35 protein-coding genes (2 of these 35 running past the window's edge) are annotated in these 57671 nt (G+C 73.3%); 27 read left to right on the forward strand and 8 right to left on the reverse strand.

Annotated features, from left to right (window positions below; all coding sequences use genetic code 11):
- Together E6R60_RS09835 and E6R60_RS09840 are read right to left on the reverse strand one after the other, a co-directional pair.
- Window positions 1-679, reverse strand: partial view of a lactonase family protein gene (locus tag E6R60_RS09835; protein ID WP_136326089.1) — the 5' portion only. Its footprint begins 392 nt before the window's first position; the window shows 679 of its 1071 coding nt (coding positions 1-679); it begins with the start codon at window positions 677-679; its stop codon lies off the left edge, out of view.
- 105 nt (window positions 680-784) lie between these two features.
- Window positions 785-2290, reverse strand: coding sequence for an FUSC family protein (locus tag E6R60_RS09840; RefSeq protein WP_136326090.1), 1506 nt, complete (start codon window positions 2288-2290; stop codon window positions 785-787).
- 242 nt (window positions 2291-2532) lie between these two features.
- Between E6R60_RS09840 and E6R60_RS09845 the strand changes: the two genes are divergently transcribed.
- Both E6R60_RS09845 and E6R60_RS09850 read left to right on the forward strand, forming a co-directional pair.
- Window positions 2533-3021 carry an Lrp/AsnC family transcriptional regulator gene (locus E6R60_RS09845; RefSeq protein ID WP_136326091.1) on the forward strand — a complete coding sequence of 163 codons (489 nt, stop codon included), beginning with the start codon at window positions 2533-2535 and terminating at the stop codon, window positions 3019-3021.
- 219 nt (window positions 3022-3240) lie between these two features.
- Window positions 3241-4425, forward strand: coding sequence for a serine/threonine-protein kinase (locus tag E6R60_RS09850; protein WP_136326092.1), 1185 nt, complete (start codon window positions 3241-3243; stop codon window positions 4423-4425).
- A gap of 72 nt (window positions 4426-4497) precedes the next feature.
- Here the strand turns inward: E6R60_RS09850 and E6R60_RS09855 are convergent, their stop codons facing one another.
- The gene (locus E6R60_RS09855) at window positions 4498-5490 is read right to left on the reverse strand and encodes an aldo/keto reductase (RefSeq protein WP_136326093.1); all 993 of its coding nucleotides are present in this window, start codon (window positions 5488-5490) and stop codon (window positions 4498-4500) included.
- Between the two features lie 487 nt (window positions 5491-5977).
- Between E6R60_RS09855 and E6R60_RS09860 the strand changes: the two genes are divergently transcribed.
- Window positions 5978-9457 carry a M28 family peptidase gene (locus tag E6R60_RS09860; protein WP_136326385.1) on the forward strand — a complete coding sequence of 1160 codons (3480 nt, stop codon included), beginning with the start codon at window positions 5978-5980 and terminating at the stop codon, window positions 9455-9457.
- A 57-nt stretch (window positions 9458-9514) separates the two neighbouring features.
- Here E6R60_RS09860 and E6R60_RS09865 read toward each other — a convergent pair whose 3' ends face one another.
- Together E6R60_RS09865 and E6R60_RS09870 are read right to left on the reverse strand one after the other, a co-directional pair.
- Window positions 9515-10945, reverse strand: coding sequence for a helix-turn-helix transcriptional regulator (locus E6R60_RS09865; protein WP_136326094.1), 1431 nt, complete (start codon window positions 10943-10945; stop codon window positions 9515-9517).
- A 328-nt stretch (window positions 10946-11273) separates the two neighbouring features.
- Window positions 11274-13862 (reverse strand): SpoIIE family protein phosphatase/ATP-binding protein, encoded by a 2589-nt coding sequence (locus tag E6R60_RS09870; protein WP_206309382.1) that lies wholly within the window; start codon window positions 13860-13862, stop codon window positions 11274-11276.
- Window positions 13863-14474: 612 nt separating this feature from the next.
- Here E6R60_RS09870 and E6R60_RS09875 point away from each other — a divergent pair.
- Complete coding sequence (locus E6R60_RS09875) at window positions 14475-15797, forward strand: geranylgeranyl reductase family protein (RefSeq protein WP_136326095.1); 1323 nt, start codon at window positions 14475-14477, stop codon at window positions 15795-15797.
- Window positions 15798-15824: 27 nt separating this feature from the next.
- Here E6R60_RS09875 and E6R60_RS09880 read toward each other — a convergent pair whose 3' ends face one another.
- Window positions 15825-16067, reverse strand: a complete 243-nt coding sequence (locus E6R60_RS09880) for a DUF6059 family protein (protein WP_136326096.1) — start codon at window positions 16065-16067, stop codon at window positions 15825-15827.
- A gap of 171 nt (window positions 16068-16238) precedes the next feature.
- Between E6R60_RS09880 and E6R60_RS09885 the strand changes: the two genes are divergently transcribed.
- Genes E6R60_RS09885 through E6R60_RS09900 form a run of 4 tightly spaced genes read left to right on the forward strand, consistent with a single transcriptional unit; the run spans window position 16239 to window position 19372 of the window.
- Complete coding sequence (locus tag E6R60_RS09885; RefSeq protein ID WP_136326097.1) at window positions 16239-17012, forward strand: AfsR/SARP family transcriptional regulator; 774 nt, start codon at window positions 16239-16241, stop codon at window positions 17010-17012.
- A gap of 2 nt (window positions 17013-17014) precedes the next feature.
- Complete coding sequence (locus E6R60_RS09890; protein WP_136326098.1) at window positions 17015-17782, forward strand: alpha/beta fold hydrolase; 768 nt, start codon at window positions 17015-17017, stop codon at window positions 17780-17782.
- 7 nt (window positions 17783-17789) lie between these two features.
- Window positions 17790-18665, forward strand: coding sequence for a metallophosphoesterase (locus tag E6R60_RS09895; RefSeq protein WP_136326099.1), 876 nt, complete (start codon window positions 17790-17792; stop codon window positions 18663-18665).
- A complete protein-coding gene (locus E6R60_RS09900; protein WP_136326100.1) occupies window positions 18662-19372 on the forward strand; it encodes a 4'-phosphopantetheinyl transferase superfamily protein in 711 nt (236 codons plus the stop codon). Before E6R60_RS09895 ends, E6R60_RS09900 begins: the two co-directional genes overlap by 4 nt.
- Here E6R60_RS09900 and E6R60_RS37790 read toward each other — a convergent pair.
- The gene (locus E6R60_RS37790; RefSeq protein ID WP_136326101.1) at window positions 19309-22047 is read right to left on the reverse strand and encodes a LuxR family transcriptional regulator; all 2739 of its coding nucleotides are present in this window, start codon (window positions 22045-22047) and stop codon (window positions 19309-19311) included. The genes E6R60_RS09900 and E6R60_RS37790 overlap by 64 nt on opposite strands.
- Before the next feature lie 247 nt (window positions 22048-22294).
- On the opposite strand from E6R60_RS37790, the gene E6R60_RS09910 reads away from it, so the two are divergent.
- From E6R60_RS09910 to E6R60_RS09945, 8 genes are read left to right on the forward strand one after another with little or no spacing between them, the layout of a single operon-like run.
- Window positions 22295-24943: a DUF6531 domain-containing protein gene (locus E6R60_RS09910; protein WP_240802485.1), complete on the forward strand. Its 2649-nt coding sequence runs from the start codon at window positions 22295-22297 to the stop codon at window positions 24941-24943.
- Entirely contained in the window at window positions 24936-25340 is a 405-nt protein-coding gene (locus tag E6R60_RS09915; RefSeq protein ID WP_136326103.1) for a hypothetical protein, read from the forward strand. Before E6R60_RS09910 ends, E6R60_RS09915 begins: the two co-directional genes overlap by 8 nt.
- Before the next feature lie 31 nt (window positions 25341-25371).
- The gene (locus E6R60_RS09920; protein WP_136326104.1) at window positions 25372-26403 is read left to right on the forward strand and encodes a 3-oxoacyl-ACP synthase III family protein; all 1032 of its coding nucleotides are present in this window, start codon (window positions 25372-25374) and stop codon (window positions 26401-26403) included.
- A gap of 4 nt (window positions 26404-26407) precedes the next feature.
- Window positions 26408-28282, forward strand: a complete 1875-nt coding sequence (locus E6R60_RS09925; RefSeq protein WP_136326105.1) for an HAD-IIIC family phosphatase — start codon at window positions 26408-26410, stop codon at window positions 28280-28282.
- Window positions 28266-28493 (forward strand): acyl carrier protein, encoded by a 228-nt coding sequence (locus tag E6R60_RS09930; RefSeq protein ID WP_136326106.1) that lies wholly within the window; start codon window positions 28266-28268, stop codon window positions 28491-28493. Before E6R60_RS09925 ends, E6R60_RS09930 begins: the two co-directional genes overlap by 17 nt.
- Window positions 28490-29257, forward strand: a complete 768-nt coding sequence (locus E6R60_RS09935) for a 2-oxo acid dehydrogenase subunit E2 (protein ID WP_136326107.1) — start codon at window positions 28490-28492, stop codon at window positions 29255-29257. Before E6R60_RS09930 ends, E6R60_RS09935 begins: the two co-directional genes overlap by 4 nt.
- A complete protein-coding gene (locus E6R60_RS09940) occupies window positions 29254-30339 on the forward strand; it encodes an alpha/beta hydrolase (RefSeq protein WP_136326108.1) in 1086 nt (361 codons plus the stop codon). The genes E6R60_RS09935 and E6R60_RS09940 overlap by 4 nt, the downstream gene beginning before the upstream one ends.
- On the forward strand, window positions 30336-30836 hold the full coding sequence (locus tag E6R60_RS09945; RefSeq protein ID WP_136326109.1) for a flavin reductase family protein: 501 nt from the start codon (window positions 30336-30338) through the stop codon (window positions 30834-30836). The genes E6R60_RS09940 and E6R60_RS09945 overlap by 4 nt, the downstream gene beginning before the upstream one ends.
- Here E6R60_RS09945 and E6R60_RS09950 read toward each other — a convergent pair.
- Complete coding sequence (locus E6R60_RS09950; RefSeq protein WP_136326110.1) at window positions 30826-31509, reverse strand: TetR/AcrR family transcriptional regulator; 684 nt, start codon at window positions 31507-31509, stop codon at window positions 30826-30828. The two genes, E6R60_RS09945 and E6R60_RS09950, sit on opposite strands and share 11 nt — an antisense overlap.
- Window positions 31510-31588: 79 nt before the next feature.
- Between E6R60_RS09950 and E6R60_RS09955 the strand changes: the two genes are divergently transcribed.
- The 11 genes from E6R60_RS09955 to E6R60_RS10005 all read left to right on the forward strand — a co-directional run.
- Complete coding sequence (locus E6R60_RS09955; RefSeq protein WP_136326111.1) at window positions 31589-33049, forward strand: DHA2 family efflux MFS transporter permease subunit; 1461 nt, start codon at window positions 31589-31591, stop codon at window positions 33047-33049.
- A gap of 116 nt (window positions 33050-33165) precedes the next feature.
- Window positions 33166-34209: an LLM class flavin-dependent oxidoreductase gene (locus tag E6R60_RS09960; RefSeq protein WP_136326112.1), complete on the forward strand. Its 1044-nt coding sequence runs from the start codon at window positions 33166-33168 to the stop codon at window positions 34207-34209.
- Window positions 34210-34271: 62 nt separating this feature from the next.
- On the forward strand, window positions 34272-35909 hold the full coding sequence (locus E6R60_RS09965; protein WP_136326113.1) for an ABC transporter substrate-binding protein: 1638 nt from the start codon (window positions 34272-34274) through the stop codon (window positions 35907-35909).
- On the forward strand, window positions 35909-36874 hold the full coding sequence (locus E6R60_RS09970) for an ABC transporter permease (protein ID WP_136326114.1): 966 nt from the start codon (window positions 35909-35911) through the stop codon (window positions 36872-36874). The genes E6R60_RS09965 and E6R60_RS09970 overlap by 1 nt, the downstream gene beginning before the upstream one ends.
- On the forward strand, window positions 36871-37743 hold the full coding sequence (locus E6R60_RS09975) for an ABC transporter permease (RefSeq protein WP_136326115.1): 873 nt from the start codon (window positions 36871-36873) through the stop codon (window positions 37741-37743). The genes E6R60_RS09970 and E6R60_RS09975 overlap by 4 nt, the downstream gene beginning before the upstream one ends.
- A complete protein-coding gene (locus tag E6R60_RS09980) occupies window positions 37740-39419 on the forward strand; it encodes an ABC transporter ATP-binding protein (RefSeq protein ID WP_136326116.1) in 1680 nt (559 codons plus the stop codon). Before E6R60_RS09975 ends, E6R60_RS09980 begins: the two co-directional genes overlap by 4 nt.
- 65 nt (window positions 39420-39484) lie before the next feature.
- Window positions 39485-40711, forward strand: a complete 1227-nt coding sequence (locus E6R60_RS09985) for an acyltransferase (protein WP_136326117.1) — start codon at window positions 39485-39487, stop codon at window positions 40709-40711.
- Window positions 40708-41931, forward strand: coding sequence for a cytochrome P450 (locus E6R60_RS09990; RefSeq protein ID WP_136326118.1), 1224 nt, complete (start codon window positions 40708-40710; stop codon window positions 41929-41931). Before E6R60_RS09985 ends, E6R60_RS09990 begins: the two co-directional genes overlap by 4 nt.
- A gap of 20 nt (window positions 41932-41951) precedes the next feature.
- Window positions 41952-42146 carry a ferredoxin gene (locus tag E6R60_RS09995; protein ID WP_136326119.1) on the forward strand — a complete coding sequence of 65 codons (195 nt, stop codon included), beginning with the start codon at window positions 41952-41954 and terminating at the stop codon, window positions 42144-42146.
- A 2-nt stretch (window positions 42147-42148) separates the two neighbouring features.
- Window positions 42149-43087, forward strand: a complete 939-nt coding sequence (locus tag E6R60_RS10000) for an alpha/beta hydrolase (protein ID WP_136326120.1) — start codon at window positions 42149-42151, stop codon at window positions 43085-43087.
- A gap of 82 nt (window positions 43088-43169) precedes the next feature.
- Window positions 43170-57671 carry the 5' portion of a type I polyketide synthase gene (locus E6R60_RS10005; protein ID WP_136326121.1) on the forward strand. The gene runs 4293 nt beyond the window's last position, so the window shows 14502 of its 18795 coding nt (coding positions 1-14502); the start codon lies at window positions 43170-43172; its stop codon lies off the right edge, out of view.

Genomic DNA, 57671 nt, shown 5'->3' on the forward strand with positions numbered 1-57671 from the left:
GGCACACCGTGACCGTGGGCTCCAGCTCGTTCACCACATAGGCGTGGCCGCCCCCGGGGTGGAACGCGAGATGGCGCGGGCCGGCCCCGGGCCGCAGCGCCGTCTCACCGTGCGGGCGAAGCTGCCCGGTGTCCGGGTCGAGCGCGTAGATCCATACGGAATCGGTGCCGAGGTCGACGCTGAGCACCCAGTTCCCCGTCGGATCGGGAAGGACCTGGTGGGCGTGCGGCCCCTCCTGGCGCTCGGTGACCGGGCCGCTGCCCTCGTGGGCGCGTACGCAGCCGGCCTCACCGAGCGAACCGTCCGCGAGCACGGGCAGGACGGTGACGCTGCCGGAGCCGTAGTTGGCGGTGACCACATGGCCCGCCGCGACCGCGAGGTGCGTGGGGCCGTTGGCGTCGACCGGCCGCGTCTCCCCCAGGAGCCGCGGCACGCCGTGGCTGACGTCGAGGGCCGCGGCCGCGCCCTTCTCGCTCTCGCTGACCGCGTAGAGGACCGTGCCCCCGGGGCCGGCGCCCCGCCCCAGTGCGAGGTACGAGGGGTCGGGTACGACGTCCGTCGCGCCGAGGACGGTGAGCGCCCCGGTCTCCCGGTCCACGGCGGCGACGGTGATGCCGTGTCCGCCCGCCGAGGTGAACGATCCGATGAATGCCCGTCCGGCACCGTTGCTGCTGTCCACCGCACTGCCTTTCTCCGCCGACTGATCGCGACGGCGGCGGCCGCCGTGATCTTCCGCGGCGACCGTAGCAGTGCCCCCGTATGGTCCGGACCAGGGGCGCGCGGATCAGGCCGGGACGAGCGGCGCGCGGGGCGGGGTGTGCAGGGGCGTGGCCAGTTCGGCGAGTGCGCGCTCCAGGCTGTGCAGGTGCGCGAGGGCGGGCTCCGTCGCCGCCGGGTGCGCAGCGGGGCCGCTCGTCGCGGCGCGGGCCGGCCGCCCGGGGGCGGTGAGCGCCTCCACGGCGCTTTCGACGCGCCAGCAGGCGGCGGCGAGCCGGGCGTCGTGGGAGGCTTCCGGGTCCGCCGCCACGGAGGCCAGTCCGCGCACCTCCCGCGCGCACGCGTCGAGCAGGGCGAGGACGTGCCCGGCCCGGGCCCTGCGGGCACGCAGCGGGCTCAGCGGATGGACCAGCGGGGCCAGCGAGAGCCGGACGCGGCCGAGGAGCGCCTCGAGCTCGGCGATGCGGGGCGCCGGGTCGGCGGCGGCCGAGCCCGAGAGCCGGGCGGCGGCCTCCTCGGTACAGGCGTGCACGCAGCGCAGGGCCCGCTGGATCCACGCGTCGGTCGTGGCGTGGGTGGTGACGGGCAGCACGCACAGCACCGCGAGCATCGCGCCCAGCGCACCGACGGCCGTCTCACCGAGCCGCAGGGCGAGCAGGGCCGGATCGAGCACGCCGAGGGCCCCGTAGAGCGCCCCGGCCATCACGGTCACGGAGAACATCATCCAGGTGTAGGAGACCGCGGCGGTGTAGAAGATCCCGAACACTCCGGCGGCGACCAGGAACGCGGTGGGAACGGGCGCCCCGTGCAGCGGGACGACGACGGCGAGGCCGACGGGGATGCCGATCAGTGTGCCCATCACCCGGCGGAAGCCGCGCACCAGCGTCTCGCCGCGGGACGCCGTGTTGACGAAGACCCACCAGGTGGCGCCCACGGCCCAGTACCAGCGCTGGTCGGACAGAACCTGGCCCGCCAGCAGCGCCACGGCTCCCCCGGCGACCGCCTGGACCGCCTGCCGGGTGGTGACCCTGCCCAGGCCCCGTCCGCTGACCGGGGCGGGGACGACGGGCGGGGTCAGCCGGCGTTCGTAGCACCACAGGCCGAAGCGGACGGCCGACGAGGAGAGCAGGGAGAGGGCGACCGCGGAGTACAGCTCGGGCAGCTGGCCGGGCAGCGTGTGGAGGAACTGCGTGGTGAAGAAGGCCATGAAGGCGAAGACGCCGAGGGAGTGGCCGCGCGGGCCCCAGCGGCGCGCGTACACGCCGACGCCCATGACCGCCAGGAAGGCGGCGTCGCGCGCGACCGGATGGTCGTGGAGGACGGCGGCGAGCGCGAGGACCGGGAATCCGACGGCGGGCAGCAGCGCCGTGGTGACCGCCTGACCGCGGACGGTGGGGTCGGTCACCGTGAACAGGGCGAGCAGCGCGGCCAGCCCTCCGGTGATGGCCGCGACGAGCGAATGCCCGGCCAGTCCGCACACCGTCACGGCGAGGCCGATGCCGAGGACGGCCCGGGCGGCGAAGCGCAGCCGCAGCCGTCCCGGGTCCCGGGCCACGAACGCTCTCTTCAGCACTGCTGCTCCCCGCCTCCGCTCACCGGATTCGCTTACCGGCATGAAAAAGGCGCCGCGGGATCCGCAGCGCCATCGACAGGTACATGAGAGCACCCAAGGGCCTGGTGGCTCAACCTGGCTCTCGAACACTGAGCCAATGGCACAGTCGATTACGCATGCGGGGTACCGGCGGTCGGCCAACGGACCAGCTCCGTTGGTACAGTCGCCACCCCGACCGACGTACCAGGGAAAGGCCGGCGGACATGGCGGTGGACGCGCTCGACACCCGGATCCTGCGGCTGCTCATCGAGCAGCCGCAGACGAGCGTGCGTGAGTACGCGCGGATCCTGTCCATCGCCCGGGGCACGCTCCAGGCCCGGATCGACCGCCTCGAACGGGACGGCGTGATCACCGGCAGCGGACCGTTCCTCTCCCCCGCCGCCCTCGGCCACCCGGTGCTCGCCTTCGTGCACCTGGAGGTGACGCAGGGGCATCTCGACGACGTCGGCGAGGCGCTCGCCTCGGTGCCGGAGATCGTCGAGGCGTTCTCCACCACGGGCGGCGGAGATCTGCTGACCCGGGTGGTGGCGCGGGACAACGGGCATCTGGAGGACGTGATCCAGCAGCTGATCCAGCTCCCGGGCGTCGTCAGGACCCGGACCGAGGTGGCGTTGCGCGAACGGGTGCCGCACCGGCTTCTTCCGCTCGTGGAATCGCTGGGCCGGGCGGCGTCCGCGCCCGGGCGGGGATGACCGTCCCCGGGGTGCCGCGGACCTGTCTGTCCGTCACCGGCCGGGCGGCCGGGGCGGGGTGACGGCCGGTCGTTCCGGGTCCGCGCGCCGGATATCCTGATCATGCCGCGCGCCCCGCCCCGCCCTCCGGTCCGGACGAGGTCGCCGCCGCGGCGGCCGGAGCGGTAACCGGCCCGGGCTGTCCGGGATTCGCGAGCGATTCGAGATAGGTGTGCACAGGTGCTGGTTGCTGGTCGGTACCGATTGATATCCGCCATCGGCCGAGGCGGGATGGGCGAGGTCTGGCGCGCCACGGACGAGGTCCTCGGCAGGTCCGTCGCGGTGAAGCTGCTGCTGGGCGAACACGCCGACGAGTCGGCCACGGCGCGGTTCCGGCTGGAGGCCCAGACCGCCGCCCGGCTGAGCCACCCGCATCTGGTGGCCGTGTTCGACTTCGGGTCCTGGGAGGACCGGCTCTACCTGGTGATGGAACTCGTCGAGGGCAGGAGCCTGTCCGACCTGCTCCTGTCCCAGGAGCGGCTGGGTCCCGAACAGGTCGCCCGGATCGCCGGCCAGGCGGCCGCAGGGCTGGCGGCGGCCCATCGGCAGGGCATCGTCCACCGGGACATCAAGCCGGGAAACCTGATGCTGGACGCCGAAGGCTCCGTGAAGATCGGCGACTTCGGCATCGCCCAGTTCGTCGACGATCCCTCGGCCGCCCTCACAACGACGGGGCACATCGTCGGCACGAGTCTCTACCTCGCTCCGGAACGGGCCCTCGGCCGCACGGCCGGGGCCGCGTCGGACATGTACTCCCTCGGCTGTGTCATCTACCAGCTGCTGCTCGGCCAGCCGCCGTTCCGCTCGGACACCCCGACCGCGACCCTGTACCAGCACGTGGACACGCCTCCCGTGCCGCTGCGGCAGCGAGGCGTCGACATGTCGGCGGCCTTCGACTCGTACCTCCTGGGCCTGCTCGCGAAGCAGCCGGAGGACCGGCCCACCGCCCAGCAGGTCGCCGACTGGTTCCACAGTGAGGCCTGGCGGGGCCAGGCGGAGCCGCTGCCGCAGCACCGGCCCGCTCCCCCGCGCGCCCCGGCCGCGGCGTACCCGCCGCCGCCACGGCCCTCGCCCGCCGCGCAGCGCTCCGGCGCGGACCCCGGCGCCCCGACCACGTACCGGCTGCCCCAGGCGGCCGGCCGGGGGCGGCGTGCGGCGGCCCGGCCCCGGAACAACCGCCGTCGCAGCACCCGCGAGGCCATCAGACGCCGGCCCAGAGTGGCCAGCGCGATCGCGGGGACGGTCGCCTTCCTCGCGGCGGTCTACCTGGGCATGAGCCTGTTCTCGCCGGATTCCAGCTCGGCCACGACTCCGGAGGGCGGCGCCTCGACGAGCGGACCGCCGGCCCCCGCGCCCGGCCGGTAGGGCGTATCCCGGAAGTCCCGCCCGCCCCGCTGAGGACGACGCTGCTTTCGGAACACGCCCTGGCGGGACCCGCTACCAGCGGTCGTGGACCGCGGCGCGGATCCTGCGGTCGTAGAGGTCGCGCACCGCGTCCAGCGTGCTCTGCGGCAGCGGGTCCAGCGCCGCCGCGGCCGCGTTGGCCCGGGTCTGCTCCACCGAACGGGCACCGGGGATGACGCTGGTGACGCCGGGCTGCTGGATGATCCAGCGCAGCGCGGTCTGGGCCGGAGTCGCCCCTCCGGGAGCGAGCCGGGCGAACTCGGCCGCCGCGGCCACGCCGGTGCCGTAGTCGATTCCGGAGAAGGTCTCGCCCTGGTCGAACGCCTCCCCGTGCCGGTTGTACGTGCGGTGGTCCTCGGGCGCGAAGACGGTGTCCGCCGTGTACTTGCCGGAGAGCAGGCCGGAGGCGAGGGGCACCCGTGCGACGATGCCGACCCCGGCCGCACGCGCGGCCGGCAGGACCTCGTCCAGCGGCTTGAGGCGGAACGGGTTGAGGATGATCTGGACGCTGGCGACGCCCGGACGGGCAATGGCCGTCAGCGCCTCGGCGCACGTCTCGACGCTCACCGCGTAGGCGGCGATCCGCTGCTCGTCGACCAGCGTGTCCAGGGCGTCGTAGACCTCGTCCGAGGAGTAGACGGCCGTGGGCGGGCAGTGCAGCTGCACGAGGTCCAGGGTGTCGACCCCGAGGTTGGCCCGCGAGCGGTCGTTCCACGCCCGGAAGTTGTCCAGGACGTAGTTCTCCGGCACCTGATCCACGCGCCGGCCCATCTTCGTCGCCACCAGGACGCCCGCGTCGGGCCGTTCCTTGAGATAGCGGCCGATGAGCTGCTCGCTGCGTCCGTCCCCGTACACGTCCGCGGTGTCGAAGAAGGTGACTCCCGCCTCTACGGCGGCGTCGAGGACATCGAAGGCGTCGGCCTCGCGCACCTCGCCCCAGTCCCCGCCGAGCTGCCATGTGCCCTGCCCGACGACCGATACGTCCCGCCCGGTCCTGCCCAGTTCTCGTTGCTCCATGAGGATCATGCTACGTCCCGGCTCCCGCCGGTCCCGGACGGTGCGGCACCACGAGGGCCGGGGCGGAACGCCTCGCTCCCCGCCCCGGCCGGGACGCCGGCCGCCGTCCCGGCCGAGTGCCGCGAGCCGTCCCGTCTCCTCCTCGCCGAGCCGCCGGGTGCCCGCCGCGTCGGCTTCCAGGTGGGCGGGGTCCCCCGTGCCCGGGGCGGCCTCCCGGGACGCGGGGTCGCCCGTGCCCCCTCTCCTCGCCGCCGCCCTTTCCTGTGCGCGGGCTGTGCGATCGCACGACGGCGACTTGACCAGACTTGCCAAGGCCCTTTCGCCTGCCCGCAGTTCGTTGACGCTGACATGCCCACGTGTGAGTGTTCGGTCGCCCGATCACGGACACCACCTGGGTGGACGACCGGCGCCGACCGTACGGGCGGGTCCGTCTCTCCATGCCGCTTCCGTGACCGAGGTCCCCACAAACCGAGGAGCCTCGATGAAACGCAGACCGATGACGGCCGGGACAACCCTGGCCGTCCTCGCCGGAATGCTGGTCGCCACCACTGGCCAGTCAGCTTCTGCAGAACCGTCTCCGCCCGCCCCCACCGCGCTGTCGACCGCCGTGTCGGCGGCCGACCGGGCGGCGGCCAGTGGTCTGGACGCCCTGGCCAAGGGGCCCGACGAGCGGTACGAGCGGCAGATGGTGACCCCCTGGGTCAACGGGCTCTACTCCATCGCGTACGAACGCACCTACCGCGGCCTGCCCGTCGTCGGCGGTGACGCCGTCGTGGTGGCCGACTCCAAGGGGCGCATCCGCGGATCCCAGTCCGCGGTCTCCCGGCGCATCAACGTTCCGGTCACCGCGACCGTCTCCGCGCGGGCCGCCGAGGCCGCCTCGCGCAAGAAGCTCCGCACGGTGGAGCGGGTGGACAGCCACCGGCTGGTGGTCCGGGCCACCGGCACGAAGTCCCGGCTGGCCTGGGAGACCGTGCTCACCGGCCGGACCGCGAAGGCACCGAGCCGGCTGCACGTGTTCGTCGACGCGGGCACCGGGAAGGTGCTCGACAGCTACGACGACGTCAAGGCCGGCACCGGCAACAGCCAGTGGAACGGACCGGCTCCTCTGTCCATCAACACCACGTCTTCGGGCGGAAGTTACTCACTCCGCGACCCGGGCCGCCCCGGGCTGAGCTGTGCCGACTACAGCACCGGCAGCGTCTTCACCAAGTCGAGCGACTCCTGGGGCACCGGCAACGCCTCCAGCAAGGAGACCGGCTGCGTCGACGTCATGTGGGCGGCCCAGCACGAGTGGGACATGCTCCGGGACTGGCTGGGCCGCAACGGCCACGACGGGAACGGCCGCAGCTGGCCGGTCAAGGTCGGTCTCAATGACGTGAACGCCTACTGGGACGGCTCCTCCGTCTCGATCGGCCACAACAACGCCAACCAGTGGATCGGCGCGATGGACGTCGTGGGCCACGAGTTCGGCCACGGCATCGACCAGTACACCCCCGGCGGCGCCAACAACGAGTCCGGTCTGGGCGAGGCCACCGGCGACATCATGGGCGCGCTGACGGAGGCGTACACCAACGAGCCCGCCCCCTACGACGACCCGGACTACACGGTCGGCGAGAAGATCAACCTGGTCGGCAATGGACCGATCCGGATCATGTACAACCCGGGGCAGACCGGCGACCCGAACTGCTACAGCTCCTCCATACCCAACACCGAGGAGCACGCGGCGGCGGGCCCCCTCAACCACTGGTTCTATCTGCTGGCCGAGGGCTCCAGTCCGGGGGGCGGCAAGCCGTCCAGCCCCACCTGCAACAGCTCCTCGGTCACCGGTGTGGGCATCCAGAGCGCCGGCAAGGTCTTCTACGGCGGCATGCTGCTCAAGACCAGCGGCATGACGTACAAGCGCTACCGCACCGCGACCCTGACCTCGGCCAAGAACCTCGACGCCACCTGTGTGCTGTTCAACCGGGCGAAGGCGGCCTGGGACGCGGTGAGCGTCCCCGCCCAGAGCGGTGACCCGACCTGCGTCCCGAGCGGCAGCAACGACTTCTCCCTGTCGCTCGACCCGGCCTCCGGCTCGGTGCAGCAGGGCGGTTCGGTGACGGCCACGGTCAGGACCACCGTGTCGTCCGGCAGTGCGCAGACGGTGAACCTGTCGGCGACCGGCCAGCCGAGCGGGGTGAGCGTCTCCTTCAGCCCGTCCTCGGTGCAGTCCGGCGCGACCTCGGCGATGACCGTGTCGGCCACGACGGCGGCGGCGCCCGGTACGTACACCCTCACGGTGAAGGGTGCGGGCGCCCAGGACCACACCGCGCAGTACACCCTGACGGTGGGCGGCGGCGGCAACCCGGGCGGCACGGCCCCCGACATCAGCGTCGCCAACGTGCAGACGCATCTGGCCCAGCTCAACACGATCGCCTCGCAGAACGGCGGCAACCGGCGGGCCGGCAGCAGCGGCTACACCGCCTCGCTCGCCTATGTGAAGGGCAAGCTCCAGGCGGCCGGATACACCGTCAGCGAGCAGACCTGCACCACCTGCACCTACCGCGGGAACAACCTGATCGCGGACTGGCCGGGCGGTGCGGCCGACCGGACCGTGATGTTCGGCGCCCACCTCGACAGTGTGGCCGCCGGCCCCGGCATCAACGACAACGGCTCCGGCTCCGCCACGCTGCTGGAGAACGCGCTGGCCCTGGCCCAGCAGAACCCGACGATGACCAAGCACGTGCGCTTCGCCTGGTGGAACGGCGAGGAGCAGGGCCTGGAGGGCTCCGAGTACTACGTCGGCCAGCTCTCCGCCGCCCAGCGGTCGGCCATCAGCGCCTACTACAACTTCGACATGGTCGCCTCCACCAACGGCGGCTACTTCATCAACAACCTCAACTCGGCGGCCTCGGCCCCGATGAAGGAGTACTGGGCCTCGCTCGGCCTGGCGCCGGAGGAGAACGTCGAGGGCCAGGGACGCTCCGACGACTACTCCTTCCAGCAGGGCGGCATCGCCACCTCGGGGTACGCGACCGGGGCGAGTGACACGAAGACGTCGGCCCAGGCCACGAAGTGGGGCGGTACCGCGGGCCGTTCGTACGACTCGTGCTACCACCAGGCGTGCGACACGACGGCCAACATCAACGCGACCGCGCTCAACCGCAGCGCGGACGGTGTCGCCTACACCGTGTGGAAGACGGCGGTCGGCACCACCGCGCCCGCCGACGACTTCTCCGTCTCGGTGAACCCGGTGTCCGGCAGCGTCCAGCCGGGAGCCTCCGTCACGGCGACCGTGGCGACGGCCACCACCAGTGGTTCCGCGCAGACCGTGCGGCTCACCGCCTCCGGCGCGCCGAGCGGGGTCACCGTCTCCTTCGCCCCGTCCTCCGTGCAGTCGGGCTCCTCGTCCACGATGACCGTCTCCGCCGGTGCACAGGTCACCGCCGGTACGTACACCCTCACCGTGACCGGCACGGGCACCGCCACCCACACCACCACGTACTCCCTGGTGGTCGGCGGAGGCGGCAGCACCTGCCAGGCACGGCAGGTCGTCGCGAACGGCGGTTTCGAGAACGGCACCGCTCCGTGGACCCAGAGCGACGTCATCACCGACCGGACCTCCGAGAAGCCCGCGCACAGCGGGTCGTACCTGGCCTGGTTCGGAGGCTGGGGCAGCACCCACACCGACACGGCCACGCAGTCGGTGACCGTTCCGGCGGGCTGCTCGACCTACCGGCTGTCGTTCTTCCTGCGCACGGACACCGACGAGTCGGCGGGCGACGCGACCGCCTACGACACGTTCACGGTGAAGCTCGGTTCCCGGACGCTGGCGACGTACTCCAACCTCGACGCCAGCAGCGGCTACGTCCAGCAGTCCTTCGACGTCGGCTCCGCCGCGGGGCAGACGGTGACGCTGGGGTTCACCAGTAAGGAGGACGCCTACCTGCAGACCAGCTTCGTCGTGGACGACGTGACGCTCGACGTGAGCTGATCCGCTCCCGGGGGAGCGTGGGGGCGGGGCGTGCTCCACACGCCCCGCCCCCGTGCGTCAGCGGACCGCCGCCGCCAGTCTGCTGACGAAGTCGTCGGTCTCCGCGTGGCCGCCGCCGCGGGCGGCGAGTCTGCCGTGGAGTCCGCGCAGTTCCTGGCCGAGCAGCGTCGCCGGATTCACCTCGGTGGTGTCCAGGACCGGCGCCGCCACGGCCTGCGCCGCCGCCGGGTCACCGGCGCACGCGTGCGCGTCGGCCATCCGGGCCAGGAACAGCATGCGGGCCGAGTGCATGCCGGGCGGCAGCAGACCGAGCGCGGCCCCGGCCGCCCCGACGGCGCGGAGCGCGAAACGGCGGTCGCCGGTGGCCGCGGCGAGATCGCGCAGCGCGCCGGCGGCGCCGGACTCCACGCGCAGGCGCACGGAGGCGACGGAGAGCCACGGCGCCTCCGCCTCGTCGCCTTCGCCGGCCCGGTCCATCTGGGTCCAGGCCCGGCTGATGTGCCTCAGGGTCCGGGTGGCGTCGCCGCGGACCGCGTGGCCGCGCGCCTGGTACAGGTCGCTCATGGCGCCCGCCCAGTACCGGCCCGCCGCGGCTTCGCCGATCGCCCTGCCGTAGGCGAGCGCCGAGGGTCCGTCCCCCTCCAGCCGGGCCAGGGTGCTCATGTCGCTGAGGGCCGCGACCTGCGTACCGACGCGGTCCGCCAGGACGGCCCACTGCAGCGAGCGGTCGAGCCAGGCCATCGCCGTCCCGTTGCGGCCCCACAGCAGCCGCAGACAGCCGGCCGACTGCGCGTACTCGGCCGCCAGCGGGGCCAGTCGGGTCTGGTACGACGCCGCGGGGAGCGCCATCCAGCGGAGCATGGCGTGCAGCGTGCGCTCGACGACGGCGGTCGCTCCCGGCCAGGCGCGCTCCTCGTCCGCGCGCAGACAGACGGCGAGCAGGGCGGTCAGCGCGTGCACCGTGTCATCGTCCAGGGCGGGGTGGGCCAGTGCGTCCGGGCCCAGGGCGCAGAAGGCGGCGTGCAGGGCGATGACGTCGGAGGGCACGGGGACCGCGCAGCCGTCCCGGCCGTGCATCGGGCAGACGAGTCCGTAGGCGGGCAGACGCGCGGGCAGGACGGTCCCCGGCGGAAGCATCGCCGGCAGGGCTACGCCCGGAGGTTCACCGGGCAGCGGGCCGCTCCGCGCGGCGAGCGGCCCGTCCTGCGGACCCGTGGCGCGCTCCTGACGCCCGGCCGCCTCGCAGGCCTCCAGCAGCTCGCCCGCGGCCTTCAGCAGGTCGTCCAGCCGGCGGGCCAGGGGAAGCGGCGTCCGCCGGCTGCCGTGCTCCAGTTTGCTGATGGCGGTGTGGTCGTAGCCGACCCGGGCGCCCACCTGGGCCTGGGTCAGCCCGGCGCGTCTGCGCCAGTGGCGCAACCGGGCTCCGAACGACTGCCATGCCTCCGCCGTACGGGCGTCCGCCGGCAGGGCCCCCCATGCCTCGCTCACCTGGAACCCCGTAATCGCGCCTGGTCAAGGACGCCACACGTGCCACGCTCACGGCTCATGCCCGGAGGATAGCGAGCAGCCGTGCCGGCTGTCCCCCGCCAGTCGACAAGATGTCCGGTATCAGGCGCAGCGGTTGCCGTTCCGGGCGGCCGCCCCCGGTGGGAGCCAGGGCTGTCCCGCCCTTCCTGGTGGATCAGCGCGCGGCGTCGGATGCGGTGCACCGCAAGGCGGGGAGGCGCCCGCATACGGGGTGTATCCGGGCGTTCCGACAACGCGGCGAGGTGCCGTAGCTGTCGTCGCGCGCCCGCCAGGAATTGCGGGACAGCCCTTAAGCGGGCGGGCGCCCGCCGAGCGACTGTTCGGACCAGATGACCTTGCCGCGTTCGGTGTAGCGGGTGCCCCAGCGTTCCGCGAACTGGGCGACCAGGAACAGACCGCGTCCGCCCTCGTCCGTCGTCGCCGCGTAGCGCAGGTGCGGCGAAGTGCTGCTGCAGTCCGACACCTCGCAGATCAGGGCCCGGTCGTACAGCAGCCGCACGCTGATCGGCTCGGAGCCGTACCGGATCGCGTTGGTGACGAGCTCGCTCAGGATCAGTTCGGTGACGAACCCCTCCTCGTCGAGGCCCCGGTCGGTGAGCCAGCGGATGGCCTCCTTGCGTACGCCGGCGACGGCCGCCGGGTCGGGGTTCACCTGCCACTCGACGCGGCATGCGGGGTCCAGGGTCCGGGTGCGGGCCACGAGCAGGGCGACGTCGTCGCCGGGGCGGCTGGGCAGCAGCGCCTCCAGCACGTCGTCGCAGGTCTCCTCGGGCGTGCGGTCACGGCCGGCCAGAGCGTCGCGCAACTGCCGCAGGCCGTCGTCGATGTCCCGGTCGCGGCGCTCGACCAGGCCGTCCGTGTACAGCACCAGACGGCTCCCCTCGGGCACGTCCAGCTCGGTCGCCTCGAAGGGCATGCCACCGATTCCCAGCGGCAGGCCGGCGGGGATCTCGGGAAACTCGACGGTGCCGTCCGGCCGGACGAGGGCGGGTCCGGGGTGCCCGGCCCGGGCCACCGAGCAGCGCCCGGAGACCGCGTCGTAGATCGCGTACAGGCAGGTGGCCCCGGTGATCGCCGCGCCTGCGGTCTCGTTCTGGTCCATTCTGGCGACGAGTTCGTCGAGGTGGCTGAGGAGTTCGTCGGGCGGCAGGTCCAGCGTGGAGAAGTTGTGCACCGTGGTGCGCAGCCGGCCCATGGTGGCCGCGGCGTGCAGACCGTGCCCGACCACGTCGCCGACGACGAGCGCGACCCTGGCGCCGGACAGCGGGATCACGTCGAACCAGTCCCCGCTCACCCCCGCCTGCGCCGGCAGATAGCGGTAGGCGACGTCCAGGGCGTTCTGGGCCGGAAGGCCGCTCGGGAGCAGGCTGCGCTGGAGCGTCACGGCCATCTCGTGCTCGCGGGTGTAGCGCCGGGCGTTGTCGACGCTGACCGCGGCCCGGGCCACCAGTTCCTCGGCGAAGGACAGGTCCTCGGCGTCGAAGGAGGTCTCGTTCTGCGCGCGCCAGAAGTTGGCCATGCCGAGGATGATGCCGCGGGCGCGCAGGGGCACCGAGATCAGGGAGTGGAATCCGTACTCCAGGATCCGTGCGGCCTGCGCGGGGTCGGGCAGGCGCCACTGCCGGGACGCGGTGAGATCGGGGACCAGCCAGGTGTGGCCGCTGCTGGTGCCGAGGCCTTCGGGACGGGTGGGTACGAAGCCGATGACGCTGCCCGGCGGATAGAGGGGGTGGTCCGGGCTGACGCCGTGCAGGGCGGTGCGGCGCATGGCCATCGCCTCGCCGGAGGGCGGCTCCGGTTCCTCGCCGCGCAGTACGGAGTCGGCGAGGTCGACCGTCACGCAGTCGGCGAAGCCGGGGGCGGCGACCTCCGCCAGCTCGCGCGCGGTCGTGGTGACGTCGAGGGTCGTCCCGATGCGGGCCCCCGCCCGGTACAGGAGCATCAGGCGCTCCCGCACGGTCTCCGCCCGCCCCGTGAGTGCCTGTAGTTCGGTGGTGTCCCGCAGGGTGGCGACCGTGCCGGGCGGTCCGCCGCGCTCACCGGTGGGGCGGAGGTTGACCGCCAGCAGCCGGTTGCCCGCCGGCCGCACCTCGTCGGTGGCGACCCGCCCGGAGGCCAGGAGCTCCGCGGTGCGGGGATGCAGTCCCAGCGCGGTCACGGCGCGGCCCTCGGCGTCGGCGGGCAGTTCCAGGAGTCGTCGCGCCTCGTCGTTGGCGAGGACCAGGCGGCCGTCGGCCCCGATGATGAGTACGCCTTCCCTGACGGCGTGCAGGACGGCGTCGTGGTGCTCGTACATCCGGGTCATCTCGGCCGGGCCGAGGCCGCGCGTCTGGCGGCCGAGGCGGCGGCTCACCAGCGCGGCGCCGCCCGCCGTGAGGGCGAGGGCGGCGACCGCGGCGCCGAGGGCGAGCGGGATGCTCGGATAGGCGAGTCTGTTCACGGTCTCGACCCTGATCCCGACGGCCACCAGGCCGGCGGCCGTGCCGTCCGGCCGTTGCACGGGCGCCACGCCGTTGACGACCAGACCGCGGCTGGCCTTGACCGTGCGGGTGAACGGCTCCCCCTCCAGGGCTTCCTTGTACGGGCCGGGGACGCGCTCCCCGATCAGCGCGATGTCCGGGTGGGTGTAACGGATGCCGTTGGCTCCGGCCACCACGACGTACTCCACGCCGGTGCTGCGCCGGACGTCCTCGGCGCGGGGCTGGAGCACGGTGGTGGGGTCCTTGCTGTCGAGGGCCGCGGCGACGCCCGGGGCATGGGCGAAGGTCTCCGCGACGCTCAGCGACCGGGCCTCGGCCACGTTCATGCTGTCGTGTCTGCCCTGGACCACCAGCGCGACGACGGCGGTCACGACGAGGAGCGCCGTGATGCCCAGCATGAGGAAGAAGACCTGGCCCGCCACGGTGTGGACGCTGAAGAGGTCGCGCAGCCCGCTGCCGGGCGCGGAGCGCCGGCGCTGCCGACGGGAGGGCGCGGGTTCGTCACCGCCCGGGTGTCCGTCGGCGTGCCGACGCGGCTGCCGGGCGGAGTGGCGAAACCGCGTCCGGAGCCGACCTGTACCACCCACATCTTCAGGTTTAACACGATTCCGCCCGGCCGCCCTTCGGGACCGGGCGGCGTTGCCGGCCGCGTGACGTGTGAACGGCGCGCTGCCAGGGCATAGGACGGATGACCGACAGGAGGTGGGGTCAGTGGGCCGCATCAAGATCGTCCGACGTCCACCGCTTCCTTCCCGGCCGCCGCCGCTCGATCTGCGCACGCCGTCCGGGCGCCCGCTGCCGTACTGACTCCCGCGCCACTCATCCGTCGTCCTCGGGGCCGCACGCCGTGCGGCCCCGAGGCGCGTTCCGGAGCGGCGCGGGCCCAGGGGCAGGCCGGCGCGGGCCCAGGGTGTTGATCACCCTGCCGGGCGGCGGTGCGAACCGGCAGGATGTCGGGGTAGAGGTCCGGCGTCCGCCGGCGGCGCCGGCCGTCCGAGGAAAGGGTTCCCATGCGGGAAGCGCACGCAGACCAGTCCGCCCCGGCCGAAGACTCCCGGCCCGGCCCCGAGGAGGCCCAGGTGATCGTGGTGGGGGCGGGGCCCGCCGGGTCGTCCGCCGCGTACCACCTCGCGAGGGCGGGCGTCGACGTGCTGCTGCTGGAGAAGTCCGCGTTCCCCCGGGAGAAGGTGTGCGGCGACGGCCTCACCCCGCGCGCGGTGCACCAGCTCATCCGGATGGGCGTCGACATCAAGGCCCCCGGCTGGACGCGGTCGCGCGGAATGCGCTGGGTGACCGGCGACCGGCAGGTGCAGATCGACTGGCCCGCGCTGGGCGGCTACCCGGACTTCGGCCTCACGCGCAGCCGGCACGACTTCGACGACATCCTGGCCCGCCACGCGGTGGCCGCCGGGGCCCGCCTGCGCACCGGCGTGAAGGTGACGGAGCCGGTGACGGACCGGGCCGGCCGGGTCACCGGTGTCACGGCGGTGTCGGGCACCGAGGCGCCGGTGGTGCACCGCGCTCCGGTCGTCATCGCCGCGGACGGCGCGTCCGCGCGGCTCGCTCTGGCCATGGGGGTGCAGCGGGACACGAACCGGCAGATCGCCACGGCGGCCCGTCGCTACTACCGCAGCCCCGAGCGTTCCCGTGAGGAGTTCCTGGAACTGTGGGCGGACCTGCGCTACCCCCGGAGCGACCACTTCCTGCCGGGGTACGGCTGGATCTTCCCGATGGGTGACGGGCGGGTCAACGTAGGGCTCGGCGCCATCCCCCACCGCCGCCACGGCAAGGCCGACCTGCGGGCCACTCTGGACCGGTGGCTGGCACGGACACCCGAGGCGTGGGGGCTGCGCGAGGAGAACGCCGAGGGGCACGTGCGCAGCGCCGCGCTGCCGCTGGGCTTCAACCGTCACCCGCTGTACACCAGGGGGCTTCTCCTGGTCGGCGACTCCGGGGGCATGATCAGCCCCTGGAACGGTGAGGGCATCGGCCAGGCGCTGGAGGCCGGCGAGGTCGCGGCCGAGACGGCGGCACTCGCGCTGGCCCTGCCGGCGGGCCCCAGGCGGGAGAGGGCGCTCCGTCACTACCCGGTCGAGATGAACCGCCGCTGGGGCAGCTACTACCGGCTCGGCAACACGGCCGCCGGCCTGGTGTTCAGCCGCTCCGGTTTCCAGCCGGTGCTCAACCGCTACGTGATGGGCTCGCCGTTCCTCCTCAGCACGCTGGCCCGGTTGCTCACCAACCTCACGGACAAGCCCTCGCGCGATGTGATCGACCATGTGCTGAACACCGCGGTGCGCCTCGTACCCGCTCCGCACGTGCGCCGGCACTGACCCGAATGCCCCGCCGGCCCCGGTCCGTCAGCCTTCGTACGGATCCGGGCCGGGGGCCCCGAGGAGCTGCCGTCCCCACGTCATCTCCGCCTCGCTGAGCGGCACTTCGGGGCACAGCCGTTCGGGGTGGCCCGGGGCCGGCCCGCCGGGGGCCTCGTCGGTCCTCCCGTCCTGCGGAGCGGGGCCCGGCGGGACAGGGATCCAGATCTGGCCGAAGGCGATCAGCGCGCCGGCGCAGGATCTCAGATATCGGGTGAGGAGGGTGCGCATCGCCCCAGCCTGCCGGGCCCCGCCAAAGCCGCACCAAAGCCGCCCGCTCACAGCACATTTCGGCCAATCGGCATACGTACGCAGTTTCCCCGATGTGCGGACGCGCGCGTTGCCTCGAAAGTGACAGGACCCGGAACGCGAAAGTGTGTTCCCCCGTCGATCGAGGTACCGATGCGCTACGAACTGCTCGGCCCCCTCCGCGTCTCCCACGAGGGGCGCGGATACTCCCTGAGCGCTCCCAAGATGGAGATGACACTGGCGACCCTCCTCGTGGGCGCCGGACGGGTCACCACGAAGGAACAGATCATCGAGGAGCTCTGGGGGTCGGGGCCGCCGCGGCGCGCGTCGGCGGCCGTCCACGTCTACCTCTCACAGCTGCGGAAGTTCCTCACCGCCGCCGGTGACGACGGCGGCCGCGCCGTGATCACCAAGCCCTCCGGCTACCTCCTGCGGCTGGACGGGGCGGGGTACGACGTCGACGACTTCCGCGCGGCGATGCGGGAAGGGCGCTTCCTCCAGCAGTCCGGCAGCTACGAAGCCGCCCTCGACGCCTTCGGCCGGGCGCTCTCGCTCGTGCGCGGCACCGTCCTCGACGGCACCCCCGAGGGCCCGGTGCTCACCCGCTTCGCCACCTGGGTGGAGGAGGAGCGGCTCGCGGGCCTGGAACTCTCCGTCGAGGCCAGTACCGCGCTCGGCCGCCACCGCGAGGTCATCAGTCTGCTGAACACCCTCACGGCCGAGTACCCCTTGCGCGAGTCCTTCTACCGCCAGCTCATGCTCGTCCTGTACCGCTCGGAGCGGCAGGCGGAGGCGCTCCAGGTGTACCGCTCGGCGCAGCGGGTCCTGCGGTCCGAACTGGGCCTGGAACCCTGCCGGTCGCTGCGCCGGCTGCATCAGGCGATCCTCACCTCGGACCGGCTCCTCGACCTTCCCGTGGCGAGCTGACGATGGCCCCGGAACGACAGGACACCTGGCTGCGCCGCTACCACGGCACGGACGCCCCGGCCGAGCTCATCTGTTTTCCGCACGCGGGCGGCTCCGCCGGCTACTGGCACGCCCTGTCCGCCGCCGCCCTCCCCGCCCTGAGCGTCCGCGCCGTCCAGTACCCGGGGAGACAGGACCGGTACCGCGAACCGGCCGTCCGGGACCTGCACCGGCTCGCGGACCTGATCGCCGAGGCGGTGGGCGACGGCCCGCCGCCGGCCGGGCCACGGATCTTCCTGGGTCACAGCATGGGCGCCTCGCTCGCTCACGAGGTCGCCCTGCGGCTGGCCCGGGCGCCGGACCACCGTCCGGCGGCGCTCCTCGTGTCCGGCCGCCGGGCGCCGTCCCGCGCGGTGGCCGGATCGGAACGCCTCGACACCGACACGGCGCTGCTCGCCAAGGTCCGCTCGCTGGGCGGCACCGCACCCGCCGTGCTGGACGACCCCGAACTGCTCGAACTGGTCCTTCCGGCCCTGCGCGGCGACTACGCGGCGCTCTCGGCCTACGTACCGAGCGCGGGTGTGCCCCTGGCGTGCCCGGTCGTGGCCCTCACCGGGGACAGTGACCCGGAAGCGCCGGTCGCGGACGTGCGCGCGTGGCGCGACCACACCACCGGGCCCTTCGAACTGCGGGTCTTCCCGGGCGGCCATTTCTTCCTGGGCGACCACCTGCCGGCCGTCGCGGAACTCGCCGCCGCCGTGGCGGCCGCCGTCACGGCGGCCCGGCTGTGAGGGCGTGGTGAGCGCGGCCGGGAGCCTGCTGGCGATCAGCGATCTGCATGTGGCGTTCGGGGAGAACCGGGCGGTGCTGGAAGGGCTCCGTCCGGACCACCCGGACGACTGGCTGCTGGTGGCCGGCGATGTGGGCGAGATCGCCGGTGACATCGGCCGCGCCCTGGAACTCCTGACCCGGCGCTTCGCCCGAGTGGTGTGGGTACCGGGGAACCACGAGCTGTGGACCCACCGCCACGACCCGGTGACCCTCCGGGGGCTCAACCGGTACGAGCACCTGGTGCGGATGTGCCGGGACCTCGGCGTGGTGACGCCGGAGGACCCGTACCCCGTGTGGCAGAGCCCGACGGGCCCGGTCACGGTGGCGCCGCTGTTCGTCCTGTACGACTACACCTTCCGGCCGCCCGGGACCGGGTCCCGGGCACAAGCGCTCGCGCGGGCCCGGTCGAACGGCGTCGTGGCCACCGACGAGGTGCTGCTGCACCCCGACCCGTACCCGTCGATCGACGCCTGGTGCCGGGCGCGCGTCGCCGTGACGGAGCGCCGGCTCGCGGCCCTCGCCCCCGGCACCGAAACGGTGCTGGTGAACCACTTCCCGCTGGTGCGCGAGCCCACCCGCGTCCTGCGCCATCCGGAGTTCGCCCTCTGGTGCGGCACCGAGGCCACGGCCGACTGGCACACCCGCTTCCACGCCCGTGCCGTGGTGTACGGGCACCTCCACATCCCCCGGACCACCTGGTACGACGGGGTGCGTTTCGAGGAGGTGTCGGTCGGCTACCCCCGCGAGTGGCGCAGCCGCGCGAAGGGCCCGGGCGGGACGCGGCTCGTTCTGCCGGGCCCGCACCCGGCCGCGCGCGGCGGCGGAGCGGAGGTGCGGCGGTGATCGCCGCTCTGCTGCCGCCGGGGGCGGTGGGGGCCGAGGTGTACGACGATCCGCCGGACGCCCGGCTCCATCCGGCGGAGGAGGCCGCCGTCGCCCGGGCCGTGGAGACGCGCCGCAGGGAGTTCACCACGGTGCGCCACTGCGCCCGGACGGCCCTGCGTGAACTGGGCTTCGGATACGAACCGCTGGTGCCGGGGCCCCGGGGCGCGCCCCGCTGGCCGGCCGGCGTGGTCGGCAGCATGACGCACTGCGCCGGCTTCCGGGCGGCCGGGGTGGCCCGGTCCCGGGTGCTGGCGTCACTGGGCATAGACGCCGAACCCGACCGGCCGCTGGGGCCCGGCATGCTCGCCTCGGTCTCCCTCCCGGCGGAGCGCGAGCGCATGGCCGAACTGAGCGCGCACCGGCCCGGCGTGTCCTGGGACCGGCTGCTGTTCAGCGCCAAGGAGGCGGTGTACAAGGCGTGGTTCCCGCTGACCGGGCTGCTGCTCGACTTCCCGGAGGCGGAGATCCGGATCGACCCCGGGGGTACGTTCCGTGCGGCGCTCCTGGTGCCCGGCCCGGTGGTCGGGGGCCGGGCGATCGGGGTCTTCCACGGCCGGTGGGCGGCGGCCGACGGGCTGCTGGCCACCGCGATCGGGGTGCCTCAGCCGGCCAGGGCCATCAGCCGGACAAGCGCGGCACGGGAGTTCACGCCCAACTTGCTGTAGATGTGCGTCAGATGGACGTCCACGGTGCGGGGGCTCACGCGCAGCCGCCCCGCGATGTCCTTGGTCTTCAGCCCCTCGCCGGCGAGTTCGGCGACCTCTCGCTCCCGCAGGGTCAACTCGTCGAGGCCGCTGCTCTCCCGACGGTCCGTCACCCGGGCCGCCGACCGCGCCAGTGCGCGGGCGCGGGCACCCGCGGGACTGGAGTCGCCGAACAGCTTCCGGGCCTCGCCGTAGCACTGGGCGGCCTCCGCGGGCAGTCCCCGGGCCATGAGGGCGTGGCCGCGGGCCAGCAACGCGTGCCCGCTCTGCTCGACCAGCCCGACGGCGGCCGCGGCCGCGGCCGCCCGTTCGGCCCAGGCGTCCAGGGTGTCCGCGTCGGCCTCCGTCTGCACGGCGGCCGCGGCCAGGAGTTCGTAGTTGCGGGCCGCGAACACGGCGACGGGCTCGGAGACCCGCCAGGCCTCCCGCTCGGGAAGCAGCAGGGCCAGGGCGGCGCCCGCCTCGCCCGAGGCGAGCGAGGCCTCGGCCAGGAGGAGGGCGTTGAGCGGCGTCCGGGGCTCCGGAGCGGCCCGGCGCGGGGACCCTGCCGCGGCGGGGGGCGGCGAGTTCCGGCCCAGCTGGGCCCAGGCGGCGGCGGTGATCGCGTCCGACAGGGCCACATGGTCGCCCCGGCCCATGGCGCGGGCGGCGGCGGCGCCTTCCCGGACGGCGCCCAGGGCGTCGGCCAGCCGGCCGCTCTGGTAGTGCACATAGCCGAGCGTGTCGAGCAGAGGCGGCAGGAAGTGCGCGTCGCCCCGGCTGCGCACGGCGGTCAATGCCCGCTCCGCATGTCCGTACGCAGGGCCGTACCACCCCATCAGCGCCTCGGCCCAGCTCAGAACCAGGAGATGGCCGGCCTCCTGGTCCCCGGCCGGCCGTCCCGAGTCCAGTTCGTCCAGGGCCTGAGCGGCGGCGTCCAGGGACATCTCCGCCGCGCACATGTCGCCGTCGAGGACGGCGCACAGCCCGGCGAGGCCGAGGGCCCCGCCCGCGGTGACCGGGTCGGCGCCGTCCGTGCCGTGCACGAGCACCTCGACATCGGTCCGGGCCGGGATCTGGCCGGCGAGCACCTTGCCGAGCTGCTGACTCACCCGCAGGAGCAGTCCCGCGCCGGGCGAAGCGGCCTGAGCGGCGGGGAGTTCGGCGGCCAGCAGTGCCTGTGCCTCCTCGTCGTGGCCGAGTGCCGCGAGCACGGCGGCGAGGAAGGCTGCGGCACCGGCGCGGCGCCCGGGTGACCGGCCGTCGGGTCCGGCGAGCACCTCGGCCACGAGCGCGGCGATCCGCTCGGCGTCGCCCTCGGCGGCCAGGGCACGGACCACCTGCTGCCACAGCTCGGTACCGACGGGACCGGCGCCGCTCCCGTCGCCGGTCCTGCGTCCGAGCCGCAGCGCGGACCTCAACCAGTGGGCCGCTTCCGCGGGCCTGCCCGCCTGCGCGCAGGAGCGCGCGGCAACGGCCAGTACCTCGGCGTCGGCGGGCCGCATCCCGGACCCGGCGCGCTCGATGTGCGGGGCGATGACGAGGGCCGGGAGGCCCAGCCGCCCGAAACGGTCCCGGGCCCGGCGGTGTGCCCCCGAACGCCAGCAGGCGTCGGCGTCGGCATAGAGGCACCCTCGGAGCAGCGGGTGCCGGAAGGCCAGCACGCCGGTCTCCGCCGTCGAGCGGATCAGGTCGCGGCGGCGCAGCTCGGAGAGCGCCCGGCAGGCCTCGTCCCGGGACGTCTCGGCCACCTCGGCGACGGCGTCGACGTCGAAGACGCTGCCGAGCACCGCCGCGGCGTGCACCACTCTGCGGGGTATGGCCGCGAGGAGCTCCGTCTCGGCGAGCAGGCGGGCGCCGAGCGAACTGGACGTCCAGAGGTCGAGGGTGTCCCCGGTCAGCGATCCGGCTTCGGCCAGGGCGGTGAGGTAGAGCGGGTTGCCGCCGCTGTGTGCGTACAGCCGGGGCAGTTCCGGGGCGTCGGCGCGGACTCCCAGCACCTCCGCGCACCGGTGCGCGGGCAGGGCCCCGAGGGTGAGGGTCTCGACGGCGCCGAGCTCGCCGCCCTCCTGGAGCACGGCACGGAGGGGAACGGGGGCCTGCCTCGGCCGGTGGGCGACGACGAGGAGCAGCCCGTGGTCGAGGGGCCAGCGGATCAGGGTCTCCACCAGCCGTGCCGAGCCGGCGTCGGCCCAGTGGAAGTCGTCGAGGACGAGCAGCGCGCCGCCCGGGGACGCGGCGGGTCCGGCCGCGAGGAGGCGGCGCACCGCCGCGAAGTACGGGGAGCGCCAGAGGGACCGCTCCGCGCCGGGCGGGACGTCCGTGAGCGCTTCGACGAGCGCCGCGGTCGCGGTGGCGCCGGCGCCCGCCTCCGCGCCGGCGCCCCGCCAGGCGGTCAGCGCCTGCACGAGGGGGTGGAAGGGGACCTGTGCCTCGGCCTCGGAGCAGCGGCCGTGGAGGGCGGCGAGCCCCTGTGCCCTGGCCTCCTGGGCCAGGGCGGCGAGCAGTCTGGTCTTGCCGGTTCCGGGGTCGCCGGCCAGTTCCACGATGGCCGGCCTGCCGTCGCGGGCGGCCCGGACGAGTTCCGTGAGCCGCGCCAACTCGGCGGTGCGGACGGTAGTGACGGTGTTCGGCCTGGTGATGGTGGTGATGCCCATGGCGCAGGTCCCCTTCCCCCGGTCTGCATTGCGCGCTCTCGGCGCTGAGAGACACCCGACAGCTGTGGCCACTGGCCAGGGTAGGCGCGGGTGACGGGATGAATCGTTCTGTAACAGAACCTTCATGGACGGCCGCGGTAACGCGGGCCCTCGGCCTTAGGGGAGCTTTAGAGGGCCCCGGCAGCCTTGCGAGCGTCCGAACTCCAGCGATCCGCAGTCCAGTCGGTCCAGTTGAGGAGCCGTGCCCATGCCCCGGGACCTGTCCGCCCATCGCGCCGTGCGGCGCCTGCCCGTCGGGGATCTCGGCGAGGTCCTCGTCGATCTGCACGAGGGGGAGTTGATCGTCCGTCAGCTCGATCTGGTCGTCGCCGGGACCGGCGGGCATCTGCGGCTGGTCCGCGAGTACCGCGGCCATGCGCCGGTGGAGCGGGGATTCGGGCCCGGCTGGTCGTTTTCCGCGGGACCCGGCTTCGCACCGGATACCGGGGGCGAACCGGTGACCTTCACGGACGCCCGGGGCCGGGTGGTGATTCTCCACCGTGACTCCGACGGCCTGGTGTCGAAGATCGTCGATCCGCTGGGGGCCGAGGCGGCGGCGTTCGCGTACGACCGTGCGGGCCGGCTGGAGCGGCACACCGGGGCCGACGGGGCCACCACCGCCTTCCTGTGGGACGCGGACGGCCGGCTGGTGGGCATCACCGACCCGCTCGGCGACGTCGTGGGGATCGCCTACGACGGGATGTCCGCGGTCTCCGAGATCTCCTGGACCGGCCCCCGGGGCAGGGCCCTGACAGCTTTCTCGTACGGGCCGGACCGCACTCTCGTCACCGGGCCGACGGGTCTGCGGACCGGCTATGTCTTCGACGCGCAGGGCCGGCCGACTGCCGTCGAGGACGCTGCGGGCCATGTCCGCCGCCTGACACGGGACGCGGCCGGCCGGCCGGTCTCCTTCACCGATGCCACGGGAGCGACGCTCACCCGCACCTACGACGAACGGGGCCGTCCGGCGACGCTCCGGCTGCCCACCGGCGCCCGTTCCCAGGTGTCCTACGCCTCGCGGGGGGACAGGGGGACGCTCACCTCCCTGCGGGACCCCCTGGGCAACGAACTCCTGCTGGAGTACGACGAGTCGGGCAGACTCGTCCGCACGCGTGCCGCGGGCCGGGTCAAGGACGTGGACACCCGGAGCTACGATCCCGTCCACGGCGGCCTCACCGAACGCGTCGACGGCAACGGCGCCAGAACGCGCTTCGGCTACGACGAGGCCGGCGACCTGACCACCGTGGACCCGCCCGCCCCCCTCGGCCGCACGGTCTTCGGGTACGACGGCCTGTCCCGGATCACATCGGTGACCAGCGGGGCCGGTGACCGCATCGGCTGCCGGTACGACCCGGCCGGGCGGCTGACCGAGGTCACGGACGAGAACGCCGGGCGCACGCTGCTGGTGCTCACCCGCGACGCACTCGGCCGGGTGGTCCGCAAGGACGGCCCCGGCTGGTCGTACGCGTTCAACTGGGTCCTGACGGCACGAGGCGCCCGTCCCACGGCCGCCGTGCGGACCGGGGAGGCGGGCTCCGGCCCCGAGCGGATCGACGCGGAGTACGACTCCGAAGGCGCGCTGACCTCGTTCACCACCCCGGGCGGGACCACCCGTTACGCCCTGGACGGCGCGGGCCGCACCGAGGCCGTCACCACTCCGGCGGGCCGCACCGCCCGGTTCGTCCGGGACGCTGACGGCCGGCCGGTGCGGATCGAAATGGGCGCGGCCGTGCAGGAGATCCGCTACGACGCCTCCGGGCGCAGGACCGCCCTGACGGTGCGCGGACCGCGGGGCGAGACCCTGTTGTCGGCGGAGTACGGCTACAGCTCGGGCGGCGGCGCCGACAGCGATGTGCTGCGCTCCTCGGTGATCGACGGGGAGTTCACCGCCTTCGCCTACGACGGGCTCAAGCGCCTCGTGCGGGCCGGTGACACCGGATTCGCCTACGACGACGCCCATCATCTGCGCCGGCTGGGGACGACGGAGTTCACTCTCAACGAGGCCGGCCAGGTGGTCCGCTTCGGCGACACGGCGTTCGCCTACGACGGCGCGGGCAACTTCACCGAGGAGACCGATCCGACCGGATCGTTCCGCTACAGCGCCGTCAACCAGACCCTGACCGGTGTGTTCGGCGGGGTCCAGGTGGTGGACGTGCGCTACGACGGGCTGGGCCAGGAGACACCGCGGCGCATCACGGAGACGACCGTGGACGGACGCACCGTCGTCCACGTGCTGACCCACTCGCCCCTGGGGATCGTGCGCACGGCGGACGACGGGGTCCCCTCCGACTACGTCCGCACACCCGACGGCGCCCTCCTCGCCGTCCTGACGGACACGGGCCGCCACTACTGGGCGGTGACCGACCAGCAGGGCTCCGTGCTCGTGCTGATCGACGAGGAGGGCGCCGTCGCCGCCCGCTACCGCTACACCGCCCACGGGGCGGTCACGGCGTCGGGCGACGCGGCGGCGGCGAACCCGTTCCGCTACCGGGGCGCCTACCAGCTGCTGCGCAGCGCGCACCTCCTGGACCACCACCTCTACAACGGTTTCTGGGGGCGCTTCACCCAGCCCGATCCCACCGGCGCGCAGTACGCGCCCTACACCTTCTCCGACAACGACCCGGTGAACAGCGGGACATGGACCCGGCACTCTTTCTGGTCCGTCCTCGCCCGCCCGCACCTGCCCGCCCCGGAGGTGTTCTTCCCCTCCCCCGGTGCACCGGACGAGGCGGCCACCGCCGCGTCCGAGGCCCTCACCGGCCCGGGTGCGTTCCTCACCACCCCACCCCTGATCGCCTGGGCGCCACCGTCCCGGGATGTCCGAACCCTTCATCGAGAGGAACCGTCAGATGGCTGACCAGATCGTGCTGCGCGTCCCGAGGGAAGTCGTGGTCAAGGTGGTCGACGACGTCGACGTCGCCGACCCGAGCACCGGTCAGACCGGCACGTTCGACGACGAACTGTACGACGAGGACGGCAAGCTGATCGGCACGTCGCACGGCTCGTTCCGGATCGAGTACGTCCGGCCGGGCGACGGCGGACTGCTGACCTACTACACCGAGGACATCACCCTCGACGACGGCACCATCCACGCCGAGGGGTGGGCGGACTTCAACGACGTGCGCACCAGCGAGTGGGTGCACTACCCCGCGACCGGGACGAGTGGCCGCTACGAGGGTCTGCGCGGCTTCCGCACCTGGCGCATGACCGGCGTCCGCGCCTCCGCCGAGGCGCGGATCCTGCTGTCCGACTGAGACCGGTCCGAACGAGCGAGGAAGGGCCCCCATGACAGGTCGGGATGTGTACATAAGGTCGGCCGCCTCCGCGCTTCCCGGCCCGCCGCTGGACAACGCCGCACTGGCGGAGCGGTTCGGCATGGACGCGCTGTGGCAGCAGTGGGTGGACGTCTTCATCGGCACCGCGTCGCGTCACCTGGCCCTGGATCTGGAGTCGGGAAAGCTCACCGCGACGCTCGCGGACCTGGCCGAGGAGGCGGGCCGCAAGGCGCTGGACCGGGCGGGGCTCGCCCCGGGCCAGGTGGACGCGGTGGTGCTGGGCACCGCCACCCCGGACCGGCTGATGCCCGCGACCGTCAATGTGGTCGCGGACCGGCTGGGCATCGACGGCGTACGGAGCTTCCAGCTCCAGTCGGGTTGTTCCGGCGCCGTCCAGGCACTCGACGTCGCCCAGCAGCTGCTGCGCGCCGGGAGCGCCCGTACCGTGCTGGTGCTCGGCGGTGACGTGATCGCCCGGTTCTACGACCTGGACACCGATCTGCGGAGCACGGCCCCGGCCGAACTGGTCAACTACGTCCTGTTCGGGGACGCGGCCGGCGCCGCGGTCCTGTCCACCGAGCCGGGGCCGGGCGCCGTGTCCGTACGGGCGCTGTTCACCCGGCTGGTGGGGCTCGGCAGGGAGCCGGGCGCGGTACTCGAATGGTTCGGCCCCGCCGACCGTGACAGCGACCGGCCGGCCGCCACCGAGGACTACAAGGCCATCGAGAAGCACGTGCCGGCCATGGCAGGCGAGGTGCTGGACGAGCTGCTGGAGGACCTGGGCTGGGCCCGCGAGGACGTGGACCTGCTGCTGCCTCCCCAGCTGTCCGGCCGGATGACCCGGCTGATCACCGAAGGGCTCGGCCTGCCCGACGCCGAACCGGTCTCCTGCGTCGACGACGCGGGCAACTGCGGCAACGCCATCGTCTTCCTCCAGCTGGAGCGGGCCCTCTCCCGGCTGGCCGGCGGCCGGCGTGCGGTGGGCATCTCGATCGAGTCCAGCAAATGGCTCAAGGCGGGCTTCGCCCTGGAAGGGAACTGACACCGTGAGCGAGACCACCGCGGACCTGCGGGAGATCACGGCCGAGGACTACCCCGCGGTCCGGGGTCTGGTGGCCGGCCTGGAAGGGGACGCGCTCGTCCGGGCGGGCCGCGTCCTGGCCCGGCTGGACCCCGAGAAGGTCCTCGCCTCGCACCCCGGCACCCCCGCGCCGGTGATCGCGGTGACCGGGCACGGGACCCTGTCGGCCGTGGTTCCCGCGCTCACCGGCGAGCTGGCCCGGCACGGGCTGCTGGCGCGGGTACGGCTCTCCGGCTTCGACAGCTGGGTCTTCGACCTCGCGGACCCGGGCAGCGAGCTGTACGCCGCCGCCCCCTCCCTGGTGCTCTGTGTCCTCGACCCGGCGCTCGTGGCCGACGAGCTGCCCCTGCCCTGGCGGGTGGAGGACGTGGAGCGGGTCCTGGACGAGAAGACCGCGCTGATCGAACGGGCCGCCGGGGTGTTCGCCGCGACGGCCCGGGGCGCCACGCTGGTCCTCAACACGCTCCCCCTGCCCCGGTCGCTGACCGCGCAGCTCGTCGACCTAGGCTCACGCGCCCGGCTGGGAGCCGTGTGGCGGGAGGCCAACGCCCGTCTGCTGCGTCTGGGGGAGACCCGGCCCGAGGTGGTCACCGTGGACCTCGACCCGCTGCTCGCGGAGGGGGTCGCCGCCCAGGACGTACGGCAGAGCGTCTACGCCAAGGCCCATCTGTCCGACGGGCTGCTGGCCGGCTACGCCCGTGAGATCGGCCATCTGGCGCGGCAGTCGGCGGGCGGGGCGAAGAAGGTGCTCGCCCTGGACCTGGACGACACCGTGTGGGGCGGTGTGCTCGGTGAGGCGGGTCCCGAGGGCATCGAGGTGGCGGGAGGTTACCGCGGAGAGGCGTTCCGGCGCTTCCAGGCGGTGGCGAAGCAACTGGGTTCCCAGGGGGTGCTCCTGGCCGCCGTCAGCAAGAACGACCGTGAACCGGTCCTGAAGACGCTGCACGAGCACCCCGAACTCACACTGCGGGCGGCCGATTTCGTACAGGTGCGGGCCAACTGGCGTCCCAAGCACGAGAATCTCGCCGAGCTGGCGGCCGACCTCAATCTCGGCACGGACAGCTTCGTCTTCGTCGACGACAGCCCCTTCGAGTGCGGCCTCGTCCGCCGCGAGCTGCCCGGCGTCACGGTGCTCCAGGTGGGCCGGGAGCCCGCGCTCCATGTCGAACGGCTGCTGCGGGAGGGGTGGTTCGATGTCCGGGCCCTCACCGCGGAGGACCGCGCCCGCCCGGCGCGCTACCGCGAGGAGCGGGCCCGTCAGGACTTCCTCCAGACCTTCGAGTCCCTCGACGGCTACCTGCGGGAGCTGGACATCTCCGTGACGCTCGCACCCGTGGACGCGGGGCGGCTCGACCGGGTCTCCCAGCTCACCCTGCGGACCAATCAGTTCAATCTCACCACCGTCCGGCTGCAGCCCGCCGAGGTGCGGGCGCTGCACGAGGACCCGGCGGCGCAGGTGCTCGCGATCGAGTCAGCCGACCGGTTCGGGGACAACGGCCTGGTCGGCGTGGTGCTGCTGCGGCGCGAGGCCGGGGTGCTGCGGATCGAGAACTTCCTGCTGAGCTGCCGGGTCTTCTCGCGCGGCATCGAGCAGGCCGTGCTCGGCGCCGTACTGGAGCACGCCTTCGACAGCGGCGCCGCCGAGGTGCGGGCCGCGTACGCGCGCACCCCCCGCAACGGCAAGGTGGCGGACTTCTATCCGCGGGCGGGCTTCGAGACGGTCCGCGAGGACGCGGACTCGGCCGACTTCCGGCTCGCGTCCCGGCCGGCCGCCGCACCCGTCGATCACATCCGTCTGACCGCCCGTTTCGAGAGGATCCCCAGTGAAGACCGTCGATGATTTCGTCACGCTGCTGCGGGACGAACTCGCCCTGCCCGTCACCGCCGACGACCTCGGCCGGGGGCTGGACACCGTGGAGTCCTGGGACTCGGTGCACCTGCTGGCGCTGTGCACGGCCCTGGAGCGGGAGACCGGGCGCTCGCTGCCGCTGGCCGATGTGCTGGAGGCGGCCAGCCTGAAGGACGTGTACCTGCTGGCGGTGGCGCCGTGAGTGCTCCCGAGGCCGGCGAGCCGCTCCCCCGCCAGCGCAGGCACACGCTGTTCTTCCTGGAGGTGATCCGGGACTTCTCGCCCGTGTTCCTCGACACCGAGGTCGACATGAGCGCGGTGCTCGCCCACCGCGCGTCGGCGCTGGAGAGCGAGGGGGTGCGCTACTCGACCACCTCCTACGTCCTGCGGGCCGCCGGCCGGGTGCTGGCGAAGCACCCGGACGCCAACGCGGCGGTGCGCGGACGGCCCGGCCGCCTGAGGATCGCGCACTATCCGTTCGTCAACGGCAAGGTGGCCCTGGACCGCACCCTGGCCGGGCGCCGGGTGGTGCTCGGCACGATCGTGCCCGACGTCCACGAGTCCGGACTGCCCGCCATCCAGGAACATCTGGCGCGGGTCCGCGACGGCGACCCGGAGAAGCTGCCCGCGTTCGAAGGCGTACGGAAACTGCACCGGGCCCCCTGGGCCGAGGGCCGCAAGGCCTTCCGTGCCGCGGCGGACTCGCTCGCCCTGCGCCCCCATCTCAACGGCACGTTCGCGGTCACCTCACTGGGCCACCGGGCGGTCGACTCCTTCCATTCGGTGGGCGGCACCACGACCACGTTCGGGGTCGGCCGGGTGCTGGACCGGCCGGTGGTGCGGGAGGGCCGCATCGTGGTGGCACCGGTGCTGCGGCTCAGTCTCGCCTTCGACCACCGGGTCATCGACGGGGCCGAGGCGGCGGACGTACTGACCGAGGTCAAGGAGGCGCTGGAGAGCGTATGAACGACATCGCGGAACTGAAGAACTTCGTCGTCGCCCACACCCGTTCGCAGGGGCTGCCGGCCGAGCACTACGATCCGCTGCTGGCCCGGATCCGCGACGACGAGAACGGCACCCCGGGTTCCTGGGTGCACGAGTGGAGCGCCGAGGGGGCCCGGCTGGAGGCCGAGGGCAAGCCGCTGGAGGCCTCCGTGCACTACAACATGGCGCGGTTCCCCTTCGTGGACGGCTCGGCGCGGCAGGAGGCGCTGGAGCGGTGCACCGATTCCTTCGACACCTGGCGGTCGGACTTCCCGGCGGTGCAGCGCCTGGACATCGAGCTCGCGGGCGGCCGGATCCGCTGCTGGACGGCGGGGCTCGACGCCTCGGACCCGAAACCGCTGCTGGTGATGACCGGCGGCATCGTCTCGGTCAAGGAGCAGTGGGCGCCGGTACTGCTCCAGCTCGGGGCACTGGGATTCGCCGGAGTGGTCACCGAGATGCCGGGCGTGGGCGAGAACTCCCTGCTGTACGGGGCCGACAGCTGGCAGATGTTCCCGGCCGTCCTGGACGCGGTCGGCGACCGGGCGGACACCTCCCGCACGTACGCCCTGGCGCTCAGTTTCAGCGGGCATCTGGCCCTGCGGGCCGCCCTGCACGACGCGCGGATCAGCGGAGTCGTCGGCGCGGGCGCACCGCTGCACGACTTCTTCACGGACACCGCCTGGCAACGCACGGTCCCCCGGGTCACCACGGACACGCTGGCCCATCTCACCCGGTCGAAACCCGACGAGGTCTACGAGCTGATCCGGGACTGGGCGCTGACGCCCGGGGAGCTGGCGGAGCTGCGGATTCCGGTGGCGCACGTGACGAGCCTGCGGGACGAGATCATCCCGCCGGGTGACGCCCGGCTGCTGCGGGAGCGGGTGCGCGGAGTCCGGTTGCTGACCCACGACGACGTGCACGGATCACCGCTGCACTTCGCGCAGACGCGGCTGTGGACACTGCTGTCGGTACTGCGGATGCGCGGCGGCTTCGGTGACCAGCGGACGGCACTGACCAGGGAGTTCGCACGGATGCGATACGGCGGGGGGAAGCGGGGATGACCGGGACGAGACCCCTCGACGGCGGCACTCGATGTCTGCGCAACGTGCTCGGACGGTTCGCGACGGGCGTGGTCGCCGTCGCTTCGCAGGATCTGACGACCGGGAGCCGGTCGGGGCTCGCGGCGAACTCCTTCTGCTCGGTCTCGCTCGATCCGCCGCTGGTGTCGTTCTGCGTCGCGGACACCAGCACCAGCTGGCCGCGCATCCGCGCGGGCGGGCTGCTGGGGATCAGCATCCTGGGGTTCGGGCAGCGCGAGGCCGCGTCGCGGCTGGCGGTGACCGGCGGTGACAAGTTCCACGGCATGCCCTGGGGCTCCTCTCCGGACGGGGCGCCGGTCCTGGAGGGTGCGCTCGCCTGGCTGGAGTGCTCGGTCGAGGCCGAGCACCCGGCGGGCGACCATGTGATCGTGGTCGCCCGCGTGCACCGGATCGACGCGGCCGAGGACGGGGACCCGCTGCTGTTCTTCCGGGGATCGTACGGACGGCTCAGCCGCTGACCCCGTCGGGGCCGCCCGCCGGGTCCGTGCCGAAGGCGCGCAGGAAGGTGTCGACCCCGGCGGTGACGACCTTCGCGACGTCCTCCGGGTCGAGGGGCCGGGTGCCCAGCGCGCTCATCCCGGGCAGCTCCTCGTACACCAGCGCGATGAACTGGTTGGCCGCCCTGACCGGGTCCTCGACGCGCAGGTGCCCGGCGTTCGCGAGGCGGGCGAGCCGGCCCGCGAGCGCCTCCGTGAACTGGTTCGGACCGCTGGCCCGCACCGCGTCGAAGAGGTCCGGGAAGCGCACGGCCTCCGCGTACAGCAGCCGGCGCACGGACTCGGACTGCTCGTCGCAGTAGCAGTCGACGAGCTTCGTGGCGAGGTCCTCCAGGCCCGGGCGCAGCTGGTCCGGATCGGTCGGGAAGGCGGTGAGGACGTCGAGGGTCTTGGCGTTGGAACGGGCGGCGGTCTCCGTCATCACATGCCGGAACAGCTTCTCCTTCGACCCCAGGTGGTTGTAGATCGTCGGCTTGGACACCCCGGCCTCGGCGGCGATCACGTCCAGGCTCGCCTGCGCGTATCCGACCTGCGCGAAGACCCGCAGGGCGGCCTCCACGATCGCCCTGCGCTTGTCCAGCCGCCCTCGGTCCACCGGGCCGCGGGCCGTCTGTTCGTTCTCGCCAACACTCATGGGGCCATGCTACCGTGCCAGCCACAGAATTTAACTACCCAGTAAAATTTTCTGGGTGGAGTGGTTAAAAGGAGTTGCCGTGTCTGAAACAAAGGCGGCGGAGAGCGGGCCTGCCCGGCTCGATGCCGCACTGCTCACGCTCGTCGGCGTCATGGTGCTCGGCGGGATGATGTCCTACCTGGACGCGACGATCGTCAACGTCGGGATCAGCACGCTGGGCGGCGAGTTCCACGCGACGCTGGCCACCATCGAGTGGGTGACCACCGGTTATCTGCTCGCGGTCGCCCTGGCGATCCCGCTGGCCGGCTGGGCCGTGGTCCGGTTCGGCGCCAAACGCATGTGGCTGCTGGGCCTGTCGGTCTTCCTCATCGGCTCGACCCTGTGCGCCTTCGCCTGGAACGCGGAGAGCCTGATCGCCTTCCGCATCGTCCAGGGCTTCGGCGGCGGTATGGTCGACCCGATCATGATGACCGTCGTCGCGGGCGCCGCGGGGCCCGCCAGGATCGGCCGGGTCATGGGGCTGGTCTCCGTGCCGATCACGCTCGGCCCGGTGCTGGGTCCCGTCATCGGCGGGCTGCTGCTGGACAACTTCTCCTGGGAGTGGATGTTCCTGGTCAACATCCCCTTCGCGCTCGCCGCGATCGTGCTGGCGATCCGGGTGCTGCCCGCCGATCCGCCGCCGAGCGGTGATCCGGTGCCGTTCGACGCCCTGGGTGTCGCGCTGCTCTCACCCGGCTTCGCCGCGCTCGTCTACGCCCTGTCCCAGGCCGGGGGCGACGGCTTCGGCAGCACCAAGGTGATCATCGGGCTGGCCGTGGGCGTGGCCCTGTTCGTCGCGTACACGGTGCACGCCCTGCGCACCACCGTCACTCCTCTGCTCGATCTCCGGCTGTTCAGCAGCAAGGGCTTCAGCGCGAGCGTGACCACCATGTTCCTGCTCGGCGGCGGCCTGTTCTCGCTGCTCTTCCTGCTGCCGCTCTACTACCAGCAGGTGCACGGCCACAGCGTCCTCGAATCCGGTCTGCTGCTCGCCCCGCTGGGCCTCGGCACCCTGATCGGCATGCCGATCGCCGGCAACCTCGCGGACAAGGTCGGCGCCCGCCGGCTGGTGCCCACCGGCGCACTGCTCATCGGACTCGGCGCCCTGGTCTTCACCGGCTCGGACGCCGGCACCTCGCAGATCGCGCTGACCGCGGCCCAGTTCGCCGCCGGCTTCGGCATGGGCCTGGTGGGCGCGCCCACCATGGGATCGGTCTACAAGACGGTGCCGGGCGAGGCGGTCGCGGGCGCCACCGGCGCTGTCTTCATCCTCAACCAGATCGGCGCCTCGCTGGGCATCGCGGTCGTGGCGCTGATCCTCCAGGGCGGCGGCTCCCACGCGGCCCCGACCGCCGACTCCTTCGGCAACGCCTTCTGGTGGCCGGTCGCCGCCGCCGTCGTGGTCTTCGCCGCGGGCCTGCTGCTGCCGGGGAAGCCCCGGGCGGAACCGGCCGCGGCCGGAGCACCGGCCGATGCGGAGCCGGTCACCGACCACGCCTGAGCCGCGTGCCCCGGCACGGGGCGCCCGGTACTCCGCCGCTCCTCCCGCATGTGCCTGTCCGTCCAGCCCGCGCCGCCGGACCCCCGTCCGGCGGCGCGCTCCTTCCGGAGGTCTCCATGAGCCGACCCCTCGGCATCCCCCTGTCCGTGCTCGACGTGGTGCCCGTCTTCGAGGGCGGCTCCGCGACCCAGGCGCTGCGCGACACCGTCGCGCTGGCTCCGCGTGTCGAGGAACTGGGCTATCTGCGCTACTGGGTGGCCGAGCACCACAGCACCCCCAGCCTCGCCACCTCGGCGCCCGCCATCCTCGCCGGACGTCTGGCCGCCGCCACGACCACCTTGCGGGTCGGCTCCGGGGGCGTGCTGCTGCCCAACCACGCCCCGCTGGTGGTCGCCGAGCAGTTCGGCACCCTGGAGGCGCTCCACCCCGGCCGCGTCGACCTGGGCCTGGGACGCGCCCCCGGCACCGACCCGCACACGGCCCGCGCGCTGCGCCGGGCGCCCGAGCGGGGCGGGGACGACTTCTCCCACCAGGTCGGCGAGCTGAGCGGCTACTTCGCGCCCGCCGACCCCGCTTCCCCGATCACCGCCGTGCCGGCGGCCGACGGCAGGCCGGACCTCTGGATGCTCGGCTCCAGCCCGGCCAGCGCCGAACTCGCCGGCTCGCTGGGACTGCCGTACGCCTTCGCCCACCAGATCAACCCGCACGCCACGGCCTACGCGCTGGACCGCTACCGCGAGGCCTTCAGGCCCTCGCCCCACCTGGCCCGGCCGCGCACCCTCATCTCCGCGCTGACCACCGTCGCCGGCACGGACCGGGCCGCTCGCGAGGTCGCCGCCCCCTATCTGCTCGGCAAGATAAAGATGCGCACGGTACGGCGCTTCGACGCGTTCCCGTCCGCGCACACGGCGGCCGGGTACGCGTACGCGGAGGCCGAGCTGGAGTTCCTGGAGGAGCTGGCCGAACGCCAGCTGATCGGCGCGCCGGACACCGTGCGCGACAAGCTGGCCGAGCTGGTGGAGCGCACGGGGGCCGACGAGCTGATGGCCCTGACCGTCGTGCCGGACCAGGGGGAGCGGCTGCGCTCGTTCGAACTGCTGGCACAGGCGGCCAGGGAAGTGTTCCCCGGCTCCCCCGAGGGCGTTTCAGCCCGGCTTTAGACGGACTCGCGACAGTACGAGCGGCACCCCCTCACCTCGTTTCCATGTCCCGGAGTCCCTATATGCACCCGCGCCGTACCCCTCGCAGAGCCGTCCTGCTGTCCGTCCTGCTGCTCGCCGCCGTCACCGCGTGCAGCTCGGACGGCGGCTCCGCCCCCGCCGCGCAGGCGAAGCCCCGCAGCGGCGGCAGCCTCACCTACGCGGCGCAGCAGGAACCGGACTGCTGGGACCCGCACACCAGCGCGCAGGACGTGACCGCCTTCGTCCAGCGGCCCGTCTTCGACTCGCTCGTCTACCAGACACCGGAGGGTGAGCTTGAGCCGTGGCTGGCGAAGTCGTGGAAGACCTCGGAAGGGGGCCGGACGTACACCTTCGACCTGCGCGAGGACGTCACCTTCCACGACGGGGAGCACCTGGACGCGGCGGCGGTGAAGGCCAACTTCGACCACATCACCGCCAAGGCGACCCAGTCGCAGTACGCGGCGGGCCTGCTCGGCCCCTACTCCCGCACCACCGTGAAGGGGAAGTACGAGGTCGAGGTCCGCTTCAGCCGGCCGTACGCCCCGTTCCTCCAGGCGGCCAGCACCACCTATCTGGGGATGGCGTCGCCCGCGTCGCTGAAGGCGGGGGCCGACAAGCTCTGCGCGGGCACGGACTCCGTCGGCTCCGGGCCGTTCGAGGCGGGTGCCTACACCCGGGGCCAGAAGCGCGGATACACCAAGAACGCCGCCTACGCGTGGGCGCCGAAGGACGCCGGTCACAGCGGGCCCGCCCGGCTGGACTCCTTCACCGTGCGCTTCCTCACCGAGGACGCCACCCGGGTGGGCGCGCTGGCTTCCGGCCAGGTCGACGCCGCGGCCGCGATCCCGGCCAACCAGATCGCGACGGTACGCAGGAACGCGCGGCTGGACGTCGTCGGCAAGGACGTCCCGGGCGCGGTCGACACGTTCTACCTGAACACCAGGAGCCCGCTGTTCTCGGACGCCCGGGTGCGCAAGGCGTTCCAGCGGTCCATCGATCTGGACGCCCTGGTGAAGTCGGTGTTCCAGGGCACCGGCACCCGGGCCTGGAGCACCCTGTCCCCCGCGACCCCGCACAGCTACGACTCCGCACTGGAGAAGAGCTGGCCCTACGACCGGGCGCTCGCCGGCCGGCTGCTGGACCAGGCGGGCTGGACCGGCCGCGACTCCGAGGGCTACCGGACGAAGAACGGCAAGCGGCTCACCGTCGTCGCCCCGGTCTACGGCACGGCCTCGGTCTTCTCCCAGGCCGTCCAGGGTGATCTGAAGAAGGCCGGGATCCATCTGGATCTCGCCGCCTCCACCGACGCCACCGCGGTGTCCGCCCAGCTGGACGAGGGCCGCTACGACGTGGTCGAGACGTCCTGGGCGCGCGGAGACGGTGACATCCTCAGCAGCTTCTTCCTCTCCACCGAATCGTCGGCGGGCGGCGGCCACAACTTCGCCAGGGTCGCCGACCCCGAGGTCGACGCGTGGCTGAAGAAGGCACAGGGCACCACGGACCCGGACCGGCGCGCCGAGTACTACGCGCAGGTGCAGAAGTGGACGATCGACCGCGCCGCGGTGGTCCCGGCCTACGTCCAGAAGGCGTCGGTCGGTGTGAACAGGAAGGTGCACGGGCTGCGGCTCTCGCTGTCGGCGTGGCCCGAGTTCTACGGCGCCTGGGTCGAGGCCGGCTGATGACGGTCCCGCACATACCCGTCGCGATCCGGGCCGTGACGGCCCGGGTCGGGGCGGCCGTCCTCGTCGTCTGGGGGGCGGCCACCTGCGCCTTCCTGGCGCTGCAGCTCATCCCCGGCGATCCGGTCCGCGCGATCGTCGGCTCGAACGCGCTGGTCGGGGCGGAGCAGCGTGAGGAGATACGCCGCCACTACGGCCTGGACCGGCCGCTGGCCGTCCAGTACGGCTCGTATCTGAAGAAGCTGGTCTCGGGCGAGCTCGGTGACTCGTACCAGTTGCAGCAGTCGGTCTCCTCGCTGCTCGCCGGCCAGATCGGGGCAACGGCCCAGCTCGCCCTGTGGTCCTCGCTGTCGGCCGTGGTGCTGGCCGCCGCCGTGACCGTACTGACCTCCGGGCGCTCCCGGTGGCCGCGCCGGGTCTCGACCGCGGTGGAGCTGATCGTGGTGTCCACGCCGTCGTTCTGGCTCGGCATCATGCTGCTGACGGTCTTCTCGTTCCGTCTGGGGTGGCTGCCGGTCTCCGACGGTGGCGGCGCCCGCTCGCTGGTCCTTCCGGTGGTCACGCTGGCGCTGCCGATCGCGGCGGTGCTCACGCAGGTGATGCGGGAGGGACTGCTCGGCGCCCTGGAGCAGCCGTTCACTCTCACCGCCCGGTCGCGGGGGCTCGCCGAGCACACCGTGCGCTCGCACCACGCGCTGCGCCATGCCGCGCTGCCGGCGCTCACCCTCACCGGCTGGTTCACCGGAACGCTGCTCGGCGGGGCCGTGGTGGTGGAGAACGTGTTCGCGCGCCCGGGCATCGGACGGATCACCCTCCAGGCGGTGAGTGATCGCGATCTGCCGGTCGTGCAGGGCGTGGTGGCGCTGTCGGCCGTGGTGTTCGTCATGGTCGGCGCGCTGGTGGAAGTGCTGTACGCGGTCGTGGATCCCCGGCTGCGCAAGGGAACGGGGGTGGCCGCCGCATGAGTGTGGAACAGGCCGTACGGGCCGGGACACCGGTCCCGGCGGCCGGCGGGGTCCGCAGGGGCCGGGTGCGGCCGGGGGTCCTGGCCGCCGCCGTGCTGCTGGGGCTGATCCTGCTGGCCGCGCTGGCGCCCTCGGTGCTGGCGGGCGGCAGCCCGACCGACACGGATCCGGTGCACGCGCTCCAGGCACCGGGCGCAGCCCACTGGTTCGGTACGGATCAGCTGGGCCGTGACGTCTTCACCCGGGTGGTGCACGGAACCCGCTACTCGCTGGCCATCGGGGCCGCGGCGACCGGCGCCGGAGTCGGGCTCGCGGTGGTGTGGGGGCTGGCCGCCGCGCTGTCCGGCCGGTTCGGCGACGCCGTGCTGATGCGCGCCGCCGACGCGCTGCTGGCGCTGCCGGGGCTGCTGCTCGCGCTCATGGTCGTCCTCATCGCGGGCAAGGGGGTGCTGGGCACCACGGTCGCCGTCGCCGTGGGGACCGCGCCGGGGTTCGCCCGGGTGGTGCGCGCCCAGGCGCTGGTCGTCAGGCGGTCCGGATATGTGGAGTCCGCGGTGGCGCTGGGCGTTCCACGTCCGCTGATCGTGCTGCGGCATGTGCTGCCCAACACGCTGGGGCCGCTCCTGGTGCTGGCGACGGTCACGCTCGGGGCGTCCATCTCCACCGGGGCGGCGCTGAGCTATCTGGGGCTCGGCGCCCAGCCGCCGACCCCCGAGTGGGGCGCGATGCTGACGGAGGGCCAGGGGTTCCTCGACCAGGCCTGGTGGATCGCGCTCTTCCCGGGCCTGCTGCTGGTCGGCACGGTCCTCGCGGTCACCGTCGTGGGCCGCCACGCACAGGCACGAACCGAAGGGCGGGCCGCCTCATGACCACCGCATCGTCCAGGGGGACGGCCCCGGGCCCCACGGAGGCGCGGGCCGACGGGCCCGCCCGGGAGGCGGCCCTGCTGCTCGACGTCGCCGGGCTGAACGTGCGGTTCGGCACCGGGCCCGGTCAGGTCCACGCCGTGCGGGACGCCTCGTTCTCCCTCGCCGCGGGCCGCTGCCTGGCCGTCGTCGGTGAGTCGGGTTCGGGCAAGAGCGCACTGGCCCGCAGTCTCCTGGGGCTCGCCGGGCCGACCGCCGGGGTGTCGGCGGACCGGTTGCGCATCACGGGCCGCGAGGCCCGGGAGTTCGGTCCCCGCCAGTGGCGTGCGGTACGGGGCCGGCGCGTCGGCCTGGTCGCCCAGGACGCGCTCGTCGCACTGGACCCGTTGCGGCCCGTCGGCAAGGAGATCGCGGAACCGCTGCTCACGCACGGGGTCGTCCCGCGCAAGGAAGCCGGGGCGCGCGTCCTCGCCCTGCTGGAGCGGGTCGGTGTGCCCGAACCCGCCGAACGGGCCCGGGCGTACGTCCACCAGTTGTCGGGAGGGCTGCGGCAGCGGGCCCTGATCGCCTCGGCGATCGCCGCCGAGCCCGGTGTCCTGATCGCGGACGAGCCGACGACCGCGCTGGACGCCTCGGTCCAGTCCCGGATCCTCGCGCTCCTCGGCGAGCTGAGGGCCGGGGGCACCGGCCTCCTCCTGATCAGCCACGACCTGGCCGTCGTGGAGGCGCTCGCCGACGAGGTCGCCGTGATGAAGGACGGCCGGATCGTGGAGTCAGGACCGGTCGGCAGCGTGCTGGAGGCGCCGGAACACCCGTACACGAAGGCGCTGTTGGCCGCCATTCCGGGCAGTCGCCCGCGGCGGGCCCGAGCCGCGGTGGAATCGGACGGCGGCGAGCCGCTCCTCGACGTCTCCCGCGTCACCAAGGTGTTCAAGGGTGCGCGCGGCACCCGCCGGACCGCGGTCGCCGATGTGTCCTTCGGACTGCGACCGGGTGAGACGCTCGGCCTGGTCGGCGAGTCGGGGTCGGGCAAGTCCACCCTGGCCCGCGTGGTCCTCGGTCTGGTGGCGCCGGACAGCGGCGCGGTGCGGCTGGCGGGAACACCGTGGAGCACCCTTCGGGAGCGTGAGCGCAGGCAGTGGCGTCACACCGTGCAACTCGTGCCGCAGGATCCGCTCAGCGCCTTCGATCCACGCTGGAGCGTCGCCCGGATCGTGGGCGAGGCGCTGGCCACGGCAGGCGTCGGGCGCGGTGAGCGGCAGGCCCGCACCGTCCGGCTGCTGGAGCAGGTGGGGCTGTCGGAGCAGCATCTGGAGCGGCGGCCGCTCGCGCTGTCCGGCGGGCAGCGCCAACGGGTCGCCATCGCGCGCGCTCTGGCGCCCTCGCCCCGGCTGCTCGTCTGCGACGAGCCGGTCTCGGCGCTCGATGTGTCCGTGCAAGCACAAGTGCTGGATCTCCTGAGGCAGTTGCAGGAGGACCTCGGGCTGGCGACGCTCTTCATCTCGCACGATCTCGCGGTCGTCCGGGAGATCTGCGCACGCGTGCTGGTGATGAAGGACGGCCGGATCGTGGAGTCGGGGCCGGTGGAGGAGGTGTTCGCGAAACCCGCGCACCCGTACACCCGGGCCCTGCTGGAGGCGGTGCCACGGCGGGCGCGTACCGCACAAGAGCGGCTTTAGAACCGGCCAACACGCGACTGCGAGCCTCGACGGGCCAGTTTCGGACAAGTCGGAGGTCATCAGCCATGCCAGGCTCCCCAGCACCGTCCACCCCGCCACCGCCCGCCCCCGGCCGGCCGCGGGCCGCCAGACTGCCCTCCCTCACCGGGATGCGCTTCCTGGCGGCCCTGCTGGTCTTCGCGTTCCACACCACCTTCCAGACCCGGTTCTTCGGGGGTGAGGTGGGCGACACGCTGGGCGACACGTTCGCCCACGCCGGTTTCTACGGGGTGACGTTCTTCTTCGTGCTCAGCGGCTTCGTCCTGACCTGGTCGGCCCGGCCCGGGGAGGGCGCGCCCCGCGTCTGGCGGCGCAGACTCGTGAAGATCTTCCCGAACCATCTGGTCACCTTCGTGGCCGCCGCCGTCCTGATGGCGGCCGCGTCCGAGGTGTTCACCGCCAAGGGCGTCCTGGCCAACCTCTTCCTCGTGCAGGCGTGGATACCGGAGATCCAGGTGCCGAACACGATGAACGCCGTCAGCTGGTCGCTGTCGTGCGAGCTGTTCTTCTATCTCACCTTCCCGTTCCTGCTGCCCGTCCTGGAGCGGCTGACCGCTCGCCGGCTGTGGACGGTCGCCGGCGTGCTCGCCGCACTCACCGTGCTCGTGCCGGCGGTCAGCAGCTGGGCGGTGTCCGGCACGCCGCTGCCGTTCATCGCGGACGGTTCGCTGTCCTTCGAGCAGATCTGGTCCGTCTACTTCTTCCCGCCGGTCCGGGCCATCGAGTTCGTGCTCGGCATGATCGCCGCACGGCTGGTGCTGACCGGCGCCGTCCCGCGCATCGGGCTGCTGCCCGCCGCGGTGATCGCCGTGGGCGGTTACGTCCTCAACTCGTCGGTTCCGTATCTGTACGGTGTCGCGGGCACCGGCGCGCTGTGGCTCACCCCGCTGGTCGTCGCCGCCGCGCAGGCCGATGTCCGGCAGACCGCATCGCCCTTCCGGGGCCGGGTACTGGTGCGGCTCGGCGAGCTCTCGTTCGCGTTCTACATGGTGCACGGACTGGTGGTGACGTACGGGCACAAGTGGCTCGTCGCCGGCGAGGACCTGTCCGGAGCCGCGGCGGCCGCCCTGCTGCTGGCCGCCCTTCTGGCCGCGCTCGCCCTGGCCCACGCCTTGTTCACCTGGGTCGAGGCCCCCGCCGTACGCCGGTTCAGCGCTCCGCGCGCGAAGCGTCCGGCAGGGTCCGAAGCGGCTCCCCCGTCGGCGCCGGCGCCTGCCGTCGTCCCGCTCACCGTTCTGGAGGCCGGGGAATGACCGGAACCAGCACCGCCCCATCGACGCAGGGCCAGGAGCTGCCCGCGTATCCGCAGGCGCGCGGCTGCCCCTTCCAGCCGCCCGCCGGCTACGACGCGTACCGCGAACAGGGACCCGTCTCCCTGGTCGAGCTGTACAACGGGCGCCGGGTATGGGCGGTGAGCGGCCACGCGGAGGCGCGTCAGGTCCTGCTCGACGCGGCCACGTACTCGTCGGACCGGGTCCATCCCCACTACCCCGCGACCGCCCCGCGCTTCGAGTCGGCGCGCAAGGTCCGCAACTTCATCGGCATGGACCCGCCCGAGCACACCGTCCAGCGGCGCATGCTGCTCACCAACTTCACCGTGCGCAAGGTGCAGGCGCTGCGGCCCGGCATCCAGCGGCTCGTGGACGAACTGATCGACGCGATCGAGGCCAAGGGCCCCGTCGCCGATCTGGTTCCGGACTTCGCCCTGCCGGTGCCGTCCGTCGTCATCTGCGAACTGCTCGGCGTGCCGTACGCCGATCACGGGTTCTTCGAGCAGCAGTCCCGCCGGGTGGTCACCGGGACGACGAGCCTGGAGGACAGTGCCGACGCGTTCGCGCAGCTCGCCTCGTACCTGGACGGGCTGATCCGGCGCAAGGAGGAGGAACCGGGCGAGGGTCTGCTCGACACCCTCATCGCCGAACAGCTGGCCACCGGTGCGCTCACCCGCCGCGACCTGGTCGACATCGCGCTGCTGCTGCTGGTCGCCGGGCACGAGACCACGGCGAGCGCGATCGCGCTCGGCGTCCTCACCCTGCTGGAGAACCCGGAGCAGCTCTCCGCCCTGCGCGCCGACGCGTCGCTGCTGCCGGGCGCGGTGGAGGAGCTCCTGCGGTACATGGCGATCGCCGACGGCGTCGCCCGGTTCGCGACGGCCGACACCGAGCTCGGCGGGCACCGGGTCCGGGCGGGTGACGGAGTGATCGTCGTCATCTCGTCGGCCAACCGGGACGACGAGGCGTTCCCCCGGGCCGACGCCTTCGACGTGGGGCGCGGCGCCCGCCACCACATCTCCTTCGGACACGGGGTCCATCAGTGCATCGGCCAGAACCTGGCCCGGGCCGAGATGGAGATCGCGCTGTCCACGCTCTTCCGCCGGCTGCCGGGGCTGCGCCTCGCCGAACCCGCCGGGCAGCTGCCGGTCAAGGAACCGGGCGGTGTCCAGGGCATCTGGCGCCTGCCCGTCACATGGTGATCAGAAGGGAACCGGAAACCATGCACATCAAGGCCGATACACAGCGGTGTCTGGGCGCGGGTCAGTGCGTCCTGTCCGCCCCCGACCGCTTCGACCAGTCGGACGAGGGCACGGTCCTCGTCCTGGAGGACCGGGTGGACGGCGCGGCCGAGGAGGCGAGGCTGCGGGACACCGTGGCGCTCTGTCCCTCGCAGGCCATCGCTCTGGAGGCCTGAGCATGCCGGTGACGGGACGGCTGGCCGAAGCGGTCGCGGACCATCGAGCGGGTCCGCGGCCGCTGCGTGAACTCCCGGCCGTGCCGGGGGTCGAGGTGACGGAGCGGTGGGTGCCGGGGCCGCCCGGGTCACCGGAGGTCCGGGTGCGGGTGTACCGGCCGGCCGGGGCGCGGTCCGCGCTGCCCGCGGTGCTGTGGATCCACGGCGGGGGCTTCGTCCTCGGCAATGTGGACTCGGTCCACCACTCGGCGGCCCAGGCGGCAGCGTTCGCCTCGGCGGTGGTCGTCGCGGTGGGCTACCGGCTGGCGCCGGAGGATCCGTTCCCCGCCGGGCTCGACGACTGCTGGGCCGCACTCGAGTGGACGGCCGGGAACGCGAAGGAGATGGGGGCGGATCCGGCCCGGCTCGCGGTGGCCGGGGCCAGTTCCGGTGGCTGTCTCGCCGCCGGGCTGACCCTGCTCGCCCGGGACCGGGGCGGGCCCGGGCTGGTCTTCCAGCACCTGAGCACTCCGGTGCTGGACGACCGGCTGGAGACGGGCTCGATGACCGCCTACGTGGACACGCCCGTCTGGAACCGCCGGCTCGCTCAGGAGAGCTGGGAACTCTATCTGGGCGCGGGCGTGGGCGACGCTCCCGTGCACGCCTCCCCGGCACGCGCCGGAGACCTGAGCGGGCTGCCCCCGGCCTACATCTCGACCGCGGGTCTCGATCCGCTGCGCGACGAGGGGCTGCTGTACGGGCTCCGCCTGGCGCAGGCCGGGGTGCCGGTGGAACTGCACAACTTCCCCGGCGCGTATCACGCGTTCGGCGGGCCGGCGGACACACCGGACCCTGACGAGCAGCATCGCATCGCACGGGAGCACCTGACGGCGTTGCGGCGCGGACTGCACCCGGCCGGGGCGGGGAACACCGGCGGCCCCGACGGCGCCGGGACGATTTAGAACGCGCAAAGGCCGCCGTTAGCGCGGCTGGGGAGGGTGGGTCTCGCCGGGTCGTTCTCGACGAGGGAGTACGTCACAGATCATGCGTAGCGCCCACTCCGCACCTATCGCCGTCATCGGTCTCGCCTGCCGCCTCCCCGGCGCGCCCGATCCCGCCGCCTTCTGGCAGCTGCTCAGCCGCGGGGAGGACGCCGTCCGGGAGGCGCCCGCGGGCCGGCTGTCCGCCGGGGTCCCCGCCCGCGGGGGCTTCCTCGACGAGGTGGACCGGTTCGACGCCGCCTTCTTCGGGATTCCGCCACGCGAGGCGGCGTCGATGGACCCCCAGCAGCGGCTGCTGCTGGAGCTGGGCTGGGAGGCTCTGGAGGAGGCCGGGATCGTCCCCGGCGTCCTCGCCGGCAGCCGTACCGCCGTGTTCGCCGCCGCCATCTGGGACGACTACGCGGCACTCCACCACCGCCGAGGCGATACGGCCGGGGACCGCTACTCCGTGACGGGCCTGCACCGGGCCGTCCTCGCCAACCGGCTCTCCTACGTGCTGGGCCTCACCGGTCCGAGCCTGACCGTGGACGCGGCCCAGTCCTCGTCGCTGGTCGCGGTCCATCTCGCCTGCGAGAGCCTGCGCAGCGGTGAGTCCGACCTCGCCGTCGTCGGCGGTGCGAATCTGATCCTCTCCCCCGGCAGCAGCGCGGACAGCGCGAACTTCGGGGCCCTGTCGCCCGACGGCCGGTGCTTCACGTTCGACGCGCGCGCCAACGGCTACGTACGCGGCGAGGGCGGCGTCGCCGTCGTCCTCAAGCCGCTGGACAGGGCCCGGGCCGACGGTGACCGGGTGCACTGCGTGATCCTGGGCAGCGCGGTCAACAACGACGGAGCGTCCGAAGGGCTCACCGTCCCGGACCGGGCCGCGCAGGAAGCCGTGCTGCGCGAGGCCGGCGCCCGCGCGGGGGTCACGGCCGACGAGATCCAGTACGTCGAGCTGCACGGCACGGGCACACCCGTGGGCGACCCGGTGGAGGCCGCCGCGCTCGGTGCGGCGCTCGGCGCCGGCCGCCCCGCCGACGCGCCGCTCCACGTCGGGTCGGCGAAGACGAACGTCGGTCATCTGGAGGGCGCGGCAGGGCTGGTGGGGCTGCTGAAGGCTACTCTGTCCGTCTCCCGGCGCCGGATTCCGGCCAGCCTCAACTTCGACCGGCCCAATCCGGCGATCCCGCTGGCGGACCTGGGCCTGCGGGTCCGGACCGAGGAGGGCCCATGGCCGCGGGAGGACCTGCCGCTGATCGCGGGGGTCAGCTCCTTCGGCATGGGCGGGACCAACTGCCATGTGGTGGTGGCGGACGGGGCGAAGAGGGGTGCCGCCGCGTCCGGTGAGGGCGGGGACGCAGTGGCGGGCTCCCGACCCTCCGCCCGGGCCGCGGCCTTGCCGGACACCGGGGGACCCCGTGCGTCCGGTGAGGGCCGGGGCGAAGCAAAGGGCTCCGGGGGCTCCGGGGGCTCCGGGGGCTCCGGGGGCTCCGGGGGCTCCGGGGAGGCTGGGGAGGCCCGGGGCTTGCCGGACACCGAGGGAGCCCGGCCCCTCCCCTGGCTGCTCAGCGCCCGGGACAGCCGGGCCCTGCGGGGTCAGGCCGCCCGGCTCCGCGACCATCTGGCGTCCGCCGGGCCCGTCCCCTCGCCCCTCGACACCGCCTATTCCCTCGCCGCCACCCGCACCCTCTTCGACGAGCGGGCGGTCGCGGTGGCGGCCGGCCGGGATGCGCTGCTGCGCGCCGTCGAGGCTCTGGCCGAGGGCCGGGACGACCCCGCCCTCCTGCGCGGCAGGGCGGACACGCGGTCCCTCACGGCGTTCCTCTTCACCGGGCAGGGCAGTCAGCGCGCCGGGATGGGGCGCGAACTGTACGCCGCGTACGAGGAGTTCGCCGCGGCCTTCGACCGTGTCTGCACCGCTTTCGCCCCGCATCTGGACCGCCCGCTCAAGGACATCGTCCTTGCGGCGGAAGGATCCCCCCAGGCCGCGCTGCTGGACGAGACGCGGTACACACAGCCCGCGCTCTTCGCCGTCGAGACGGCGCTCTTCCGGCTGGTGGAGCACCTGGGCCTGCGGCCGGACCGGCTCGCCGGGCATTCGATCGGCGAGCTGACCGCCGCCCATGTGTCCGGCGTGCTCTCGCTCGACGATGCCGCCCGTCTCGTGGCCGCACGGGGCCGGCTGATGCAGGAGCTTCCGGCGGGCGGCGCGATGGCCGCGGTGGAGGCGACCGAGCAGGAGGTGATCCCGCATCTCACCGGCCGGGTGTCGGTCGCCGCCGTCAACGGTCCGCGCGCGGTCGTCGTCTCGGGCGACGAGGCCGAGGTCCTCAGGATCAAGGGCGTCTTCGCCTCCCAGGGGCGCCGCACCCGCAGGCTGACGGTCAGTCATGCATTCCATTCGCCGCTGATGGAACCGGTCCTCGACGCCTTCCGGCTGATCGCCGGGGAGCTGGAGTTCCGTGCGCCGAGGATTCCGGTCGTCTCGAACGTCACGGGCGCCTACGCGACCGCCGGGGAACTCGCCTCACCCGAGTACTGGACACGGCACATCCGCGACGCCGTCCGCTTCCACGACGGACTGCGCACGTTGCGGGACGACGGTGTGGGTGTCTTCGTCGAGCTGGGCCCGGACGCCGTCCTGACCGCCCTGGCCCGCGAATCACTCGGTGACGGGCAGCCCGCACCGCTGTCGGTCCTGCGGCGCGGGCGGCCCGAGCCGGAGACCCTGATGACCGCACTGGCCCGGGCGCACGTGCGCGGCGCCCGGGTGGACTGGGCGGACGCACTCGCGGGACGGGGCGGCAGGACCGTCCCGCTGCCCACGTACGCCTTCCAGCGGGACCGCCACTGGCTGGACGGCCCGGCCGCGGCGCCGGACACGGCGGTGCCCGCGGCCGCCCCCGCCCCCACTCCCACGCCAGTCGACACGCCTTCGGGCCGCGTGTCGCACCAGCCCGGGGCGGCGTCCGACACGGAACTGCTGGACCTGGTCCGGACGCAGGTCGCCCTCGTACTGGGCCATGTCACGGGCGACGCCGTCGATCCCGGCCATGCGTTCAAGGACCTCGGGTTCGACTCGCTGGCCGGGGTGGAACTGCGCGACCGGCTCCAGACCGCGACCGGTCTCCCGCTGCCGTCGGCCCTCGTCTACAACCACCCCACGACGGACGCCGTCGTCCGGCTGCTCCGGGAACGGCTCGACGGGGCCACGGGCCGGGCCACCGCTGGTACGCCGGTCTCCGGCACGGGCACGGCGCTCCGGGCGGACGAACCGGTCGCCATCGTGGGCATGGCCTGCCGCTACCCGGGCGGGGTGGCCTCGCCGGAGGACCTGTGGAAGCTGGTCGCCGAGGGCACGGACGCCATCGGCCCGTTCCCCGCGGACCGGGGGTGGGACCTGGCGGCGCTGTACGACCCGGACCCGGACCGGCCCGGCACCTCGTACGTCCGGGAGGGCGGATTCCTCCACGGGGCGGGCGAGTTCGACGCGGCGCTCTTCGGGATCAGCCCGCGCGAGGCGGCGGCGATGGACCCGCAGCAGAGGCTGCTGCTCACCACCGCGTGGGAGGCCTTCGAGCGGGCCGGGATCGCACCCGACAGTCTGCGCGGCAGTGCGTCCGGGGTGTTCATCGGCGCGACCGCCCAGGACTACGGGCCCCGCCTGCACGAACCGGCCGAGGGGCTGGACGGCTATCTCCTCACCGGCAGCACGTCGAGCGTGATCTCCGGGCGGGTCGCCTACACCTTCGGTCTCGAAGGACCCGCGGTCACTGTCGACACGGCGTGCTCCTCGTCCCTGGTGGCCCTGCACCTGGCGGCCCAGGCACTGCGGCAGGGCGAATGCGATCTGGCCCTCGCCGGCGGCGTGACCGTGATGCCGACGCCGGGGATGTTCCTGGAGTTCAGCCGGCAGCGCGGCCTCGCGCCGGACGCGCGCTGCAAGGCGTTCGCCGCCGGCGCCGACGGCACCGCGTGGTCGGAGGGGGTGGGGCTGCTGCTCGTGGAGCGGCTGTCCGACGCCCGGCGCAACGGTCATGAGGTACTCGCGGTCGTACCGGGCTCCGCCGTGAACCAGGACGGTGCCAGCAACGGCCTCACCGCGCCCAACGGCCCCTCGCAGGAGCGGGTGATCCGCCAGGCCCTGGCCCACGCCGGCCTCGACACCTGCGATGTGGACGCGATGGAGGCGCACGGGACCGGAACGCGTCTCGGCGACCCGATCGAGGCCGGTGCCCTGCTGGCCACGTACGGACAGGGACGCCCGGCCGAACAGCCGCTGCTGCTCGGCTCGTTGAAGTCGAACATCGGGCACGCCCAGGCGGCGGCCGGGGTGGGCGGCATCATCAAGATGGTCGAGGCCATGCGCCACGGCGTCCTGCCCCGCACCCTGCACGTGGACGCCCCGTCGCCGCACGTGGACTGGGAGGCGGGGGCCGTAAGGCTTCTGACGGAAAAGACCGCCTGGCCGGATCACGACCGGCCGCGGCGTGCGGCCGTGTCGTCGTTCGGCATCAGCGGGACCAACGCCCACGTCATCCTGGAACAGGCCCCCGAACCGCAGGAACCCGCCGTGCCCGCGTCGGACGGCAGCGAGCCGGTGCTGTGGCCGCTGTCCGCTCAGAACGCCGGCTCCCTGCGCGAGCAGGCCGGGAGGCTGCGTGCGTATGTCGTGGAACACCCGGAGGTCGAACCTGTCCAGCTCGCCTCGGCCCTGCACAGGGGCCGGGCACGTCTTGAGCATCGTGGGGTGGTGCTGGCGGGTGACCGGGAGCAGGCACTCGACGCCCTGACCGCACTCGCCACCGACCAGGAACACCCCTCACTCGTCCGAGGCACCGCAGCACCCACCCCCCGCATCGCCTACCTCTTCACCGGCCAAGGCAGCCAACGCCCCCGAATGGGCCACACCCTCTACCAAACCCACCCCGCCTTCGCCACCGCACTCGACGACGTCTGCGACGCACTCGACCCCCACCTCGAACACCCCCTGCGCGACATCATGTTCGCCGCACCAGACACCACCCGAGCAGAACTCCTCAACCAGACCCGCTACACCCAACCCGCCCTCTTCGCCCTCGAAACAGCCCTCCACCACCTCCTCGCCCACCACGGAATCACCCCCCACTACGTCACCGGCCACTCCATCGGCGAACTCACCGCCGCACACATCACCGGCATCCTCACCCTCCCCGACGCCGCACTCCTCATCGCCACCCGCGCCCACCTCATGCAATCCGCACCCACCGGCGGAGCCATGACCGCCATCGAAGCAACCGAAGAACAAATCCAGCCCTACCTCAACGAAAACATCGCCCTCGCCGCCATCAACAGCCCCACCTCCCTCGTCATCTCAGGCGACCACGACCCCATCCACCAAGCCACCCAAACCCTCAGACAACAAGGCCACCGCACCCACCCCCTCACCGTCAGCCACGCCTTCCACTCCCACCACATGGACCCCATCCTCAACCAATTCCACGAAACAGCCCAAACCATCACCTACCACCCACCCCACACCCCCCTCATCACCCAAGGCGACCCCACCACCCCCCACCACTGGACCAACCAAATACGCAACACCGTCCGCCACCACGACAACATCACCACCCTCACCACCCACCACACCACCACCTACCTCGAACTCGGACCCGACGCCACCCTCACCACCCACACACCCCACACCACCCCCCTCCTCCGCAAAAACCACAACGAAAACCACACCTACCAAACCGCCCTCGCCACCACCCACACCCAAGGCACCCCCCTCACCACCCACCAGAACACCCCCCACACACCCACCCACACCCACCTCCCCACCTACCCCTTCCAACCCACCCACTACTGGCGGGTGCCGAGTCGTTCCACGGCCGGTCCGGAACCCCTCGGCCTCGCGGCGGCGGACCATCCCTTCCTCGGGGCGTCGGGTGAACTCGCGGAACAGGGCGGCACCGTGTTCAGCGGCCGGCTGTCGCGGGATGCCCACCCCTGGCTCGCGGACCACGAGATTTTCGGCCACGTCCTTCTGCCCGGCACCGCCCTCGTGGACCTCGCGCTCGCCGTGGGCGAGGCCGTGGACGCGCCGAGAGTGGCTGAACTGACGCTGGAGGCGCCGCTCCTGCTCCCCTCCACCGGTTCCCCGCTGCTCCAGCTGGCTGTCGGCCCGGCCGGCACCGACGGGGCGCGTTCCCTCAGCATCCACACCCGTCCGGACGCGGCGAGCGACTGGACCCGGCACGCCACGGGCACGCTGGCTCCGCCCACGGACACCCGGCCGGCCGTCGCCCCGGACGGCATGTGGCCGCCGCGCGGCGCCGAGGCCCTCGATGTCGAGACGCTGTACGAACGGCTCGGCCTGCTGGGTTACACCTACGGGCCCGCCTTCCGTGCCGTACGGGCCGCATGGAGGAACGGTGACGACCTCATCGCCGAACTCACGCTCCCGGACGAGCTGCTGGATCAGGCGGCGGACTTCCCGATCCACCCGGCCCTGCTCGACGCGGCCCTGCATCCGCTGGTCGGCCGCGAGGCGCAGGAGGGTGCGGGGCTGCCCGTGCCCTTCGCCTGGTCGGGCATCGAACTCTTCGCCACCGGCGCCACCACCGTGCGGGCCCGATGGTCGTCGGGGCGGCTCACGGTCACCGACCCGGCCGGCCATGCCGTCCTGTCCGCCGAGTCGCTGACCCTGCTGCCGGTCGACGCGGCGGCGCTCGGCACACCCGGCGGCCCCACGCCCGTCCCGCACCGCATCGACTGGGTGCCCGTCGCCCAGGAGGCCCCCGCGCAGTCCCGCCCGGTGCACGCGGACGCACTGGAAGACCTGGCGCCGGACGGGCCCGTGCCCGATCTCGTCGCCGTGAGCGTTCCGCCGGGGCGCGGCGCGGCCGCGCACACCCTGGGCCTCGTACGGGAATGGCTGGACCGGGAACGCTTCGCCGATGCGCGGCTGCTGTTCGTCACCCGTGGCGCACTGGCCGCCGCACCCGGCGACTCCGTGCCCGATCCCTGGTCGGCGGCCGCGTGGGGGCTGGTTCGCTCGGCACAGGCGGAGCACCCCGGACGGTTCGCCCTGGCGGACGTCGACGGGGAGGCGCCGGACCTCGCCCTCCTGGCGCAGGCGTCGATCGATGAGCCCCAACTCGCTCTGCGCCGTGGCGCCTTGTTCGCACCCCGGCTCGCCCGGAGCAGCGCACCCCGGTCCACGGCCGTGGGCCGTGACTACGGTGATCGCACCGTCCTGATCACCGGCGGGACCGGCGGGCTCGGCCGGCTCGTCGCCCGGCACCTCGTGGCCCACCACGGGGCGCGGCACCTGCTGCTGCTGAGTCGTCGCGGGAAACGTGCCGAAGGCGCAGCCGAGTTGGCCCGCGACCTCGCCGACGCGGGGGCCGAGGTGCGGTTCGCGGCCGGGGACGCGGCCTCGCGCGAGGACCTTTCCGAGGCTCTCGCCTCGATCCCGTCCGCACATCCCCTGGGCGCCGTGTTCCATCTGGCCGGCGTTCTCGACGACGTGACGATCGGCGGCCTCACACCGGACCGGCTGGAGGCCGTGCTCCGCACGAAGGCTGACGCGGCCTCGCACCTGCACGAACTGACAGCCGATGCCGAGCTGACCGATTTCGTGCTGTTCTCGTCCGTCGTCGGCATCACGGGCAACGCCGGACAGGCCGGCTACGCGGCCGCCAACACCTATCTCGACGCCCTCGCCCAGCACCGCCACGCCCTGGGGCTCCCCGCCGGCTCACTCGCCTGGGGCCTCTGGGACCGGAACGACGGGATGGGCGGGGACCTGGGGGCGACCGCACTGGCCCGCTGGGCGCGGTCGGGGCTCGCCCCGCTGTCCGTCGCCGACGGGCTGGCGCTGCTCGACGCGGCGCTCGCCGGCGGGGATCCGGCACCGGTCCTCGTGCGGATCGACGCCGCGGCGCTGAGTTCGAGGGCGGCGGGAGGCGCTCTTCCCCCGGTGCTGCGCGGCCTGGTCCGTACGCGGCGCCCCCGCGCCTCGGCCGCGACCGCCGAGCCCTCGGGTGCGGGCTCCTGGGCACAGCGCACCAGCGTCCTCCCGGAGGAGGAACGGCAGCACACCGTCACCGAGCTGGTGCGGACGACCGTCGCCACGGTGCTCGGCCACACCACCCCGGCGACCCTGGACGACTCCCGCGCCTTCCGGGACCTGGGCTTCGACTCCCTCGCGGGTGTCGATCTGCGCAACCGGCTCGCCGCGGCCACCGGTCTGAGGATCTCCACCACGGCCGTCTTCGACCACCCCACCCCCCGCTCCCTGGCGGGCCACATGCTGACCCTGCTGCCCGGAGGCTCCGCCGCTCCGGCCCCCGGCGCCGTCACCGGAGAGCGGGCCACCGGCCAGGACGATCCGATCGTGATCGTCGGCATGGCCTGCCGCTACCCGGGCGGCGTCGCGTCGCCCGACGATCTGTGGAACCTCGTCGCGTCGGCGCGGGACGCCATCGGGGACTTCCCCACCGACCGGGGCTGGGACCTGGCGAACCTCTACGATCCCGACCCGGAACACCTCGGAACGTCGTACGCCCGCGAAGGCGGATTCCTCTACGGGGCCGGGCGGTTCGACGCCGAGTTCTTCGGGATCAGCCCACGCGAGGCCCTTGCGGCCGATCCGCAGCAACGGCTGCTCCTGGAGACGGCGTGGGAGACGTTCGAGCGGGCCGGCATCGACCCCGGCACCGTGCGCGGCAGCCGCACGGGAGTCTTCGCCGGGGTCATGTACAACGACTACGGGTCGAGGTTCCTCAAGGCTCCGCAGGATCTGGAGGGCTATCTCCTCACCGGCAACACGTCGAGCGTGATCTCCGGGCGGGTCGCCTACACCTTCGGTCTCGAAGGACCCGCGGTCACCGTCGACACGGCGTGCTCCTCGTCCCTGGTGGCCCTGCACCTGGCGGCCCAGGCACTGCGGCAGGGCGAGTGCGATCTGGCCCTCGCCGGCGGGGTCACCGTGATGGCCCGCCCCGACACGTTCGTCGAGTTCAGCAGGCAGCGCGGACTCTCCCCCGACGGCCGGTGCAAGTCCTTCTCCGCCTCGGCCGACGGCACGGGCTGGTCGGAGGGGGTCGGGCTACTGCTCGTGGAGCGGCTGTCCGACGCCCGGCGCAACGGTCATCAGGTACTCGCGGTCGTACGCGGCTCCGCCGTCAACCAGGACGGGGCCAGCAACGGCCTCACCGCACCCAACGGCCCCTCACAGGAACGGGTGATCCGCCAGGCCCTGGCCGGCGCGGGGCTGCGGGCCTCGGAGGTCGACGCGGTCGAGGCGCACGGGACGGGCACCCGGCTCGGCGACCCGATCGAGGCCCAGGCACTTCTGGCCACCTACGGTCAGGAGCGGCCGGGCGACGAGCCTTTGCACCTGGGCTCGTTGAAGTCGAACATCGGGCACGCCCAGGCGGCGGCCGGGGTGGGCGGCATCATCAAGATGGTCGAGGCCATGCGCCACGGCGTCCTGCCCCGCACCCTGCACGTGGACGCTCCGTCGCCGCACATCGACTGGGAGGCGGGGGCCGTAAGGCTTCTGACGGAAAAGACCGCCTGGCCGGATCATGACCGGCCGCGGCGTGCGGCCGTGTCGTCGTTCGGGATCAGCGGGACCAACGCCCACGTCATCCTGGAACAGGCCCCCGAGCCGCAGGAACCCGCCGTGGCGGGCGACACGGACGACGGCACGCCCGTGCTGTGGCCGCTGTCCGCGCACAGCCCGGCCGCCCTGCGCGCCCAGGCGGCACGGCTCGCCACCTTCGTACGGGAACGGCCGGACTCGGCGGCCGCGATCAGCCGCACGCTCACGACGGGACGCGCCGCACTGGAACACCGTGGGGTGGTGCTGGCGGGTGACCGGGAGCAGGCACTCGACGCCCTGACCGCACTCGCCACCGACCAGGAACACCCCTCACTCGTCCGAGGCACCGCAGCACCCACCCCCCGCATCGCCTACCTCTTCACCGGCCAAGGCAGCCAACGCCCCCGAATGGGCCACACCCTCTACCAAACCCACCCCGCCTTCGCCACCGCACTCGACGACGTCTGCGACGCACTCGACCCCCACCTCGAACACCCCCTGCGCGACATCATGTTCGCCGCACCAGACACCACCCGAGCAGAACTCCTCAACCAGACCCGCTACACCCAACCCGCCCTCTTCGCCCTCGAAACAGCCCTCCACCACCTCCTCGCCCACCACGGAATCACCCCCCACTACGTCACCGGCCACTCCATCGGCGAACTCACCGCCGCACACATCACCGGCATCCTCACCCTCCCCGACGCCGCACTCCTCATCGCCACCCGCGCCCACCTCATGCAATCCGCACCCACCGGCGGAGCCATGACCGCCATCGAAGCAACCGAAGAACAAATCCAGCCCTACCTCAACGAAAACATCGCCCTCGCCGCCATCAACAGCCCCACCTCCCTCGTCATCTCAGGCGACCACGACCCCATCCACCAAGCCACCCAAACCCTCAGACAACAAGGCCACCGCACCCACCCCCTCACCGTCAGCCACGCCTTCCACTCCCACCACATGGACCCCATCCTCAACCAATTCCACGAAACAGCCCAAACCATCACCTACCACCCACCCCACACCCCCCTCATCACCCAAGGCGACCCCACCACCCCCCACCACTGGACCAACCAAATACGCAACACCGTCCGCCACCACGACAACATCACCACCCTCACCACCCACCACACCACCACCTACCTCGAACTCGGACCCGACGCCACCCTCACCACCCACACACCCCACACCACCCCCCTCCTCCGCAAAAACCACAACGAAAACCACACCTACCAAACCGCCCTCGCCACCACCCACACCCAAGGCACCCCCCTCACCACCCACCAGAACACCCCCCACACACCCACCCACACCCACCTCCCCACCTACCCCTTCCAACCCACCCACTACTGGCTGGACGCTACGGCGACCGCCGCGACCGAGGCGCTGCTCGCGCCCGCCGTCGAGCTCGCCGAGAGCGACGGTCTGCTGTTCACGGGTGAAGTCGGCACGGGGCTGTTCCCCTGGCTGGCCGACCACGCCATGGGCGGAGTGCCGCTCGTGCCCGCTGCGCTCTTCGTGGAACTGGCCCTGCGCGCGGGTGAGAAGGCGGACACCCCGGTGGTGGACGAACTGACGTCCGAGTCCCCGCTGGCGCTGCCGGCCGACGGCTCGGCGGTGGGCCTGCAGCTCGCGGTCGGGTCTCCCGACGCCACGGGCCGGCGGCCGTTCAGCGTGCATGCCCGTCCCGCCGAAGGCTCGCCCTGGGTACGCCATGCGTCCGGGTGGCTGGCGCCGCAGGACGACGAGGGACCGGCCCCCGAGGCGGCCTGGCCGCCGGCCGGTGCGCAGCCCACGGATGTCGCGCGGGTCTACGAGCGGCTGGAGGAGCTGGGATACGGCTATGGCCCGGCCTTCCGCAATCTGCGGGGCGCCTGGTCGGCCGGGGAGACCCTGTTCGCCGAGGTCGCTCTGCCGGAGGAACTGCGGGCCGAGGCGGACGCGTTCGCCCTGCATCCCGCGCTCCTCGACGCCGCCCTGCACCTCCTGCCGCTGCGCGACGGCGGCGCGGAGCTGAAGTTGCCGTTCTCCTGGTCCGGCATCCGGCTCCATGCCACCGGCGCCGAGGCGGTGCGCATCCGTCTGGAGCCGGGGGCCGGGGACGCCATGTCGTTGTCCTTGACCGACTCCGCCGGCGGTCCCGTCGCCTCCGTGGGCTCGGTGCATCTCCTGCCCGCCCCCGCCGTGGCTGCCGCCGCACCGTCCGGCGCCCATGCCGACGTGCTGTACGAAGTGGAGTGGACCGAACCGGCGGCGGGCACCGGCCGGGCCGGGGGTGTCCGGCCCGAGGCCGAGATCGCACGGATCGATCCCGCCCTGCCGGTGGCTGCCGCGACGCACCACGCCCTGGCCCTCGTCCAGGAGTGGCTGATGCGCGAGCGGCCCGCAGGCGCCAGGCTCGCCGTCCTCACCTCGGGCGCCGTGGCGGCCGGACCGGGCGAGGGCGTCCCCGGCCTGCCGGCCGCCGCGGTGTGGGGGTTGCTGCGCACGGCCCAGTCCGAGCACCCGGGCAGCTTCGTCGTCGTCGACACGGACGGCAGCGAGGCGAGCGAAGACGCGCTGAACGACGCCCTCACGGCCGGCGAAGCCCAACTCGCCCTGCGCGAGGGCCGGGTGCTCGTCCCCCGGCTGGCCCGGGCCGCCTCCGCAGCACGGAGCTCAAAACGGCCCCTGCTCGGCGGACCGGCCGGGGCGGGCAGCGTCCTCCTGACGGGGGCCACCGGAGCACTCGGCGCCACGATCGCCGAGCGGCTCATCACCCACCACGGCGTCCGGCACCTCCTGCTCGCCGGCCGGCACGGCCCGGCGGCCCCCGGCGCTCCCGAACTGCTGGCGCACCTCACCGGCCTCGGGGCCGACGTCACCCTCGTCGCCTGCGACACCGCCGACCGGGCCGCCGTCACCAACCTGCTCGCCGGCATCCCCGCCGCCCACCCCCTGAGCGCGATCGTGCACGCCGCCGGAGTGCTCGACGACGGGGTGCTGGAGGACCTGACCCCGGACCGGCTGGACGCGGTCCTGCGCCCGAAGGCGGACGCGGCCCTGCTGCTGCACGAGCTCACGGTCGAACTCGGCCTGGACCTCAGCGCGTTCGTGCTGTTCTCCTCGGTGACCGGAGTCACCGGCACGGCCGGCCAGGCCAACTACGCGGCCGCCAACTCCTATCTCGACGCCCTCGCCCAGCACCGCCACGCCCTGGGACTGCCCGCCACTTCGCTGGCCTGGGGCCTCTGGGACCAGAACGACGGCATGGGGTCCCGGCTGAGCGCCACGGATCTCGCCCGCCTCGCCCGTACCGGCATCGCCCCGCTCCCCGCCGGGAGCGCCTTGCGGCTCTTCGACGAGGCGCTCGGCTCCCGGAGCCCGCTGCTCGTCGCCTCCCGCTTCGCCACCGCCACCCTGGGCGAAGGCGGAGCTCCGATCCCGGCACCGCTGCGGTCACTGGCACCCAGGCGGCCGCGCAGAGCCGCCCACGCGAGCCCCCGGGACGCGGGTTCGGCGTTGGCCGGGCAGCTGGCCGGTCTCTCGGGCGAGGACGCCGAGCGGAAGCTGCTGGAGCTGGTCCGCACCACGACGGCCACCGTGCTGGGCCACACGGACCCGGAGGCGGTGCCCGACGGCCGTGCCTTCACGGATCTCGGCTTCGACTCGCTCGCCGCCGTCGACCTGCGCAATCGGCTCGGTACGGCCACCGGTCTGCGCCTGCCCACCACGCTGGTCTTCGACCATCCGACCCCGCGGGCCATCGCCTCCCTTCTGCGGACCGAGCTCGCCGGAACCGAAGCCGCCGTGACCCCGGTCACGGCGGCTGCCGCGGCCACCGACGAGGACCCGATCGCCCTCGTGTCCATGGCCTGCCGCTTCCCTGGCGGGGTCACCACGCCGGAGGAGTTGTGGCGCCTGGTCAGCGAGGGCACCGACGCCGTCTCCGGATTTCCCGCGGACCGCGGCTGGGACCTGGGCGCCCTCTACGACCCGGACGCCTCGCGCCCCGGCACCTCGTACGCGAGGGAGGGCGGGTTCCTGCACACGGCCGCCGACTTCGACCCGGAGTTCTTCGGGATGAGCCCGCGCGAGGCCCTCACCACGGACCCGCAGCAACGGCTGCTGCTGGAGACCGCCTGGGAGGCGTTCGAGCGGGCCGGGATCGACCCGGCCGGGCTGCGCGGCTCCCGTACCGGGGTGTTCGCGGGGGTGATGTACAACGACTACGGGGCCCGGCTGCACCAGTCGCCGAACGCGCCCGGCGAGGTCGAGGGGTACCTGGTCAGCGGAAGCGCGGGCAGTGTGGCCTCGGGCCGGGTCTCGTACACCTTCGGTCTCGAAGGACCCGCCGTCACCGTCGACACGGCGTGCTCCTCCTCCCTGGTGGCGCTGCACCTGGCCGCCCAGGCACTGCGGCAGGGCGAATGCGATCTGGCCCTCGCCGGAGGGGTCACCGTGATGGCCGGGCCCGCGACCTTCGTCGAGTTCAGCAGGCAGCGGGGACTCTCCCCCGACGGGCGGTGCAAGCCGTTCGCGGAGGCCGCCGACGGCACCGGGTGGGGCGAGGGTGTGGGGTTGCTGCTCGTGGAGCGGCTCTCGGACGCCCGGCGCCACGGCCATGAGGTGCTGGCCCTGCTCCGGGGCTCCGCCGTGAACCAGGACGGGGCGAGCAACGGCCTCACCGCCCCGAACGGCCCGTCACAGCAGCGCGTCATCCGCCAGGCGCTGGACCGGGCCGGCCTCACCGCCCGGGACGTGGACGCCGTCGAGGCGCACGGCACCGGCACCCGGCTCGGGGACCCGATCGAGGCGCAGGCGCTGCTGGCCGTCTACGGCCAGGACCGGCCCGACGGCAGGCCGCTGCTGCTGGGCTCGGTGAAGTCCAACATCGGGCACACGCAGGCGGCGGCGGGCGTCGCGGGCGTGATCAAGACCGTGCTCTCCATGCGGCACGGAACACTGCCCAGGACCCTGCACATCGAC

Origin of the sequence: Streptomyces sp. A0642 (genome assembly GCF_004795105.1) — a bacterium.
GTDB lineage: Bacteria > Actinomycetota > Actinomycetes > Streptomycetales > Streptomycetaceae > Streptomyces.

Excerpts from the sequence above, each read along its gene's own strand:
- E6R60_RS09845 (WP_136326091.1), top strand. The coding sequence starts at position 2,533 with ATGGCGGTGGACGCGCTCGACACCCGGATCCTGCGGCTGCTCATCGAG.
- E6R60_RS09855 (WP_136326093.1), bottom strand. The coding sequence starts at position 5,490 with ATGATCCTCATGGAGCAACGAGAACTGGGCAGGACCGGGCGGGACGTA.
- E6R60_RS09860 (WP_136326385.1), top strand. The coding sequence starts at position 5,978 with ATGACGGCCGGGACAACCCTGGCCGTCCTCGCCGGAATGCTGGTCGCC.
- E6R60_RS09870 (WP_206309382.1), bottom strand. The coding sequence starts at position 13,862 with ATGCTGGGCATCACGGCGCTCCTCGTCGTGACCGCCGTCGTCGCGCTG.
- E6R60_RS09875 (WP_136326095.1), top strand. The coding sequence starts at position 14,475 with ATGCGGGAAGCGCACGCAGACCAGTCCGCCCCGGCCGAAGACTCCCGG.
- E6R60_RS09880 (WP_136326096.1), bottom strand. The coding sequence starts at position 16,067 with ATGCGCACCCTCCTCACCCGATATCTGAGATCCTGCGCCGGCGCGCTG.
- E6R60_RS09885 (WP_136326097.1), top strand. The coding sequence starts at position 16,239 with ATGCGCTACGAACTGCTCGGCCCCCTCCGCGTCTCCCACGAGGGGCGC.
- E6R60_RS09890 (WP_136326098.1), top strand. The coding sequence starts at position 17,015 with ATGGCCCCGGAACGACAGGACACCTGGCTGCGCCGCTACCACGGCACG.
- E6R60_RS37790 (WP_136326101.1), bottom strand. The coding sequence starts at position 22,047 with ATGGGCATCACCACCATCACCAGGCCGAACACCGTCACTACCGTCCGC.
- E6R60_RS09910 (WP_240802485.1), top strand. The coding sequence starts at position 22,295 with ATGCCCCGGGACCTGTCCGCCCATCGCGCCGTGCGGCGCCTGCCCGTC.
- E6R60_RS09915 (WP_136326103.1), top strand. The coding sequence starts at position 24,936 with ATGGCTGACCAGATCGTGCTGCGCGTCCCGAGGGAAGTCGTGGTCAAG.
- E6R60_RS09920 (WP_136326104.1), top strand. The coding sequence starts at position 25,372 with ATGACAGGTCGGGATGTGTACATAAGGTCGGCCGCCTCCGCGCTTCCC.
- E6R60_RS09940 (WP_136326108.1), top strand. The coding sequence starts at position 29,254 with ATGAACGACATCGCGGAACTGAAGAACTTCGTCGTCGCCCACACCCGT.
- E6R60_RS09945 (WP_136326109.1), top strand. The coding sequence starts at position 30,336 with ATGACCGGGACGAGACCCCTCGACGGCGGCACTCGATGTCTGCGCAAC.
- E6R60_RS09950 (WP_136326110.1), bottom strand. The coding sequence starts at position 31,509 with ATGAGTGTTGGCGAGAACGAACAGACGGCCCGCGGCCCGGTGGACCGA.
- E6R60_RS09960 (WP_136326112.1), top strand. The coding sequence starts at position 33,166 with ATGAGCCGACCCCTCGGCATCCCCCTGTCCGTGCTCGACGTGGTGCCC.
- E6R60_RS09965 (WP_136326113.1), top strand. The coding sequence starts at position 34,272 with ATGCACCCGCGCCGTACCCCTCGCAGAGCCGTCCTGCTGTCCGTCCTG.
- E6R60_RS09970 (WP_136326114.1), top strand. The coding sequence starts at position 35,909 with ATGACGGTCCCGCACATACCCGTCGCGATCCGGGCCGTGACGGCCCGG.
- E6R60_RS09975 (WP_136326115.1), top strand. The coding sequence starts at position 36,871 with ATGAGTGTGGAACAGGCCGTACGGGCCGGGACACCGGTCCCGGCGGCC.
- E6R60_RS09980 (WP_136326116.1), top strand. The coding sequence starts at position 37,740 with ATGACCACCGCATCGTCCAGGGGGACGGCCCCGGGCCCCACGGAGGCG.
- E6R60_RS09985 (WP_136326117.1), top strand. The coding sequence starts at position 39,485 with ATGCCAGGCTCCCCAGCACCGTCCACCCCGCCACCGCCCGCCCCCGGC.
- E6R60_RS09990 (WP_136326118.1), top strand. The coding sequence starts at position 40,708 with ATGACCGGAACCAGCACCGCCCCATCGACGCAGGGCCAGGAGCTGCCC.
- E6R60_RS09995 (WP_136326119.1), top strand. The coding sequence starts at position 41,952 with ATGCACATCAAGGCCGATACACAGCGGTGTCTGGGCGCGGGTCAGTGC.
- E6R60_RS10000 (WP_136326120.1), top strand. The coding sequence starts at position 42,149 with ATGCCGGTGACGGGACGGCTGGCCGAAGCGGTCGCGGACCATCGAGCG.